Raw genomic sequence first — 57,101 nt, forward strand, 5'->3', positions numbered from 1 at the left:
GACGACTTCTTCCGGGACCGGACCGACGACCCCGAGTCCGCGCTCCATCTCGTCGTGCTGAACGAGGGAGGGCGCGTCGCGGTGGCGGACGCGGCCCGCGCCCGGGGGATCCCGGTCACGGAGATCACCGCCGAAGGCGCGCACTCGTTGGAGCGCGCCGCCTCGCTGATCGGCTTGTGCGACTATGTGTCCGTTTACCTGGCCTTGGCGCTGGGAGTGGACCCGAGCCCCGTCCCCGCGCGCACCGAAATCGAAGCGAGGATCTACTAGATGTCAGCAGAAGGCGGAACCAAGGCGATCGTCGCGGCACTCGTGGCGAACCTGGGGATCGCGGCGGCCAAGTTCGTGGCCTACGTCTTCACGAGTTCCTCGTCGATGCTCGCCGAGTCCATCCACTCCGTCGCGGACTCCGGCAACCAGGCGCTGCTGCTGGTGGGCAAGAAGCGGGCGACCCGTGCCAGCACGCCCGACCACCCGTTCGGCTACGGCCGCGAGCGGTACTTCTACGCCTTCATCGTCGCGCTCGTCCTGTTCACCGTAGGCGCGGTGTTCTCCATCTACGAGGGCGTGCACAAGCTCCAGGATCCGCATCCGGTCCAGTCGCCGCAGTGGGCGTTCGGCGTGCTCATCGCGGCGATCGTCATGGAGACGTTCTCGTTCCGGACGGCGATCGTCGAGTCCAACGCGGTGCGCGGCGACCGGTCGTGGTGGGAGTTCATCCGCCGCTCCAAGGCGCCCGAGCTGCCCGTGGTGCTCCTGGAGGACCTGGGTGCTCTCGTCGGCCTGGTCCTGGCGCTGCTGGGCGTCGGCCTGGCCGTCATCACCGGCGACGGGATCTGGGACGCGTTCGGCACCATCGCGATCGGCGTGCTGCTCGCGGTCATCGCGGTGATCCTCGCGTTCGAGACCAAGAGCCTCCTGCTCGGCGAGGGCGCGGGCGAGGCCGCCGACAAGGAGATCATCGCGGCGCTGGAGTCGGTGCCCGAGGTCGACCGGGTGATCCACCTGCGCACCCAGTACCTGGGGCCCGAGGAGCTGCTGGTCGCGGCGAAGATCGCGGTCGGCGACGACGACACCGCGGTCGAGATCGCCAAGGCCATCGACGCGGCCGAGAGCAAGGTCAGGGAGCTGATGCCGGTCGCGCGGCTCATCTACCTGGAGCCCGACCTGGACAAGCACAGGCCGGAGAAGTCCGCGCAGAACGGCGCGGCGCCGGTCGCCTAGGCGAACCGGACGAGAAAGACAAAGGCGTCGGCGGCCTGAGCCGTCCGACGCCCTGATGAGCGGAGCCCCCGCCCGCCGGTTCCCCCGAATCCGGCGCGCGGGGGCTTCCTCTGGAGACCCCCATCTCCTGCTCTCTGGCTTCAACCGTAGAAGGCGCGGAATCATTCCGCCTCCCCCGTCGGGTGCGTCACAGGGTCATCCTTCAGACGGAGCGGGCCACCGGGTATCGCACCCTAAGGTGAGGCGATCCGACGTAAACCCGGCGAGGATGAATCCGTGAGCAGCGAGAAGACACTCGGGACCGGCGCGGCCGAACACCTGTGGCGGCTGTCCGGCCGGGGCGTGGCCGCGGTCGGCCAGCTCCTGCTGTGGGCGCTGGAGGGGCTCGGCAGGCTGTTGCGGCCCCTCCGGGACAGGATCATGGCCCGCCTCTACGGACAGCAGCAGGGTGCGCCCCAGGGCCCGGTCTACGGGCCGTACGGGACCGTACTGGTGCCCCAGGCGGTGGTCCCGCAGGGGGCCCCAGAGGCGCCCGCGCCGCGTTGGATCGCCGCCTGGCAGCGGTTCTCCTCCTCGTGGGTGTACGCGCCCGTCACGGGCCTCCTGCTGACGCTGGCGGCCATCTACGAGGTCGGCACCAACACGTCCGACCTCTTCAGCGTCCAGGGCGGGTTCGCCGTCGCCGCGACGCTGCCGCTGGTGTGGCGGCGCGAGGTGCTGCGGCCCGCCGCCGCGATCACGCTGGGCGCCACCGCCGCCTCGCTGCTGTCGGGCCAGGAGTTCCTCGTCACCACCATGGCGGCGGCCCTGTGCATGCTGTATCTGCTCGCGCAGGCGCTGCCCCGGGCTTCGACGGGGGTGCTCGCCGTGACGTCGCTCATGGCCGTCGGCGTCGTCTACGTCGCCGGCACGGGGCTCGACTCGATCCCGTGGCCCGCCGCCGTCGCCGCGGTGATCGGCGCGATCGGGCTCGGCGACGCGCGGCGCACCGTCGAGGCGACCGCCGCCGAGGCGCGCGAGCAGCGGACCGAGACGCTCCAGGCGCTCGGCGACGCCCAGCGCGACCAGGCGGTGATGCGGGAGCGCGCGCGGATCGCCAGGGAGCTGCACGACGTCGTCGCGCACTCGGTCTCGATGATCGCGGTGCAGGCCGAGACGGCGCCCTACACGATGCCGTCGCTCTCGGAGGAGGCCAGGCAGGGGTACGCGGAGATCGCCCACACCGCGCGCGAGGCGCTGGTGGAGATGCGCCGTCTCCTGGGCGTCCTGCGGTCGGACGCGCCCGCCGCGGACGGCGAGGTCACCCCGCAGCCACGGCTGGACAGGCTTGGCGATCTCCTGGAACAGCACAGGGGCGCGGGCGGATCGGCCTCCCTCGCGGTGCGCGGGGCGGAGCAGCCCTTGTCGGCGACCCTTGAGCTGTCGGCCTACCGGATCGTCCAGGAGGCCCTGACGAACGTGCGCAGGCACGCGCCGGGAGCACCCGTCCAGATCGACCTCACCTACCACCCGGACAGGCTGGCGGTGCGCGTCCACAACGCGTCGGCCGGGCCCGCGCAGACCAGGGTGGACGGCTTCCCGCTGCCGACCAGCGGCGGGCACGGCCTCATCGGCATGCGCGAGCGCGCGACGATGCTGGGCGGCGACTTCCACGCGGGCCCGAGCCCCGACGGCGGCTTCGACGTCGCCGCCGACCTGCCCCTGCGCCCCTGAGGCCGGGCGGCCGCCCGGTTGAGACTGGCGCAACGCGCGGGGACTGGGACAATCGGGGGAACGGCGAGGGGAAGACGCATGATCCGGGTGGTCATCGCGGACGATCAGACGATCGTCCGGGCTGGGTTCGCCGCGCTGCTCGGCGCGCAGGAGGACATCACCGTCGTCGGCGAGGCGGGCGACGGCGCGGAGGCGGTCGAGCTGGCCCGGCGGCACCGGCCGGACGTGATGGTCATGGACGTGCGGATGCCGCGCATGGACGGCATCGAGGCGACCCGGCGGGTGCTCGCCGATCCGGCGGCGGAGGGCCTGCGCGTCCTCATCCTCACCACCTTCGACATCGACGAGCACGTGTACGACGCGCTCGCCGCGGGCGCCTCGGGGTTCCTGCTGAAGGACGCGACGGCCGCCGACCTCGTCTCGGCGGTGCGGATCGTGGCGCGGGGGGACGCGCTGCTCGCCCCTCAGGTGACCGGACGGCTCGTGCGGGAGTTCGCCCGGCAGCGGAGGTCCCGGATCACCCCTCCGGCCGCGCTGGCCACGCTGACGGCCCGGGAGAACGAGGTGCTCGTGCTCATGGCGGGCGGCCTGTCGAACGCGGAGATCGCGCGGCGGCTCGTGGTGAGCGAGCACACGGTGAAGACCCACGTGGCGCGGGTGTTCACGAAGCTGGGCCTGCGGGACCGCGCCCAGGCGGTGATGCTGGCCTACGAAAGCGGGCTTGTGGTGCCCGGTTCGTCGGGCTGAGCAGGCGTTGCGCCTTGGCCTGGTCGAAGTCCAGGGCGCGGACGGGCTGCGGCGTCAGGCGGCCGAGGCGTTCGCCCAGCTCCTGGACGCGGGCGCGCGCCTCGGGGTCGGCCAGGACGCGCAGCGCGAAGGCGAGTTCGGAGGGGCCGACGTCGTAGCGCTGCTCGACGGCGAGGCCGAGGCCGACGGCGCGGAGGTCGAGTTCGGTGTACTGCCGGTGCACCCTGCCCGCACGCGGCGGAAGAAGTCCTAGTTTCTCCCGGTATCGCAGCATTCTCGGGGAGGTGCCGAGCCGCTGCGCCGCCTCCGTGATCCTCATTCTGACAATCTTATGTCAGATTCAGCCCCTCAGGCGTGCCCTCAGGGCGGAAGCGGGCCTAGACTTCCCGGCGGAGCCAACCAGAGGAGTCGTAGAAGATGGACTACAAGGTCGCCGACCTTTCGCTCGCGGCGTTCGGCCGCAAGGAGATCCAGCTCGCCGAGCACGAGATGCCGGGACTCATGGCGATCCGCGCGGAGTACGCCGCGGCCCAGCCGCTGCGCGGCGCCAAGGTCATGGGCTCGCTGCACATGACCATCCAGACCGCCGTGCTCATCGAGACCCTCGTCGCGCTCGGCGCCGACGTCCGCTGGGTGAGCTGCAACATCTTCTCCACCCAGGACCACGCCGCCGCTGCCGTCGTCGTCGGCCGCGACGGCACCGTCGAGGAGCCCAGGGGCGTCCCCGTCTTCGCCTGGAAGGGCGAGACCCTGGAGGAGTACTGGTGGTGCACCGACCAGGCCCTGCGCTGGCCCGACGGCTCCGCCCCCAACATGATCCTCGACGACGGCGGTGACGCGACCCTCCTCGTCCACAAGGGCGCCGAGTACGAGAAGGCCGGGGCCGTCCCCGCCGCCTCCGAGGACGACCCGGAGGAGTGGCACGTCATCGTCGACACCCTCAAGAGGACGATCGCCGAGACCCCCGGCCGGTGGACGACCACCGCCGAGACGATCAAGGGCGTCACCGAGGAGACCACCACCGGCGTCCACCGCCTCTACGAGATGGCCAAGAACGGCACCCTCGCGTTCCCGGCGATCAACGTCAACGACTCTGTCACCAAGTCGAAGTTCGACAACAAGTACGGCTGCCGCCACTCCGTCATCGACGGCCTCAACCGCGCCACCGACGTCCTCATCGGCGGCAAGGTCGCCGTCGTCGCGGGCTACGGCGACGTCGGCAAGGGCTGCGCCGACGCGCTGCGCGGCCAGGGCGCCCGCGTCATCGTCACCGAGATCGACCCCATCTGCGCGCTCCAGGCCGCGATGGACGGCTTCCAGGTGACCACCCTGGACGACGTCGTCGAGATCGCCGACATCTTCGTCACCACCACCGGCAACTTCGACATCATCACCGCCGACGACATGGCGCGGATGAAGCACCAGGCGATCGTGTCCAACATCGGGCACTTCGACAACGAGATCGACATGGCCGGACTCGCCCGGATCCCCGGCGTCGTCAAGGAGGAAGTGAAGCCCCAGGTGCACACCTGGACCTTCCCCGACGGCCACACCATCATCGTGCTCGCCGAGGGCCGCCTCATGAACCTGGGCTGCGCCACCGGCCACCCCTCGTTCGTCATGTCCAACTCGTTCACCAACCAGGTGATCGCGCAGATCGAGCTGTTCAGCAAGACCGAGAACTACCCGATCGGCGTGTACACGCTGCCCAAGCACCTCGACGAGAAGGTCGCCCGCCTCCACCTGGACGCGCTCGGCGTCAAGCTGACCACGCTCACCAAGGCGCAGGCCGAGTACATCGGCGTGGACGTCGAGGGCCCCTACAAGCCGGACCACTACCGGTACTGAGCGGCCTTGACCTACCCCGACCCCACGGGCTCTGACATCGCGGACCCCGGCCTCGCGCAGGCCGGGGTCCGGCGCATCGACTGGGCGGACCGCGCCATGCCCGTCCTCGCCGCGATCCGCGCCCGCTTCGCGGAGGAACGGCCCCTGGAGGGGCTGCGCGTGGCTGCCTGCATGCACGTCACCACTGAGACGGCCAACCTGCTGCGCACGCTGCAAGCGGGCGGCGCGACAGTCGCCGTCGCGGCCTCCAACCCGCTGTCAACGCAGGACGACACGGCGGCGGCCCTCGCCGTCTCCTACGGGGTGTCCGTCCACGCGCGCGCGGGTGTGGACATGGACACGTACTACAGGCACATCCACGCGGCGCTCGACATAGCCCCGCACCTCGTCATCGACGACGGATGCGACCTGGTGAACATCCTGCACACCGAACGCCTCGACCTCCTCGACGGCGTCCTGGCGGGCTGCGAGGAGACCACGACGGGCGTGCTCCGCCTGCACCAGATGGCACGCGAGGACGCCCTGCGCTTCCCCGTCGTGGCCGTCAACGACACCGCCACCAAACGGCTCTTCGACAACCGGTACGGGACGGGACAGTCCACCCTCGACGGCATCGTCAGGGCCACCAACACGCTGCTCGCGGGCAAGACCATCGTGGTCGCCGGATTCGGGTACTGCGGAAGGGGCCTCGCCGAGCGCGCGCGCGGACTGGGCGCACGGGTCGTCGTCACCGAGATCGACCCGGTGAAGGCGCTGGACGCGCTCCTCCAGGGCTTCCTGGTCGAGCCGATGGAACGCGCCGCCAGGCACGGCGACGTGTTCATCACCGCGACGGGCAGCCGCGACGTCGTCGGGGCCGAGCACTTCGCCGTGATGAAGGACGGGGCGATCCTCGCCAACTCCGGACACTTCGACGTCGAGGTGGACGTGCGGGCGCTGGCCGCGCTCGCCGTGGACGTCCAGCGGGTGCGGCCCCAGGCGGACGAGTACCTGCTGGCGGACGGGCGGCGGCTCGTCCTGCTCTGCGAGGGCCGCCTGGTCAACCTGGCCGCCGCCGAGGGGCACCCCGCCGCCGTCATGGACATGTCGTTCGCCGACCAGGCGCTCACCTGCGGGTGGCTCGCCGGCGCGCACCCCGGCCTCGCGCCCGGCGTGCACCAGGTGCCCGAACACATCGACGCCGAGGTCGCCATGCTGAAACTCGCCTCGATGGCCGTGGACATCGACGCCCTCACCGCCGACCAGGAGGACTACCTGTCGTCCTGGCGATCGGGGTCCTGATGCCGCGCGGCGCCTACCTGCGCACCGCCACGGGCGCGCGCGAGGAGTTCCAGTGCGCGCCCGGGCCCGCGGGCTGGCGGTACGTCGCGCCCGGCGTCGACCTCACCGTGGACTCGCGGTGGCGGCCCGTCCGGCTCGAACTGCGCACGCCGGACTGGACGCTGCGCGGCGGCTGCGCCGGACGCGAGGTGCTGTGGGTGCGCGGCGACCGCGAGCACACCGCGGAGGCGCACGGGTTCCTTGGCGAGTCGCCCGGGTTCCTCGTCGCTGTGGCGCGCTCACTGCGGCTGGAGGCAGGCGGATCGGCTGACGTGCCGCTGGTCGTCATCGAAGGCGCAGCGCTCGCCACACGGCTCGTGGCGCAGCGCTGGAGCCTCCTGTCGGTGGACACGCACGAGACCGACCTGGGGCCGCTGCCCGTCGAGCACTGGAGGGCGGCCGACCTGCAGACGGCCGAGGCCCGCGACTTCCACCTCGCGGGCGACGTCGTGCTCGCCGCCGACGGCCTCGAACTCGAATCCCTGGAATCCCCGCCCAATCTCTGACCCGCGTTCCGGTGATCTCGCGGCGTGTCGCGGAGACGGAACGTTTGCCCCCGGGAGCGCGGGAGCATGCCCACCTGCGCCGATACTTGAAGTCGGAGAAGAAAACCACACTTTACGGGGGAGACTTCTCATGTTGCGCATGACCCACCTCGCGCTCGCCGTCGCCTTCGGCGCGGGCACCACCGCCGCGGCGGGGGCCGCGGCCGCCGTCGGCGACGACGTGGCGCAGGATCCGCAGGCCAGCGCGGTGATCAAGAACGCGGAAGGGCAGCACGTCGGCACTCTGACGATCGCGGACGCCGACGGCGGCATGGCCGAGATCACCGTCAAGGGCGAAGGGCTGCCCGCCGGCTACCACGGCCTCCACCTGCACGAGAAGGGCGTCTGCGACCCGGCGGCCACGGACCCCGCCACAGGCAGCCCGTTCGCCAGCGCCGGAAGCCACTTCGACCTGAACGGCCACGACCACGGCGAGCACTCCGGCGACCTGCCCGACCTCCTCGTCAACGCCGACGGGACGGGCTCGGCCACCGCCGTCACCGACCGCTTCGAGATCGGCCAGCTCTTCGACTCCGACGGCACCGCCGTGATCATCCACGTCCTCGCCGACAACCAGTCCAACATCCCCGACCGCTACACCGACCCCACCGGCGAGAAGGGCCCCGACGCCGACACCCTCAAGACCGGCGACTCCGGCGGCCGCCTGGCCTGCGGCGTCCTCACCCAACCCGAACCCTGACCCGGCCCCAGCCCCAGCCCCCGCGCGCGGGTGTTCCCGCTCAGCGCTGGGGCGGGGGCCCGTAGGGGGAGGGGCCCAGCGGGAGGAACTGGGGGAGGAAGGCGGTGGGGGAGTGCGGAAAGTAGACGGGCTGCGGCGGCGGTGGCTGCGGGATGTGCTGGCCGAGCTTCTGCAGGTGCGCGACCCGGCGGGCGGTGCGGGCGGCGAGGCGGCGCTCCTCGCGGGTGCGGCGTTCGGTGACCACGGCGCTCAGCAGCAGTTCCGGCGGGTTGCCGGGCGGCGGCGGAGGGCTGAGCAGCGGCGCGACCTCGGCGAGGAGGGAGGCGCCCATGGAGGCGCGCACCTCGGGGAGCAGTTCCCAGTAACGCTGGAGGTACTGGCGGACGCTCAGCGCGAGGTCGTCGGAGACCTGCGAGAGTTCGAGCGCGGCCGCCCAGGGCGCCAGGTGCGGGGGCATCAGCGCCGGCGGCGGCACCGCGGCGGCCGACGCGGCGGTGCGGTCCTGGATGACGAGCGTGCCGGCGAAGATGTCGCCGAGCCTGCGGCCCCTGCGGTCGAACAGCGAGCAGATGAGCGCGGGCGCGCCGAGGAACAGGAAGAACTCGACGAACCCGGTGAGCGCCCGCATCAGCGACTGCCGGAACCTGACGACACCGCCGTCCTCCGCGACGACGCGCAGGCCGAGCGCCATCTTGCCGACGGTCTTGCCGCGCGTCAGCGTCTCGGAGACCGACGGGTAGCCCACCACCGACCCGACGACCACCACGATGCCGAGCCCGATCGCCACCGCCTCGTCCGCGAACAGCACGACGAACTGGACGGCCTGCGCCAGCGTCGACATCACCGAGAGCATGATCGCGAGATCCAGCAGCAGCGCGGCGGCCCGGCTGGCCAGGCGGGCCGGCCGGATGTCAAGGGCCACCGCCTCACCCGTGACCAACTCCTCCGAGGCGACCGTCATGCCGCCCAGTATGCCGGATTGAGTTCACGGTCCGGGGGCTCAGGACCGGTAGGTTCGGGGTGTGGATGTCGACGCCTATGCTGCCGCGCACAACGCCGAATGGCTTCGGTTGGAGTATCTGATCAACCGGGCCGGCAAGCTGAGGGGCGCGGAGATCGACGAGCTGGTCGAGCTGTACCAGCGGGCCGCGACCCACCTGTCGGTGGTGCGGTCCGCGACGCCTGACCCCGTCCTCATCGGGCGGCTCAGTTCGCTCGTCGCGCGGGGCAGGGCGGCGGTGTCCGGGGCGCAGGCGCCGCTGTGGCGGGACGCGGCACGCCTGGTCACCGTCTCGTTCCCGGCCACGGTCTACCGGCAGCGCTGGTGGTGGATCGGCTGCGCCGTGCTCGGCAACGCGCTCGCGCTGGCCGTCGCGATCTGGGTGGTGAACGACCCGCGCGTCCAGTCGACACTCGGCACGCCCTACGACATCCAGCAGCTCGTCGAGCACGACTTCGCCAACTACTACACCGAGCACCAGGCGAGCGCGTTCGCGTTCCAGGTGTGGGTGAACAACGCGTGGGTGTCCGCGCAGGCCATCGCGTTCGGCATCCTGCTGGGCATCCCCACGCTGTACGTGCTGGTGCTCAACCAGCTCAACCTGGGCGTCGTCGGCGGGCTGATGGCCGCGCACGGCAAGACCGACATCTTCTTCGGGCTGATCCTCCCGCACGGCCTGCTGGAGCTCACCGCCGTCTACGTGGCGTGCGGGGTCGGCCTGCGACTCGGCTGGACCATCATCGACCCGGGGCGGCGGCCGCGCGGCAGGGCACTGGCCGAGGAGGGCAGGGCGGCGATGAGCGTCGTGCTCGGGCTCGTCGCGGTGCTGCTCGTCTCCGGCCTGATCGAGGGCTTTGTGACGGGCTGGGTGCACACCACGTGGCTGCGCATCGGCATCGGCGTCGTCGCCGAGATCGCCTTCCTGTCCTACATCTGGTACTTCGGCCGCAAGGCCGTCGCCGCGGGCGACACCGGCGACGCCCCGGACACCCCCGACCTCGCCCCCGTCTCGGCCTGACGTCGCGGCGCGGACGGGCCACCGGGCGCCGTGCCCGGCCGGTGGCCCGACGCGCCGCGACCCGTCAGGTGATCTCCAGCAGCTTCTCGCGGACCGCGTAGACCACGGCCTCCATGCGCGAGTGCAGCTGGAGCTTCTCCAGGATGTTGCGGATGTGGTTCTTCACCGTGTTCTCGGAGATGAACAGCTCCTTGGCGATCTCCCGGTTGCCGAGGCCACGGGCGACGAGGCGCAGGACCTCCATCTCGCGGTCGGTCAACCGGGGGGCCGGGACCTGCTGCTGTCTCTCCGCCGACCGGCGGGCCAGCGCGGTGAACTCGCTGATCAGCTTGGACGCCATGGACGGGCTGATCAGGGACTGTCCACCGTGCACGGCCCGGACGGCCTGCGGCACCTCGTCGATGGCTATCTCCTTCAGCAGATAGCCGGTGGCGCCCGCCTTGAGCGCCTCGAAGAGATCCTCCTCCTCGTCGCTGATCGTCAGCATGACGATCTTCGCGCTGGGGACCGCCTCCTTGATGGCGGCGCACGCCTCGATGCCGCCGCGCCGCGGCATCCTGATGTCCATCAGGATCACGTCGGGCAGCAGGTCACGCGCCCTGTCGACGGCCTCCAGGCCGTCACCGCCCTCGCCGACCACGTCGATCCCGGCCTCACCGGACAGGACCATCTCCAGGCCCCTGCGGAACAGGGCGTGGTCGTCCACGATCAGGACACGGATCGGATCGGTGCGAGGTTCGGGGATCTCGCTCACTCTTCCTCCCCCATATGGGATCCCTAGATCATGGCACGCGAGGGCGGGTGACGGGTTGTTTACGCCGCATCACTCGTCAATGAGACGGATGACGCCGTAGTCCCAGCCACGCCTGCGGTACACGACGCTGGGAAGACCGCTCTCCTTGTCAGAGAACAGGAAGAAGTCGTGGCCGACAAGTTCCATTTCGTACAGGGCTTGGTCGATGTCCATCGGTCCGGCCTTGTGCGCCTTCTCGCGGACGACGACGGGGCAGTTCCCGTCCTTGGCGATGGGCAGCAGTTCCTCGTCGAGGTCGGGCCGCTCGTATCCGTCGGGCTGGCGCTCGGTGACCGCGACGCCGGTGGCGGCGCGGGCGGGTTCGGGCGCGCGGGCGGGCCTGGGCGTGGGCGTCGGCGGCAGCGTCGAGGGCATCTCGATGCCGCTCGCCTTGATGGCCTCCCCCTCCCGCATGTGGTGGCCCTTGCGGCGGTCGGCCATCCGGCGCAGCCGGGAGTCCAGCTTGTCCAGGGCCATGTCGAGGGCGCCGTAGCGGTCGTCGGCGGCGGCCTCGGCCCGGATCACCGGGCCCTTGGAGTGGAGGGTGAGCTCGACCCGCTCGCGCTGGTCGGCCATCCGCGGGTTGCGCTCCGAGCTGACCTCGACGTCGACCCTGATGATCTTGGAATCGAGCCGTTCGAGCTTGGCGAGCTTGGTGTCGATGTGCCGCTTGAAGCGGTCGTTCACGTCGGTCCTGCGGCCCTTAACGATGATGTCCACGTAGGGACCCCCCTTCTCATTCGAGATAACGGACAGCCGGGAATTCGAAGTTCCCGGTGTTTCCGTAGGTGGAGGAGCACCCGCCCGGCCGACCTGGTCTTCGACCCCACAATCGCCTGCTGAGAGGTTCGCGGCCCATGCCACTACTGCTCTTCTCCCGTGACGGCGGATATCTGATCCGCCGGCGGGGCAGGACTTACTTCTAAGCCGCACCGTGATCACTCGACAAAAAGTCGGCTTACGTGGACCGTTTCGCCTGCGACTGGCATCGGCTAGCTCGGTACGCCGCCCCCCTGCGGGGGCGAGCCCACCGGCGCAACCACGGACCCGGGCGGGTGCCATGTCAGCACGCTAGCCCTTCCCGGCCCGAATGTCATCGGGGAGGAAGGCGGCAAATCTCACGCACAGTGATCAAAGCGACGGCCAAAGGCCCCTGGTCCAGGGAGGCGGCTCGCGGTAACCCCCTTGTCACCTCCAGGTGAGTTTCCTGGATTCTTGGCCACCCCATAAACCCCCCTTACCTTTTGTCCGGATTTCCGCCCGCCCGCCACGCGTCGTGCCGGGGGCCGTGGGGAGGGTGGGGTCGTGGGCTGTGGTGAGGACGAGGAGGGCCTCGACGCGGGTGCCGGTGGTGGTGAGGGCGCGGACGGACTCGCGGAGGGTGGCGCCGGTCGTGGTGACGTCGTCCAGGACGAGAACGCGGGCGTCCGGCGGGGTCGGGGACGCGCGCAGCGCGTGGTGGAGGTTGCGCCGCCGGGCGGCGCGACCCAGACCGCCCTGATCGGCGGTGCCTCGGCGGCGGCTCAGCGCCGGGGCGGCACGGGCCGGAACGCCCCGCGCCCGCAACTCGGCGGCGGTGGCGCGGGCCAGCGCCAGCATCGCGTCCCGGCCCCGCCGCCGCACGGCCGCCCTGGTGGACGGCACCGGCACAAGACACACCTCGCCGGGAGGCCGAGATGGCTCGCCGGGACTCCGGGACGGCTCCGCGACGCCCTGCCAGGGCTCGCCGGGAGGGCGGTGGAAGAGGGCGGTGGTGGCCAGGTGGGCGTAGGCGGCGGCGAGGGGGCGGGTGAGGGTGGTTCTGCCGCGTTCCTTGTGCGCGATGAGGAGGCGGCGGAGCGGGCCCTCGTGCGGGCCCAGGCACCAGAGGGGAGGGGAGCCCGGCGGGGCCGGGAGGCGCGTGGGAGGGGCGGCGAGGGGGCGGGCGCAGCGCGCGCAGAGCGGGGCGCCGGGGGCGCGGCAGGACGCGCAGCGCTGCGGCAGCACAAGATCGGTGAGGGCGGCGAAGAGGCGCTTCAGGCGCTTGATCAGCGAGTTCATGCCGACATCATGCGCCGCCGCGACCCCCCGGAACCGGCCGCCGGAAAATCTGTGGATAACTCAGCTCGGCGGCCGACCTGACGCCGTGGCCTGTGGATAACGGCCGTGCGGCGGCCGGAAGGAGCGCCGGGGGGTCAGCCGGGGTAGGCGGGGGAGGAGCCGGGGGTGCCGCAGTCCCAGGTGCTGAAGCGGGGGTCCTCGTTGAGGGTCTGGAGGCAGATGGTGGGTTCCGGGCGTTCCTTGGACTCGACGCCCAGCATGATGTCCTGGCCGGGGGCGGCGGTGATGGTGACGGGGGCGCCCTCGAAGCTGCCGCCGATGGGATGGATGGCGCCGCCGCTGATCGGCACCTCGTAGGGCAGGACGCTGGTGGACGTGCCCGACGTGCCCAGGACGGCCAGCGTGTCGGCGTCGCGCCAGGCCAGGTCCACGAGGCCGGACAGTTCGGCGTTGATCGGGTGGAACGGCCCCATGGCGTAGCCCGTCGCGGTGGGCGCGATGCGCGAGATCTGGATCTCCGTCGTCAGCCCGTTGGAGACCAGCGCGGCCACCCGGACGCCGTCACGCGCGATCCGCAGCGCCTTGAACTGCCCGCCGAGCTCCTTGGGCAGCGCCACCTGGACGGCTTTCACCGCGCCCGGAGCGCGCAGCCACAGGGTCGAGGTGCTGCCGGTGTTCTGCACGATCCACAGGTATCCGTGCCTGTCCCACGACGGCCGCAGCAGCGTCGCGCCCTTCTCGGCCTTGAGCACCTCGCTGACGTCGCCCGTGGACAGGTCGCCGACCTGGAGGGAGCGTCCGGAGATGCCCGCGAACTCCCGCCCGTCGAGGGAGACGGCGGGCGCCCGCATGGACCGCTGCCGCAGCGCCGGGAACGCCGAACTCTGCTTGCCCTGCAACAGCGAGAGCCGCCCTTCGCCGTCGAGGAGGTAGCGGGTCTTGGCGATGGCGGCATAGGCGGCGTCGGGGCCGAGCGGCTCCCAGCGTTTCAGGGTCTGCACCTCAAGGCCGTCGCTCGTCCTGCGGGTGCGGCCGTCGATCTGGACGCGCAGCGTCTGCACCTCGCTGAGCTGGCCGAGCGTCCACATGAGCTGCGCCGACATCTCGTCGATGTTGCCGGTGGCCGCCTCCTCGCTCAGGTTGACGGTGACGATGTCGTCGTCCTCCAGGCGCACCTTGCCGCCGAGCAGCCGGGTGCCGGGCGGGAACGCGGACACGACGGCGCCGCTGAGCCACGGCGTCGTCTTGCTGAGCAGCGACTTGACGAGCTGGGACGGCAGGTCGGAGCGGTTGAGCTGCGGCAGGAACACGGCGTCGGGGACGAGGCTCTGCCGGTCGGGAGCGAAGTAGTACAGGTTGGTGGTGCGGAAGGCGCGGTCCACGTCGCTGCGGCGCAGCACGAGGTCACGCGGCGCGTAGGCGATGCGCCATTCGCCCGCCTTGTTCTGGGTGAGGGTGAACGTCACCTCGTGCGCCTGCTGGCCCGCCGCGACGTACTGGCCGGAGGAGGTGATGCGGCCGAGCCGGTTCCCGACGAGCTGGACCTGGCTGACCTTGTCGTTCTGGCCGGGCAGCAGGAGCGGCCCCTGGAAGCCGTCGTCGTCCAGGACGGTGATGGGCGGCCGGAGGGACGCGTCGAACTTGACGTCGTCGGCGAGGTAGGAGCGGAACGTCGTCCTGTCGTTGTCGAAGTTGGCCATCGCGACGAGGTAGCCCCGCACGACGTCCTCCGGCGCCCACCCGGCCTTCGGACGGGTCGGGACGATCCGGACGTAAGGCTCGTCGAACGGTTCGGTGCGCGCGTCATACGTCTCGGTGGCGACCCGCCCGCCCGTGGGCAGCGACGCGCAGCCCGACGCCAGCACCAGGCCCGCGAGCCCGGCGCAGACGGGGTGCAGGAGGCGTCTCATTCGGCGACCTCCAGATCGGCGATGATCGTGCGGTTCAGCTCGACCTCGGCGGGCACCAGCGGCAGCGGCGAGCCGCGCAGCTCGGCGCCGGCGGCGCGCGGCAGCGACAGCCGGAACTGGGAGCCGACGCCGGGCTCGCCCCACGCCTGGAGCCAGCCGCCGTGCAGCTGGGCGTCCTCGCGCGAGATCGACAGGCCGAGGCCCGTCCCGCCGATCGTGCGGGCCCGCGACGGGTCGGCCCGCCAGAACCGCTCGAAGACGTGCTGGGCGTCGCCGGGCCGCAGGCCCGTGCCGTGGTCCCGGACGGCGAGCGCGACGGCGTCCCGGTCGGCCGCGACGGTGACGACGATGTCGCGCCCCTCGCCGTGCTCGACCGCGTTGAACAGCAGGTTCCGCAGGATCCGGGCGACCCGGCGGCGGTCCACGTCGGCCATGCACGCCTCGCCGGGCAGCTTCAGCACGATCTTGCCGCCGCGCCGTTCGGCGACGTCCTGGACGTCGTCGACCGCGCCGAGCACGAGTTCCCTGATGTCGAGGGACTCCACGTCGAGGGTGGCCGCGCCCGCGTCGTGCCGGGAGATCTCCAGCAGGTCGGCGAGCAGCGACTCGAAGCGCTCCATCTGGCTCTGCAGGAGTTCGGTGGAGCGGCTGACGCCCGCCTGGAAGTCCTCGCGGTGCTCGTACAGCATGTCCGCGGCGATCTTCATGGTGGTGAGCGGGGTGCGCAGCTCGTGCGAGACGTCCGAGACGAACTGGCGCTGCACCTGCGAGAGGTTCTCCAGTTCGCGGATCTTCTCCTGGAGCGTCTCGGCCATGTCGTTGAAGGAGCGGCCCAGCTTGGCGAGGTCGTCCTCACCGCGCACCTTCATCCGCTCCTCAAGGCGGCCCTTGGCGAGCCGTTCGGCGGACTGGGCGGCGAGCCGGACGGGCACGACGATCTGCCGCGTCACCACCGAGGCGATCGCGGCGAGCAGCAGGGCGAGCGCGATCCCCACGCCGACGAGGGTGCGTTGCACGATCGAGATCGTGCGCTGCTCCTGGTCGAGCGGGAACAGGTAGTACAGCTCGTACGGCCCGTCCCGGCCGCCCATGATGAGCGCGGGTTCGGGCTCGTCGTACTGGCGGGTCAGCTCGCCGATCGTCCAGACCTTCTGCCCGGACGGCGCCTCCGACAGCGCCTTGGTCAGCCGTGGCGGGACGCTGCGGGGGTCGAGGTCGTTGGTGGGGACGCCGCCGTTCGTCGTCTCGTTGACCTTGCGGAGGTACACCTCGTACAGGCCGGACGGCCCGCCGCGCGCGGCGAGCTCCTTGGCGACCTTCTCCGCGACGTTCACACCGAGGTTCTCGCCCGTGGTGCGGCGCAGGATGCCCAGGCCCTCGTTGACCTGCTGGGACGCGGCCTCCGCCTTGCCGTCCAGCAGCGCCGTGGTGATCTGCTGCATGAGGAACACGCCGAGGACCACCGCGACGATCGTCGAGATGAGCAGCGTGGAGGTGACCACCCGGACCTGGATGGACCGCCGCCAACGCACATAGGAGCGGCGCCACAGGCCGCGGACGACACGCCGCACGGTGGTCTTCATGGGGGGCTACCTCGCTGTGCGGGACGGGCTAGGCGGGCCCGGCCTTGTAACCCACGCCTCGTACGGTGACGACGATCTCGGGCCGCTCCGGGTCCTTCTCGATCTTGGCGCGGAGCCGCTGCACGTGCACGTTGACCAGGCGCGTGTCGGCGGCGTGCCGGTAGCCCCAGACCTGTTCCAGCAGCACCTCGCGGGTGAAGACCTGGCGCGGCTTGCGGGCGAGCGCGACGAGCAGGTCGAACTCCAGCGGGGTCAGCGGGATGTGCTTGTCGCCGCGTTTGACCGAGTGCCCGGCGACGTCGATGGAGATGTCGCCGATCTGCAGGGTCTCGGGGGCGGGCTCGTCGGTGCGGCGCAGCCGGGCGCGGACCCGGGCGACCAGCTCCTTGGGCTTGAACGGCTTCACCACGTAGTCGTCGGCGCCGGACTCCAGCCCGAGCACGACGTCCACGGTGTCGCTCTTGGCGGTGAGCATGACGATCGGCACGCCGGACTCGGCGCGGATCTGCCTGCACACGTCGATGCCGTCGGCGCCCGGCAGCATCAGGTCGAGCAGCACCAGGTCGGGACGGGTCTCCCGGAACGCCTCGAGCGCCTTGTCCCCGTCATGGACGAAGGCCGGTTCGAAGCCTTCGCCGCGCAGGACGATGCCGAGCATCTCCGCGAGCGCCAGGTCGTCGTCGACGACCAGTACACGTCCCCTCATGCGCCCTCTCAAGCCGTTCCGTAGGGAGGCGGGGCTGCCCACGTGCCGCCACCGGATGCCAGGTGAGCCACAGGTTACCCGCGTTTTACCGGTCGCAGTGCCGCTAATCACCGAAAGCCCGGTGATCTAGGGGGTACGGCCGGTACGCTGCGTTCCGATTCGCCTACAACAAGCGAGATTTGCACCACCTGGGGAGGGGCAGGAGTTGGGGATCTCCTGGATATAGGGACACATGGCAGGATGGCTCCGTGCGATTCGACCGGGCCGACCTGCTCGGCGGGGACATCCCGCTGCGGCCGCTGAGCGCGGCCGAGATGCTGGACGCGGCCCTCGCTCTGCTGCGCCGGTCGCCGCGCGCGGTGCTCGGTCCGGCGTTCGCCGTGGTGGGGGCCGTCCAGTTGCTGGTGACGCTCGCCGCGTACTTCCTGGTCGGAGGTCAGGCCACCGGCGAGGTCACCCCCCATGTGCTGCTGCGCTCGTTCGGATCACAGGCGATGCTCACGCTGGCGGGTTCCGTCATCGGGTCGGTGGCGGTCCTGCTGCTGGCGGGCGCCTACGCGCCGGTCATCGCGCGCGGTTACTTCGGGCTCGGCGCCACCCCGCGCGGGGTGTGGCGGGACGTGCGGCCCCGGCTCGGTCGGCTGCTGGTGCTGGCCCTGGGCGTCCCGGCGGGCGTGCTCGCGGTGGCGGTGCTGCCGCTGCTGCCGTTCATCGCCGTCGTGGGGACGGACGGGTCGGCGGCGCTCGGCATCCTGCTCGCCGTGGTGGGCTTTCCCGCCGGTTTTTTCCTGGTCGTGTGGCTCGGTGTGGCGACGGTGCTCGCCGCGCCCGCGCTCGTGCTGGAGCGGCTCGGCCCGCGCGCGGCGCTGGCCAGGTCGTGGCGGCTGGTCGGCGGCCAGTGGTGGCGGACGTTCATGGTCCTGGCGCTGACGCTGCTCATCGCGTTCCTCATGGGCGGCGCGCTGCGGCTGCCCTTCGTGGTGGTGGAGATGCTGTTCTTCGGCGGTGAGACGGGCGGTCAGGCCGTCGCCGCGATCTCGGTGGACACGCTCGGCCGGATCGTCTCCACGGCCATCACCACACCCTTCCAGGCGGGCGTCATCGCGCTGATGTACCTGGACCGGAGGCACCGCAGGGAGGGGCTCGACCTGGAGATCCAGCGGCGCGACACCGTCCCCGACGACGACCTCCTGACGCTGTGGGCGGGAAGCCGATGAGCGCCCCGGACCCGCTGACCAGGGAGCAGGCGCGCGACCTCGCCGAACGGGAGCTGAGCAAGCCCGTCTACCAGCGCGACCAGCCGTCGTTCCTGGAGAAGATGATCGACCAGCTCAGGGAGTGGCTCGACAACCTGATGCCGGACCCGCCGAGGCCGACCCCGCAGGGGTCGGGCGCGGGGAGCAGCATCACCACCGTCCTTCTGCTCGTGCTGCTGGCGGCGCTGGTCCTGGTGATCGGCTACCTGTGGATGCGTAACCGGCGCAACCCGAGCGGGCGCAAGGCGGTCCTCGATGACGTGCCCAGCCGCTCCGTCGACCACAGGGCAGCCGCCGAGAAGGCGGCAGCCGCAGGCGGGTACGCCGAGGCGATCCGGGAAAGGCTGCGCGCGATAGCCCGCGACCTGGAGGAACGCGCGATCCTGGAACCGAGGCCAGGCCGTACCGCGTTCGAGCTCGCGTTGGAGGCGTCGGCGGCGCTGCCCGTCGACCTGCTGCCGGGCGCCCGGATCTTCGACGACGTCTGGTACGGCGACCGGCCCGGCACCGCCGAGTCCTACGCCGTCCTCGTCGCGCTCGACGACGCCGTGCGCGCCGCGCGGCCCCGCCCCCTGGAGACCGTGTGACGGCCACCGCCACCGACGCGCCCGCCCCGGAGAGCGCCGGCCAGGTCGCCGGACGCCGGTTCCGGCGCTGGCGCGGCATCGTGGCCGCGCTGTTCGCCGTGGTCCTGCTGGCGGTCGTGCTGGCAGCGCTGCGGCCTCCGGTGACGAGCGGCTACCTCGACCCCGAGGACGCGGGCCGTGACGGCTCCCGCGCGCTCGCCGAGATCGTCAGGCAGCAGGGCACCCCGGTGGAGGTCGTGCGGTCGGCCAACGCCGCCGCCTCCGCCGCGCGCTCCACCAAGCTCGTGGTCGTGGTCCGCTCCGAGCGGCTCACCGAGGCGGACCTCACCGTGCTCGCGAACGCCACGGGGTCGGTGCTGCTCATCGCGCCGACGGACGCCGCGCTGGCCCGGCTCGCGCCCGGCGTCGAGCGCACCGGCACCGCGCCCGACACCGGCCCGGCCGAGGACGGCTGCGCGCTGGGTGCGGCGGCGGGCGCGGTGGACTTCGGCGAGTCCCACGTCTACCGGGCCGCCGAGACGGGCACCGCCTGCTACCTGTACGAGGATTACGACCCCGCGTCGAGCTTCTTCCGGCTCGTCAGGTCCGAGGGCGCCAAGACGGTGACGGTGGCCGGATCCGGCCGTCCCTTCACCAACCGGCACCTCACGGAGGAGGGCGCCGCCGCTCTCGGGCTGACGCTTCTGAGCGCGCAAGGCGGCGTCGTCTGGCTGATCCCCGACCTGCCGAGCGAGGACGAGATCACGGGCGACCAGTCCTTCATGGACCTCGTCCCGACCTCGGTGTGGCTCTTCTTCCTGCAGGGGCTTGTCGCCGTCGCCCTCGCGGCCCTGTGGCGGGCCCGGAGGCTCGGGCCGGTGGTGGTCGAACGGCTTCCGGTGGCCGTCCGGTCCGCGGAGGCCGTCGAGGGCAGGGCCCGGCTGTACCGGGCCGCCCACGCCAGGGACAGGGCGGCGCTCGCCCTACGCGAGGCGGCGCGGGAACGGCTGGTGCCGCTGCTCGGCCTGCCGCGCAGCGCCGCCGCCGATCCGGCCCGCGCCGCCGAGGTGGTGCCGCTGGCCGCGGCCAGGAGCGGGCTCGACGCACCGACCGCCTACTGGGCGCTGTACGGTCCTGAACCTGGCGACGACGGTGAGCTGTTGCGGCTGACCGACCTCCTTGACGAACTGGAAAGACGGGTGCGATGAGCGACGAGACGGTGCTGGACAAGCGGGTCCAGGGCGCGGACGGGGCGCGGCGCGCGCTCGCCGCGCTGCGCGGCGAGGTCGCCAAGGCCGTCGTGGGGCAGGACGCCGTGGTCACCGGCATGGTGATCGCCCTGCTGTGCCGTGGGCACGTGCTGCTCGAAGGCGTGCCCGGCGTTGCCAAGACGCTGCTGGTGCGCACCCTCGCCAGGGCCCTCGACCTGGAGTTCAAGCGGGTCCAGTTCACCCCCGACCTCATGCCCGGCGACGTCACCGGCTCGCTGATCTACGACGCGCGCACCGCCGAGTTCGAGTTCCGGCGGGGCCCGGTGTTCACCCACCTGCTGCTCGCCGACGAGATCAACCGGACGCCCCCCAAGACGCAGGCTTCGCTTCTGGAGGCGATGGAGGAGCGGCAGGTCTCGGTGGACGGCAAGCCGTTCAAGCTGCCCGACCCGTTCGTCGTGTGCGCCACCCAGAACCCCATCGAGTACGAGGGCACCTATCCGCTGCCGGAGGCCCAGCTCGACAGGTTCCTGTTGAAGCTGACCGTGCCGCTGCCGACCCGCGACGAGGAGATCGGCGTCGTCCAGCGGCACGCCCTCGGGTTCGACCCGCGCGACCTCGCCGAGATCAACCCCGTCGCGGGCATCGCGGAGCTGGACGCGGGCCGCGAGGCGGTGCGCACCCTGCACATCGATCCGAAGATCATCGCCTACGTGGTGGACCTGTGCCGGGCCACCCGGCAGTCGCCGTCGCTCCAGCTCGGCGCCTCCCCGCGCGGCGCGACCGCGCTGCTCAACACGGCGCGGGCCTGGGCGTGGCTGTCCGGCCGCGACTACGTGACGCCCGACGACGTCAAGGCGCTGGCCCGGCCGACGCTCAGGCACCGGGTGCAGCTCCGCCCGGAGGCCGAGCTCGAAGGCGCGACCGCCGACGGCGTCCTCGACGGCGTCCTGGCGACCGTCCCCACGCCGCGCTGATGGCGCTCACCGGACGGGTGGCGCTGCTCGCCCTGCTGGCCTGCGCGATCCCCCTGTTCGTGCCGCACGGCTGGGTGATCGCCGCGATCGCGGGGGCGCTGGTGGCGCTCGGCGCGCTGGACTTCGCGCTGGCCGGGAACGTCAGGCGGCTCGTCCTGCACCGGACGGGCGACACGACCATCCGGCTCGGCGAGAGCGGCACGGTCGGGCTGATCGTGGAGAACCCGGGCAGGCGCCGGGTCAGGGCGCTCGTCCGGGACGCGTGGCCGCCCAGCGCGGGCGTGACGCCCCGGACGTTCGAGATCGACGTCCCGGCCGGGGAGCGCCGCCGCGCCGAGCTGCGGCTGGCGCCGACGCGGCGCGGCGACCGCTCGTCGGTGTCGGTGACGATCCGCTCGACCGGGCCGCTGGGCCTGGTCGCGCGGCAGCTCACCCGGCAGGCGCCCTGGACGGTCAGGGTCCTGCCCGGCTTCCCGTCGCGCAGGCACCTGCCCGCGAAGCTGCGCAGGCTGCGCGAGCTGACCGGCCAGCAGGTCGCGCTGATCCGGGGCCAGGGCACCGAGTTCGACTCGCTGCGCGAGTACGTCGCGGGCGACGACGTCAGGTCGATCGACTGGCGTGCCACGGCGCGGCGCGGCGAGGTCGTGGTGCGGACGTGGCGTCCCGAGCGGGACAGGCGGATCTTCCTGATCCTGGACACCGGGCGCACCTCGGCGGGCCGGGTGGGCGACATCCCGCGCCTTGACTGCTCGATGGACGCCGCCCTGCTCCTGGGCGCGCTGGCCTCCCGCGCGGGCGACCGGGTGGACCTCCTGGCCTACGACCGGCGCGTCAGGGCCCGCGTCGAGGGCGTCTCCCGGACGGACCTCCTGCCGTCGATGGTGCGGGCGATGGCGCCGCTGGAGCCCGAGCTGATCGAGTCGGACGCCGCGGGCATGGTCGCGACGCTCCTGGCCCGATCCCGACAGCGGTCCCTGGTGGTGCTGCTGACCGAGCTGAACACCGCCGCGATGGAGGAGGGCCTGATCCCGCTGCTGCCCCGGCTCACCTCACGCCACCTCGTTATGGTCGCCGCCGTCGCCGACCCCCGCGTCGGCGAGATGGCGGGCGCGCGCGGTGATCTCGCCGCCGTCTACGACGCCGCCTCCGCCGAACGCGCGCGGGGCGAACGCCGCAGGCTCAAGGCCGAACTGCGCGAGTACGGCGTCGAGGTCGTCGACGCCCCGCCGGACGAGATCGCGCCCGCCCTCGCCGACGCCTATCTGGCGCTCAAGGCACAGGGTCGGCTGTGACCTGTTTGATGGGCCCGGAGGGCGGCCGCTTCGCGGCCCCGACTTCGTCGGGAGCGGCCGCCCCCGGGCCGGTCCTGTGGCCGTTAACGGACGGGGGCGGGGAACCGGACAGGCGCCTTCGGCGTTAGGAATTGCGCGTGAGGGTGACCTGCTCCATCCTTGACCTCGCCTAGGATGGACAGGCTACGAGTGGTATGCGCGACAAGTGGTGTGCGCGGACAAGGCCCTGACCCGAGGGGCGACCCGTCAGGACAGGCTGCGGACGCGCGGCTATCCGATCTGCAAGGAGCTTCCGAGAGTGCCAGCTATCGTCGACAAGATTCTTCGCGCAGGCGAAGGCAAGGTCCTGCGCAAGCTCAAGCGGATCGCCAACCAGGTGAACTCCATCGAGGACGAGTTCACCGAGAAGACCGACGCGGAGCTGCGCGCGCTCACCGACACCTACCGGGAGCGCCTGGCCGAGGGCGAGACCCTCGACGACCTGCTCCCCGAGGCGTTCGCGACCGCCCGTGAGGCGGCCCGCCGGGTGCTGGGCCAGCGGCACTTCGACGTCCAGGTGATGGGCGGCGCCGCGCTGCACCTGGGCAACATCGCCGAGATGCGCACCGGTGAGGGCAAGACCCTGACCTGTGTGCTGCCCGCGTATCTGAACGCGCTGGCCGGCAAGGGCGTGCACGTGGTCACGGTCAACGACTACCTGGCCAAGCGCGACGCCGAGTGGATGGGCCGGGTACACCAGTTCCTCGGTCTTGAGGTCGGCGTGATCCTCGCGAACATGACGCCGGAGGAGCGCCGCAAGGCGTACAACACCGACATCACGTACGGCACGAACAACGAGTTCGGCTTCGACTACCTGCGCGACAACATGGCCTGGACGCTGGAGGACTGCGTCCAGCGCGGCCACTTCTTCGCGATCGTCGACGAGGTGGACTCGATCCTCATCGACGAGGCCCGCACCCCGCTGATCATCTCCGGCCCCGGCGACCAGAACTCCAAGTGGTTCGCCGAGTTCGCCAAGATCGCGCCCCGGCTGCGCCGCGCCTCGGCCGCCGACGCCGACGACGGCGACTACCAGGTCGACGAGAAGAAGCGCACCGTCGGCATCCTGGAGACCGGTGTCGAGAAGGTCGAGGACTGGCTCGGCATCGACAACCTGTACGACGCCACGAACACCCCGCTTGTCGGCTTCCTGAACAACGCCCTGAAGGCCAAGGAGCTGTACAAGAAGGACAAGGACTACCTCGTCGTCAACGGCGAGGTGCTGATCGTCGACGAGTTCACCGGCCGTGTCCTGCAGGGCCGCCGGTACAACGAGGGCATGCACCAGGCCATCGAGGCCAAGGAGGGTGTGGCGATCAAGGACGAGAACCAGACGCTCGCCACGATCACCCTCCAGAACTACTTCCGGCTCTACGGCAAGCTCGGCGGCATGACCGGCACCGCGCAGACCGAGGCGTCGGAGTTCAACAAGATCTACAAGCTCGGCGTCATCCCGATCCCGACGAACCGGCCGATGCAGCGCGTGGACGTCGCCGACGTCGTCTACAAGACGCAGCTCGCCAAGTTCGAGGCGGTCGTCAAGGACATCGCCGAGCGGCACGAGAAGGGCCAGCCGGTCCTGGTCGGCACCACCTCGGTCGCCAAGTCCGAGACGCTGTCGAAGATGCTGAAGTCCGAGGGCATCCCGCACCAGGTGCTGAACGCCAAGCACCACGAGAAGGAGTCCACGATCATCGCCGAGGCGGGCCGTAAGGGCGCCGTCACGGTGGCCACCAACATGGCCGGTCGAGGCACCGACATCATGCTGGGCGGGAACCCCGAGTTCCGGGCCAACCTGGAGCTGCTGAACCGGGGCCTGTCGCCGCTGGAGACGCCCGAGGAGTACGAGGCGGCCTGGCCGGAGGCGCTGGAGAAGGCCAAGGAGGCCGTCAAGGGCGAGCACGAGGTCGTGTCCGAGGCGGGCGGCCTGTACGTGCTGGGCACCGAGCGGCACGAGTCCCGCCGGATCGACAACCAGCTCCGCGGCCGCTCCGGCCGTCAGGGCGACCCGGGCGAGTCCCGGTTCTACCTGTCACTGGAGGACGACCTGATGCGGCTGTTCAACTCGGCGCGGGTCGAGGCGATCATGACGCGGCTGAACATCCCGGACGACGTGCCGATCGAGGCCAAGATCGTCTCGTCCGCGATCAAGTCGGCCCAGCACCAGGTCGAGCAGCAGAACTTCGAGATCCGCAAGAACGTCCTCAAGTACGACGAGGTGCTGAACCGCCAGCGCCAGGTCATCTACGCCGAGCGCCGCCGGGTGCTGGAGGGCGCCGACCTGCACGAGCAGGTCCGCCGGATGATCGACGAGGTCGTCGACGGGTACGTCGCGGGCGCCACCGCCGAGGGTTTCGCCGAGGAGTGGAACCTGGACATGCTGTGGAAGGCGTTCAAGCAGCTGTACCCGATCAGCGTCACCGCCGACGAGCTGGTCGAGGAGGCGGGCGGCGAGGTGCAGAACCTGAGCGCCGAGTTCATCGCCGACAAGGTCCGCGAGGACGCGCAGGCCGCCTACGACAAGCGTGAGGCGGAGCTGGGCGCGGAGGTCATGCGGGAGCTGGAGCGCCGTGTTGTGCTGACGGTCCTGGACCGCAAGTGGCGCGAGCACCTCTACGAGATGGACTACCTGCAGGAGGGCATCGGCCTGCGCGCGATGGCGCAGCGCGACCCCCTGGTGGAGTACCAGCGCGAGGGCTACGACATGTTCGCCGCCATGATGGAGGCGATCAAGGAGGAGTCGGTCGGCTACCTCTACCACCTGGAGGTCGAGGTGGAGGAGCAGCCCGCGGCCAAGGTCGGGGTCATGCCGGTGGCCGTCGCGGCGAGCGCGCTGGGCCAGCCCGAGGCCAAGAAGCTCGACTTCTCCGGGCCGGACGAGCAGGGCGGGGTGGAGCACCACGTCGAGGACTCCGTGCCGTCGTACGAGGGTGTGTCCCGCAACGACCCGTGCCCGTGCGGCAGCGGCAAGAAGTTCAAGCGCTGCCACGGCGGCGCCCGCTAGCACACGGATCTCACGCGGATCATCGGACGCCGCCCGTTCCCCTCGCCGGGAGCGGGCGGCGTTCGCCGTCCCTACCAGTGCACGGCCGTCTCGACGGCGGCGCAGCGCCAGGCCCCGCGCCTGCGGACCATCCGGACGGCGACGGGCTGGATCCGCCCGCCGATGACGACGGTCGCGGTGACCTCGCCGACGCCGGGTCCCGGCCGTTGGACGCGCCGGTTCCGGATGCGGGGCGCGCCCGCGCCGCCGCGTCCGGCGGGGTGCCGCTGGCGGGCGAGCACCTCGGCGAGTTCGACGGTGGCGAGCCTGGCGAGCTGCGGGAACGGGCGGAGCCCGGCGAACACCTCGGCGGCCACCCAGATCACCCGTTCGGCGGCCGCTTCCAGGCCGTCGCCGCCGGAGCCGTCGGCGAGCGCGAGGCTCCCGTCGGTGGCGGGGTCGTCGGGGGGCCGTCCCTCGTCGCCCGAGCCTGCCGAAACCAGCCGCAGCACCCGCACCCGTCCCATTCCGTGGCCTCCTCTCGCCGGGCGCCGCCGGTCGCGGCGCGCGTGCCTGGGAAGAGGCGGGACGGTGTCAGGGAATGCCCAGCCGGAGCAAGATCATCCGTGGGTCAGGGCTGGCGGGGCAGGTCGAGCGTGGTGTGCAGCTGGTAGCGGTCGGCCCGGTAGGTGGACTCGGTCAGCTCGGCGCAGGTGGACTTCAGGTAGGAGCGGCGGCGCAGCAGCAGGACGGGGCTGGGCTGGGGGAGCTGGAGCAGTTCGGCGTCCAGGGGTGTGGCGATGGCGGCTTCGACGGTCTGGTCACCGGAGTCGAAGGTGATGCCGTAGCGGCGCTCCAGAAGGTCGTAGAGGGACTGTCCGGCGAGCCTGAAGGTCAGGAGGTCGGGGGCGAGCGAGGCGGGGATGTGGCAGCGCTCCACGGCCATGGGGGTGCCGTCGGCGGTGCGCAGCCGCTCCAACACGTGCACGTAGGCCCCGGCGCCCAGGCCGAGCGCGCGGGCGACGTGGCCCGAGGCCGGAACGGTCCGGTGGTCGATGTCGACGGCGCCGGGCGTCAGGCCGCGCGCCTTCATCTCGGCGGTGAAGGACGAGCTGAGCCGGAGCGGCATGTCGATCTTGGGTCGGGCGACGAACGTGCCCTTGCCCGGCACGCGGTACAGCCGTCCTTCGGAGACCAACTGGTCGACGGCCTGACGTACGGTCATGCGGGACAGGCCGTAGCGCTGGCACAGTTCCCGTTCCGACGGCATGGGCGCGTCGGGCTCGGCGCCCGCCTCGTCGATCAGGTCGACGAGCAGGGCGCGGAGCTGAACGTACTTCGGGACCGGGCTTGACGCGTCGATCAATGCGTTGACACCGCCTCGCTGGGAAGGGCTGCGTGAGGAAGAACCCGCGCACGGGGGCTGTCCGCTCATGCTTTCACAAGGGTATGGTTCGTACTGGTCTAGTCCGGACTGGTCCAGACCGTCTTCAAGGTAGCTCTCCTTGGTGAGTGCCTTGCCCATGAGCACACCCCCAGCCCGTCCAGGAGGACGCATGACCAGCCGCATGCGGCACGAGATCGGCGAGCAGCCCGACGCGCTGCGCACCACCGTCACCAGCCTGCTGCCCCAGCTCGACGCGGTCCGGGCCGTCGCGGGACGGACCCGCCAGGTCCTGTTCATCGCGCGCGGCTCGTCCGACAACGCCGCCGTCTACGGCCGCTACCTGGTGGAGACGCACGCGGGACGCCTGGCGACGCTCGCCGCGCCGTCGGTCGCCACCACCTACCGGCGCAGGCTCGACCTGGACGGGGTGCTGGCCGTCGCGATCAGCCAGTCGGGCCGCACCGAGGAGATCGTCGAGACGATGGAGTGGGCGCGCTCCTGCGGCGCGGTCACCGTCGGCGTCACCAACGGGGAGGGCTCGCCGCTCGCCGAGTCCGCCGATGTGGCGTTGCTCACCAGGGCCGGGGACGAGCTCGCCGTCCCGGCCACCAAGACCTACACGACCCAGCTCGCGGCCCTCGCGGTGCTCGCCGTCGGGCTCGGCGCCCAGGTGGACCCGGACGACCTGCTCCAGGTGCCCGCCGAGATCGAGCGCCTCATCGCCGCGACCGAGGCGAGCGACGCGCTCGACGCCGCGGTCGCGGAGCTGGCCAAGGTGCCGGGGACCGTGGTGTCGGCCCGTGGCATCGCCTTCGGCACCGCCCTGGAGCTGGCGCTGAAGCTCAAGGAGGCGTGCTACCTCCACGCGATGGGCCTGTCCTACGCCGATCTCCTGCACGGCCCGATCGCCGTGGTGGACGCCGAGACCCCGGCGATCGTCCTGGGCGCGGAGGAGAGCCCCACCCTTCAGGGGACGGTGGCGCTCGCCCGGCGCGTCACGGAGGCGGGGGCGCGGGTCTACGGGATCGGCGGCGGGGAGGCGCTCGCGGAGGCGTCCTCGCTGGCGCTGCCGGGGCCGCGACTGCCCGAGTGGGTGGCGCCGCTGGGCCTCATCGTGCCTGGTCAGCTGCTGGTTGAGCGGCTGGCCCGGACACTCGGCATTGATCCGGACAACCCGCGCGGATTGCGTAAAGTAACGCAGACTGGAGCATAAGCTGGGAATGCCCCAGGCAAAGGGAGCCGTTGGAAGTAGTGTGCCCTTCACCAGGGTCAACTCCAGAATGAACCACCGATCATCCCGCCGTTCACCACACTCGGCCAAAATCCGAAACGGCGGCGCATCGAACCGAAGCGGGTGAGCGATCAGCCGATCGTCTGGAACAATTCACCCCTGAAGGAGGATCATGGCTGAGCGACACGTGCGGGTCGAGTCCCTGGTCGGGCTGCACTCCAGGCCCGCCGCCGAGTTCGTCAAGGCGGCTGCCCTCGCACCGATGGACGTCACCATCGGCCGCTTCGCCGACACGCCCGTCAACGCCAAGAGCATCCTCGGGGTGCTGGCGCTGGACGCGCGGACGGGCGAGCAGCTGAAGCTGTGTGCCGAGGGGGACGGCGCCGAAGAGGTGCTCGACTCCCTCGTCACCCTGTTCACGGAGCCGAATGCGTGAGTTCCTGGGCACCGGCGTCAGTCCGGGCGTGGGGGTCGGCCCCGTCAGGGTGATGACGGGGTCCGTGCCCGTGCCGCCCGTGGAGCCGTTCACCGGCGACCGCGTCGCCGAGACCGCCCGCGCGCTGGCCGCCCTGGAGGAGGTCGCGCAGGAGCTGGAGTCCCGGGCCACGGCGGCTGGAGGCGAGACGCACGACGTCCTCGCCGCCCAGGCGCTCATGGCGCGCGACCCCGACCTCGCGGGCGAGGTCACCGTCGGCGTCTCGGCGGGGCTGAGCGCGGCCCGCGCCGTCTACGAGTCGTTCGGGTTCTACCGCGAGCTGCTCGGCGGCGCGGGCGCCTACATCTCCGCGCGCGTCGCCGACCTCGACGACGTCCGCGACCGGACCGTCGCCCGGCTGATGGCGCACGAGGAACGGGGCCTGCCCGAGTCGGGCGAGCCCTACGTGCTCATCACCCAGGACCTCGCGCCCGCCGACCTCGCGCTGCTCGACCCCGCCCACTGCGTCGCGTTCGTCACCGAGGAGGGCGGGCCGATCGGCCACACCGCCATCCTCGCCCGCGCCATGGGCATCCCCGCGATCGTCGCCTGCCCCGGCGCCCTCGAAGTGCCCGTGGGCGCCCGGGTGCTCGCCGACGGCGCCTCCGGACGGCTGATCGTGGACCCCGAGCCCGCCCAGATCGACAAGGCCCGCGCCGCCGAGAAGGCGCGCGCGGAGGCCGTCGGGAGCGCGACGGGGCCGGGCGGCACCAAGGACGGCCACGCCGTGCCGCTGCTGGCCAACGTCGGCGGGCCCAAGGACATCGCCTCCGCCCTGGAGCACGGGGCCGAGGGCGTCGGGCTGTTCCGGTCCGAGTACCTCTTCCTGGACGAGGCGGTGCCGCCCGGCGAGGCCGAGCAGATCGCCGCGTACCGTGCCGTCCTCGAAGCCTTCCCACGGGTCGTCGTCCGGGTGCTGGACGCGGGCGCGGACAAGCCGCTGTCGTTCCTGCCGCCCGCCGGCGTCGAGCCGAACCCGGCGCTGGGCGAGCGCGGGCTCCGGCTGCTGCGCCGCCACCCCGACGTGCTCGAAGGGCAGTTGCGCGCCCTCGCCAAGGCGGCGGAGGGGTTCCCACCCGACAGGCTGCGGGTGATGGCGCCGATGGTGACGGACGCCGAAGAGGCCAAGATGTTCACCGACAAGTGCCGTGAGGCGGGCATCCAGCAGGCCGGGATCATGATCGAGGTCCCGGCCGCCGCCGTGCGCGCGCACGACATCGCCGAAGAGGTCGACTTCTTCAGCCTCGGCACCAACGACCTCGCCCAGTACGTCTTCGCCGTGGACCGCCAGGTCTCCAGCCTCACCCGGCTCCAGGACCCGTGGCGGCCCGCGCTGCTCGACCTCATGGCGCACGCGGCCCGCGCCGCCACCGACGCGGGCAAGGGCTGCGGCGTCTGCGGCGAGGCCGCCGCCGACCCCGTCATGGCCTGCGTGCTCGCCGGCCTGGGCGTCACCAGCCTTTCGATGAGCTCACCCTCGCTGCCGCTGGTACGCGCCGCCCTCGCCGCGCACACCCTCGCCGAGTGCCAGGAGGCGGCCCGCGCCGCCCGCGCCGCCCGCACCGCCCGCGACGCCCGCGCCGCCGCCCGTGCCGCCCTCCCCGCCCTGGAGACCCTCGGCCTCTGACCCCGCCCGGTCTTGTGGTGGACCAGCCGCTCGGCTGACGCCGGGAGGGGTCAGGGGAGGTCGGAGAGTTCCTGGGTGGCGTACCACATGAGTTCGTGGCCCTCGGCGCCGTCCACGGTGAACTGGGCGTCCAGGTCGCCCTGGTCGGCGGCGCCCAGGGCGCGGGCGGCGGCCTGGACGTCGGGGGCGGCGGCCGGGTCGTCGACGTGGGCGGAGACGACCTTCTTCAGCGGGACGACGTCGCGCAGCCGTACTTCGGCGCGGTCGCTCTCGCCCAGGTTCTCGTAGCCGCCCTCGTAGGCGACAGCGCCGTCCGGGACCTCGGCGGCGAGCACGACACGGCGGCACGGCGCGTCGAGGTCGCCCGCGAGCATCCGCAGGCTCGCGCGGGCGGCGGCCAGCATCGCGGCGTACTCCAGCTCCTCGGTGTCGCCGTCGGCGTACCACTCGCGCAGGGCGGGGGTCACCGCGTAGGCGCGGTGCACGGTGATCTCCCCGTCCGCCAGGGCGCGGGCGAGTTCCGGCAACGTGGAGGGAAGGTAGACGCGCATCCCCCCAGTGTGGCACCCCGGCGGCCCGGCCACGTCCGCTCCGGCGCGCGTCGTGGCGGGCGGGTCAGCGCGTGGGGGTGCGGGTGAGCGCCAGCAGGTCGCGGGCGGGCCCGGCCGGGTGGGGTCCGGGTCGCCAGACGGCGCGGAGCCGCCGGGTCAGGGTGACGTCGGCGAGGGGCACCTCGACAAGGCGACGGGTCGAGAGCTCCTCGGTGAGGGCGAGCTCGCTCAGGACGCACGGGCCCATGCCGCCGACGGCGGCCGCCTTCACCGCTGTCGTGGAGGCGAGTTCCAGCAGCGGGGCCGCGTGCCTGCCCAGCGCGTCGTCGAGGACCTGCCGGGTTCCCGAGCCCTCCTCGCGCAGGATGAGCGGGGTCGCGGCCAGCTCCTCGGCGCGGACCGGGGCGCTCCGCCGGGCCCACGGGTGGGCGGGCGCGACGGCGACGACGAGCCTGTCCCGCGCGATGACGGCGCCGTCCAGGCCGGGAGGGAGCGCGGGCCCCTCCACGAACCCGACGTCGGCGTCGCCCGCGAGCAGCCGTTCGGCGACGAACTGGGAGTTCCCGGCCAGCAGCGACACGGCGGTGTCCGGCCGGGCGGCGCGCAGCGCGATGAGCCAGCCGGGCATGAGGTACTCGGCGATCGTCATGCTGGCGGCGACCCGGAGGCGGGAGTCGCGGTCCGCGCGGAGTGCCTGCGCGCCCGCGTCGAACGCCTCGGCGGCCTCGACGACGCGGCGCGCCCAGTCCGTCACGAGGGCGCCCGCGCGGGTGAGCCGGGAGCCGCGCGGTGAGCGCTCCACGAGCGGCACGCCGAGCAGCTTCTCCATGGTGCGGATGCGGCCGCTGGCGGCGGGCTGGGAGATGCCGAGCTCGGCGGCGGCCCGCCCGAGGCTGCCCAGCCGCGCGACGGCCAGCAGCAGTTCCAGCGCGGCGAGGTCGGGCACCCGGTGCCACAGCGGCGCGCGCTCCCCCATAAGCCCAGCCTATGGCTTACGCCGTCCACTCATAACCGCGCCTTATGAGCTCATAGGGGCAAGGCGGCTGGCGGAGCGGCCGGACGGACGTCAGGGTGGTGGTAGGCAGCGCGCCGGCTGCGTATCGCGACCGCGTCGATGTGAGGGATCGACCCGGCCCCGCCCCATCGGGGCGTTCGCGACGGCGCCGTCCGCGGCCGGGTACGCCGCCCGGCCGCGGGCGCGCCAGGGCGCGTCCGTTCACACGCGTTGATGTTGGGGAACAGACGTTCACGCGACGGCAAGCCGCCGTTCGCCGTCCCGACCCCCGGCCGCCCTAGCTTCCCCGGGATGAGGTGGCGCAGGAGAGTACGGAGCGAGCTGGAGAAGCGGACCGGCTGGGAGGTGCGGCGCAGGATCGAGGAGATCCCGCTGCCATTGGAGAAGGCCCGCCCCCCGGTGGACCCGGAGCACGACAGGCTGGTGCGCGCCCCGGTGTTCCTGATGTCGTCGGTCAGGTCGGGGTCGACGCTGCTGCGGCTGATCCTCAACAGCCACCCGCGCGTCCTCGCGCCGCACGAACTGCACCTGCGGCGGATCGGCGTCGAGCTGAAGTCGCCGCCCGCGCGGCAGGCCATCGAGGCGTTCGGCCACCGGCGCACGGACGTCGAGCACCTGCTGTGGGACCGGCTGCTGCACCGCGAGCTGACGCGCAGCGGCAAGGACGTGCTCGTGGAGAAGACGCCGAGCAACGTGTTCGCCTGGTGGCGGCTGCGCCAGTGCTGGCCGGACGCGCGGTTCTTCTTCCTCATCCGGCATCCGCTGTCGATCGCGCTGTCGTGGCACGAGGCCGATCCGGAGCGGCGGCCGATGGACGAGGCCGTGCCGCACACGCTGCGGTTCATGGAGGCGGTCGAGCACTGCCGGACGAAGCTGCCGGGCCCGACGTACCGGTACGAGGACCTCGTGGCCGAGCCGGAGGCCGTCACCCGCGACCTGTGCGCCTACCTCGGGGTCGAATGGTCGCCGCTGATGCTGGAGTACGGGGCGCGCGACCACGGCCCGATCGAGAAGGGCATCGGGGACTGGCGCGCGAAGGTCGCGACGGGCCGGGTCCAGCCGGGACGGCCGCTGCCCGACGTTGAGGACGTCCCGGAGCCCCTCCAGCCCATCGCGGAGTCCTGGGGCTACCTGTGACGTCCCGGGCCCGCTGCGGCGCTCACAGGGGCAGCCGCAGCAGGTCCGAGAGTTGCGCCCTGGTGTCCTCGGGGGTGGTGTGCAGCACGCCGGTCATGCCGAGGTCGGTCGCGGTCCTGATGTTCTCGGCGATGTCGTCGATGAAGACGCAGTCCTCGGGCCGCAGGTCGAGCACCTCGACGGTGTGCCGGAAGATCTCCCGCCCCGGCTTGCGCATGCCGACCTCGCCGGAGATGACGACGGTGTCGAACAGCCCGGACCACAGCTCGCGCGGGTAGGCGTTGCCCCAGGAGTTGGACAGCAGCGCCGTCGCCAGACCGCCCGCCTTGGCCGCGTGCAGCGCCTCGTACATGGTCTCGATCGGGTGGAACGCGGCGAACATGCGGGACAGCAGGCCGTCGGGGGAGACGGGCCCGCCGTCCACGGTCCGGAGTTCGGCGGCCAGGAGGCGTTCGAACTCCTCGGCCGGGAGGGTGCCGTCCTCCAGCGCGTGGATGAGGTTGCCACCGGAGAAGGCCGACATGGCGTGCGTCCCGGCGTAGGCGCCGCCGAACCAGGCGCGCATCGTCTCCCGGTAGCTCGCGACGTCGATCTCGTCGGCGGTGAGCCACACACTGATGGCGTCCTGCAGCGGAGCGGTGAGTACCCCGCCCCAGTCGGTGATCACGGCGCGGAGGGTCATACCGGACATGTTACGAGCTGACTCGTGAGTCAGTTAGTGCCACCCCGGTAAGTGACCTCTGTCCCCGGTTTGCCAGACTGCCCGACATGGACTTCGAACTGAGCCCGAAGGCTGCCGAGTACCAGGCCAAGCTGCTGGAGTTCATGGACTCCCACGTCTACCCGGCCGAGAAGGTCTACGCCGAGTGGCGCGCGGTGAACGACCCGCACGCGCTCCCGCCCGTCGTCGAGGAGCTCAAGGCGGAGGCGCGCGGGCGCGGGTTGTGGAACCTGTTCCTGCCCGACCTCGGCGGCCTGACGAACCTGGAGTACGCGACGCTGGCCGAGATCACCGGGCGCAGCCCCGACCTCGCGCCCGAGGCGCTCAACTGCCAGGCGCCGGACACGGGCAACATGGAAGTCCTCCACATGTTCGGCTCCGAGGAACAGCGCAAGACCTGGCTTGAGCCGCTGCTGGACGGCGAGATCCGCTCGGCGTTCGCGATGACCGAGCCCGACGTCGCCAGCTCCGACGCCACCAACATCACCCTGAGCATCGTGCGGGACGGCGACGAGTACGTCGTCAACGGCCGCAAGTGGTGGATCACCGGCGCCGCCGACGAACGCTGCAAGATCTTCATCGTGATGGGCAAGACCGACCCCGACGCGCCCGTCCACCGGCAGCAGTCGATGGTGCTCGTGCCGCGCGACACCCCCGGCTTCACCGTCGTGCGCGACCTCCCGGTGTTCGGCAGGCACGACCAGCACGGGCACTGCGAACTGCGCTTCGAGGACGTGCGGGTGCCCGTCGCCAACCTCATCGGCGACGAGGGCGACGGCTTCCTCATCTCCCAGGCACGGCTCGGCCCCGGCCGCATCCACCACTGCATGCGCGCCCTCGGCATGGCCGAACGGGCGCTGGAGCTGATGTGCCGCCGGGCCGCCGACCGTGTCGCGTTCGGCCGGCCGCTGGCCGCCCAGGGCGTGGTCCAGCAGCAGATCGCCGAGTCGCGGATCGCGATCGAGCAGGCCCGGCTGCTCACGTTGAAGACCGCGTGGCTGATCGACAGGCACGGCGCCAAGGGCGCCCGCACCGAGATCGCGGCCATCAAGGTCGTGGTGCCGCGGATCGCGCACGAGGTCATCGACCGGGCGATCCAGGTGCACGGAGGGGCGGGGGTCAGCGACGACACGCCGCTCGCCGCCATGTACACGTGGGTGCGCGCGATGCGGCTGTTCGACGGCCCGGACGAGGTGCATGTCCGGACGGTGGCCCGGCAGGAGCTCAGGCCGTATCTCTCCTGACGTCGCCCAGGAGCAGCAGGGCTTCGCGGACGGCGCCGCCCGCGTCTTCGAGGGCACGGGAGGCGCGGGAGGGGGTGACGTCGGCCAGGAGGGTGATGAGGGCGACCCGGGTGTCGCCGCCCGCTTCGGCGAGGGCGTGCTCACACGTCCGCGCGTCCAGGCCGGTCGCCTCGACGAGGATGCGGATGAGCCGTCTGCGGAGCTTGGAGTTGAGGGCGTTCACGCTGACCATCAGGTTGGAGTAGGTGCGGCCCAGCCTGATCATCACCGTCGTGGAGAAGGCGTTCAGCACCATCTTGGTGGCCGTGCCCGCCTTCATCCTGGTCGAGCCGCTGATCACCTCGGGGCCGGTGTCCAGACCTATGTGCACGTCCACCTCGCGGCCGAACCACGACGACGGGTTCGCCGAGATCAGCCCGGTGGACGCGCCTATCTCCGTCGCGTAGCGCAGCGCCCCCACCACGTAGGGTGTGGTGCCGCTCGCCGCGATGCCGACCGCGACGTCCCCCGGGTTCAGCGCCTCGGCGTCGGACGCGCCGAGCGCGATGTCGTCCTCGACGCCCTCCACCGCGCGGGACAGCGCGTGCGCGCCCCCGGCGTGGTGCGCGACGACCCACTCGGGCGGCGTGCCGTACGTCGGGGGGAGTTCGGCGGCGTCGATGAAGCCGAGCCGGCCCGAGGTGCCCGCGCCGAAGTAGTGCACCCGGTCGCCCCGGCGCAGCGCCGCGACGGCGAGGTCGACGAGGTCGGCGATCTGGGGGAGCACCTCGGCGACGGCCTGGTGCACCCGCTCGTCCTCGGTGTTGATCCGGCGCAGCACCTCCAGCGTGGGCAGGGTGTCGATCTCGGCGGTGCGAGGGTTGCGCCGCTCGGTCGGCAGGTCGATGGGGAGTTCGTTCATCGCCTCTTCCTCTCCGGCCGGACACTGCGTCCGTGCACTGCGGTGTAGGTGGCTTCCAGTGCCTCCCGCGTCGGCTCGTAAGTCTGCCGCGCGACTCCGACAAAAACGCAGTCGATGACGGTGAGCTGGGCCAACCTGCTCGCCGTCGCGCCGGACCGGAACGTCGTCTCGCGCGCCGCGGTGGTGAGGACGAGGTCGGCCTGCTCGGCTATGGGGCTCTTGGGGAAGTTGGTGAGCGCGATCGTGGTGGCGCCGCGCCCGGCCGCGACGGCGAGCGCGTCCAACGTTTCGACGGTGGTGCCGCTGTGTGAGATACCGACTGCAACGTCCCCGGGCTGGAGAACTGCCGCACTCGTCAGCATGATGTGTGCGTCGGACCACGCATAGGAGGTGTGGCCGATGCGGTGCAGCTTCTGCTGGAAGTCGAGGGCGACGAAGGCGCTGGCGCCTACGCCGTAGACGTCGACGCGCCGGGCCGCGACGACCGTGTCGATGACCCTGGCCAGGACCTTGAGGTCGAGTTGCGCCGCGGTCTCCTCCACCGCGCGGGCGTCGGCGAAGGTGACCTTCTCCACCACATCTTCGAGAGAGTCATCCGGTCCGATGTCACTGCCGACAACCCTCCCGCCGGACGCGGACTGGGCGCGGCCGGCCTCGGTCGCGAGCGTGAGCCGCAACTCGGGATATCCGTTGAAGCCGATCGCCCGGCAGAACCGGATGACCGTGGTTTCCGAGGTCCCGCACGCCTGGGCCAGCTCCGTGATGGTCGATCCCGCCACTCCCTCGGGGTCGTCGACCACCCGCTGGGCCACCCGTCGTTCGGCCGGCGGTAGGGACGGCAGCAGTGAGCGAACTCTGACCACCGTGCTGAGTGGAGGTGCTGCGTGTCCCGCTTCTTGGTGTCCCGTGTCTTGACCTTCGGGTTTCCTCATGGAAGAAAGTTTCTTACAAGGGGTTTGTCGCGTCAACGCCAAAGTCTTTACGGACGTGATGTGATGACTGATTTCGTCAGCCCGAACGACGTGCCGCGCCACACCGCGCCGGAGAGCACCGAGCCGTACGTCGTCGGGATCGACGCCGGGGGCACGCACACACGCTGTGCGCTGGCCACCCTCGACGGCACCGTCGTCGGGGTCGGCAGCGGACCGGGCGCCAACCCGAACTCGGGGGGCGACCCGGAATCCGCCCTGCTCACCGCCCTCGCGCAGGCGACGGCCGGGATCGACCCGGCGGCCGTCCGCGGCGGGGTCTTCGGCATCGCGGGGGCGGGGGCCGCGGGCCGTCCCGTCCTCGTCTCGGCCTCCCAGCGGGCCTGGCAGACCCTCGGGATGGCCGGGGAGCCCGAGGTCTTCACCGACATCGCCATCAACTTCGCGTCCGGCACCGCCGCCCCCAGCGGGATCGTCGTGTTCGCCGGGACGGGCGCGGGCGCCGCCGTCATCCGGGACGGCGAGATCGTGGCCCGCGCCGACGCCTACGGGTACCTCCTCGGCGACGAGGGCTCCGCCGTCTGGATCGGCCGCCAGGGCGTCAAGGCGGCGCTCGCCGCGATGGACGGCAGGGGCCCGGAAACCCTCCTGTCGGCGCTGGTGCCCGCGGCGCTGCTCGGGTCGGAGGCCACGGCCGGGCTACGCCCCCGCCCGCTCGTGTTGGCCGGAATCGGCCACACGATCTCCGCGCCCCCACGGACCGCCCCGACCAGCTCCCTGCCGCAGGCGATCATCAAGGAGGTCTACGGCAGGCCCCCGGCGGCGCTCGGCGCCATCGGCCCCGTGGTGAACGAGGCGGCCGAGCACGGAGACGAGGTGGCCCTCAAGATCGTCGAGGAGGCCGCCTCGTCCCTTCTCCTGGACGTGGACGCCATCATCCCCGCGCTCGGCGATCCGTCCGCGCCCGTCGTCATGGCCGGGTCCGTGCTCGGTGAGGGCATGGTCGCCGATCTCGTCCGGGCGGGGCTGCGCGCCCGCTTCGAGAGCGAGCCCTGCCGGGCCGGTGACGGCGCGGCGGGGGCGGCGCGGATGGCGATCCGTCGTCTGGCGGCCGCCTAGCGCGCGCGGGAGACGGCCGGGCAGGTTCGGGCAAAGGCGGAACCCGCCCGGCGTGTGAGGCGGCGCGGCCCGGTGCGCGTGGGTACTACCCTCCCCTGGACATGGGGGGAGTCGTCATGAGGACACGCACGGTCGCGCTGGCCATGGCCTGGTGCGCGGCACTGGCCGGGTGTTCGGCGGGCGGAGGCGGCGGTGGCGCGAGCACACCGCCCACCACGACGCCGACCCCCGAGCCGGTGCCGCTCGCCGCCACGCTCGTGCAGGAGATGAGCGTCGCGGAGAAGGTGGGGCAGTTGCTCCTGCCGACCGTGAAGAACGCCGCCGACGGCAAGAAGCTGGTGGCCGACCACGGCGTCGGCGGCTTCATCTACTTCCCCGGCAACCTCAAGAGCCCGCGCAAGGCGGCCGAGCTGTCGGAGGCCCTCCAGGGCGCGTCCAAGATCCCGCTGCTGCTCGGTGTGGACGAGGAGACGGGCATCGTCTCCCGGGCCGACTTCACCACGACGTTCCCGGGCGCGATGGCCCTGGGCGCGGTCGGCGACGCCGAACTGGCCCGGCACGCCGCCGTGGTGACGGGCACCGAACTCAACGCAGTGGGCGTGAACCTGAACTTCGCGCCGGACGCCGACGTGAACGTCAACCCGCGCAACCCGGTGATCGGGGTGCGCTCCTTCGGGTCCGACCCGGCCGCCGTCGGCAGGCTCGTGGCGGCCCAGGTGGACGGGTACCGGACGGCGGGCGTCGCCGCGGTGGCCAAGCACTTCCCCGGCCACGGCGACACCGCCGTGGACAGCCACACCGGGCTCCCCGAGATCGACCATTCGGTAGCGAGGTGGGAGGAGCTGGACGCGCCGCCGTTCCGGTCGGCGATCGAGGCGGGCGTGGACGCGATCATGACGGGCCACCTCGTCGTGCCGTCCCTGGACAAGTCCAAGACCCCCGCGACGATGTCCAGAAAGATCCTCACCGGGGTGCTCAGGCAGAAGCTCGGCTTCCGTGGCGTCATCATCACCGACTCCCTCCTGATGGCCGGAGCGCAGGTCGAGGGCGGGGCGCCCGAGGCGGCCGTCAGGGCGGTGCTCGCGGGGGCCGACATGATGCTCATGCCGCCGGACGTCGGCCAGGCGCACGCCGCCCTCGTCAAGGCCGTGAAGAAGGGCAGGATCTCCCAGAACACGCTGGACGCGGCCGTCATCAGGATCCTCACGCTGAAGGAGGCGCGCGGCCTGTTCGGCGGGGCCACCGTGGACCCGGCCGCAGCCGTCACCGCCCAGCGCACCCCCGAGCACCGCGCGACCGCGCTGGACGTCGCGACGCGCGCGGTGACGGTCGTCCGCAACAAGGAGGCGCTGCCGCTGAAGGGCGGCGTGTACGTCGCCGGGAGCGACGCGCAGGCCGTCACCGCCGCGCTGCGTGCCGAGGGGGTCAAGATCGCGGGCCCTGAGGCCGCCACCCACGTCGTCACCTCGCGCACCGGCTCCGACGTCGCGGGGACGGTCGCCGCGCTCTCGGGCCGCAAGAAGGTGGTGCTGGCCCTTCTCGGCAGCCCCTACGGGCTGCGTCACGCCGGGTCGGCGCAGGCCGCCGCCGTCACCTACTCCACCAGCGCCGTCTCGGTGAAGGGGCTCGCCAAGATCCTCGCGGGGAAGGCGGTTCCGCAGGGCCGCCTGCCCGTCGCGGTGCCGGGCGCGTTCAAGCTCGGCGCGGGCATCACCAGCGCCCTGTAGCCCTCGGGGGGTTGGACGTTTCCGCGTCGCGGGGAGTAGGTTGCGGCGCGGAAAGGGGTCGGTGTGCTGGTGCGCGCGGTGGCTGCGGGATGCGCCTTCGTGCTGCTCACCGGGTGCGCCGCCGAGGCGGAGCCGGTGCCGATGCCGCCGCTCACCGCCGAACCGGACTTCCCGCTGTTCGCGAGCCAGACGCCGGACGGCGCGGCCGCCCCGCAGTCGCTGGACGGGCGGGAGGCCCGCGCGGCGCTCCAGAAGATCCTCAGGGGCGCGGGGGCGGGCCGGACGGCGGTCTGCGCGAACGTCGGGCCCGGCTACGCGCGCAAGCGGCTCGGCGGGACGTGCGCCGACTGGATCGCCGCGCTGAGCCCCGAGGACCGGGCGAAGCTCAGCGCCGTCCGGGTGCGGAAGGCGGTCGCCGGGAGCGCGGCGAACGTCTGGGTCGTCAGGGCGCGCGACCTGGTGTGGCCGCGGGGCGCCCCCACGTCGCCCGACCGGCCCCGGTACGTCCTGCGGCACCGGGAGGGCCGCTGGGTCCTCTCCGGCTGATCTGGGCCCGCTCCGCGCCGTCTGGACGGTTCCGTGCCGCCGCCCCGGACGCCGTCGCGCTCGTGCGGCCGCCGTCCGCGCCGGGGAATCGGGCGCTTCATCGGAAGGTGTCCGGTTGATGACACTGGGTAGTAGCCCGGCATGGACGCCGTCACCCACGTTCCGGTTCCGCACAACGAGCCGGTGAAGTCGTACGCCCCGGGCAGCCCTGAGCGGTCGGCCCTGGAGGCCGAGATCAAGGAGCTCGGCTCGGCGAGCCTGGAGCTCACCATGACGATCGGGGGCCGCCGCCGCCCCGGCGCGGGCCGCGACATCGACGTGGTCGAGCCGCACAACCACGGGCACGTGCTCGGCCGGATGCGCAACGCGACGCCGTCCGACGCGGCGGCCGCCATCGAGGCCGCCAAGCACGCGGCGCCGGGCTGGCGCGCGCTCGGCTTCGAGGACAGGGCGGCGATCTTCCTGCGCGCCGCCGACCTGCTCGCGGGCCCGTGGCGCCAGGTCCTCAACGCCGCGACGGTGCTGGGCCAGTCCAAGAGCCCGATCCAGGCCGAGATCGACTCCGCGTGCGAGCTGATCGACTTCTGGCGGTTCAACGTCGCCTACGCCCGGCAGTTGCTGTCGGAGCAGCCCGCCAGCTCGCCCGGCATCTGGGACCGGATGGAGTACCGGCCGCTCGAAGGCTTCGTCCTGGCCATCACGCCGTTCAACTTCACCTCCATCGCGGGCAACCTCCCGACCGCGCCCGCGCTGCTCGGCAACGTCGTCGTCTGGAAGCCGTCGCCCACACAGGCGTTCTCCGCGTACTTCATCATGCGGCTCCTTGAGGAGGCGGGCCTCCCGCCCGGCGTCATCAACCTGCTGACGGGCGACCACGAGGCGATCTCCGAGGTCGCCGTCCGGCACCCGGACCTCGCGGGCATCCACTTCACCGGCTCCACCGGCACCTTCCAGCGGCTCTGGACGGACGTCGGCCAGAACATCGCCCGGTACCGGGGCTATCCGCGCCTGGTCGGCGAGACCGGAGGCAAGGACTTCGTCGTCGCCCACCCCAGCGCGGACCCGGCCGCGCTCGTCACGGCGCTCGTGCGCGGCGCGTTCGAGTACCAGGGCCAGAAGTGCTCGGCCGCCTCCCGCGCCTACATCCCGCGCCCGCTGTGGGGGCGGATCAAGGACGACCTCGTCGCCACGACCGAGGCGCTCACCATGGGCAACGTCGCGGAGGACCTGTCGCTGTTCTGCGGCGCCGTCATCGACAAGAACGCCTTCACCAAGCACAAGGCGGCCATCGACAGGGCGGGCCGCGACGGCGTCGAGCTGGTCGCGGGCGGCAACTGCGACGACCGGCGCGGCTACTTCGTCCGGCCGACGATCCTCGGCTCCGCCGACCCCGCCGACGAGATCTTCACCAAGGAGTACTTCGGGCCCATCCTCGGCGTCCACGTCTACGACGAGGGCCGCTACGACGACATGCTGGACCAGATGGAGTCGGTCAGCCAGTACGCGCTCACCGGCTCGATCATGGCGAGGGACAGGGCGGCCATCGCGCACGCCACCGAGCGGCTGCGCTTCGCGGCGGGCAACTTCTACGTCAACGACAAGCCGACCGGGGCGGTCGTCGGGCAGCAGCCGTTCGGCGGGGCGCGCGCCAGCGGCACCAACGACAAGGCGGGGTCGATCTTCAACCTGGTCCGCTGGGTCAACCCGAGGGTCGTCAAGGAGACGTTCGTGCCTCCGACCGACTACCGCTACCCGCACATGCGCTGACCGTTCGGGCCGAAGAGACGACCTGTCATCATGAGCGGGTGCCGCACCCTGAACGCCCAGCCTCGCGCCTCGTCCTGTGGAACGTCGACCACACACTGCTCGACGCGGGGAGGGTCACCCGCGAGGCGTACGCGGAGGCGTTCACCGAGGTCACCGGCAAGCCGATGGTGCGGCTGGCGCCGACGGCGGGCCGCACCGAGTCGGAGATCATCTTCGAGACCCTCGCGTTCAACGGGATCGTCACCGACGACGACCACCTGGACGCGTTCACCGCCGCGCTGGAGCGCGCCTTCGCCGTCCGGCGGGACAAGGTGCGGGCGCACGCCAGGGTGCTGCCGGGCGCGGTCGAGGCGCTGGCCGCCGCCGCCCGGCTGCCCGGCGCCGTCCAGTCGGTGCTGACGGGCTCGCTGGAGGGCACCGCGCGGATCAAGCTCGCCGAACTCGGCCTGGACCGGCACCTGGACCTGTCCGTCGGCGGCTACTTCTCGCCCGTCTACCCCAAGGGCGCGACCATCGAGACGTCGCGGATCAAGGCGGCCGCCGCCTACCAGACGACGATCGCGGAGGCCGCGACCGTCCTGGTCGCCGACCACCCCCTGGACGTCCGCGCCGCGCAGATCGCCCGCGCCCGCAGCGTCGGCGTCGCCACCGGCACCGCCACCGAGACCGAACTCCGCGCCGCGGGCGCCGACGCCGTCCTCCCCACCCTCGCCGACACCCGCGCCATCCTCGAAACGATCGACCGCCTAACCCGCTAGGCACACCCCCGGAGACCGGCCCAATAAATCCGTCAGGGTTCTGGGGCCGGGGCCTTCGGCGGCGAGGTGGTCGTTGGGGTTGACGATGGGGCAGAGGTCGAGGGAGAGGCAGCCGCAGCCGATGCAGCCGGTGAGGCGGTCGCGCAGTTCGGTGAGCAGGGTGATGCGGTGGGTGAGGTCCTCCTCCCAGGACGCCGACAGGGCCGCCCAGTCGGCGCGGGTGGGGGTCCGCCCCTCCGGGAGCAGGCACAGCGCCTCGCGGATCGCGGCGAGCGACACACCGACGCGCTGGGCCAGCCGGACGAACGCGACACGGCGCAGCGTCTCGCGGGTGTACCTGCGCTGGTTGCCCGTCGTGCGGCGGCTGTGGATCAGTCCCTCGCGCTCGTAGAAGCGCAGTGTCGAGGCGGCGACGCCGCTGCGCTCGGCGAGCTCCCCGATCGTCAGTTCCTTACGGACGGCCTCCGTCATGCGCAAGACCCTAACGGGAAGTTCCCGGCATGGCAGAATGTGAGGTAAGTCACGCGGGCTCGAGGTGTGATCCAGAAAAACACTGGTCAGGGAACGCGCGGGAAAGGAATTCTCGGGTCCGGGCAACGCCGTCGGGGTGTTTGGGCGTCCTCTTCCACAAAGGTGCTCTACTGCGCCCCCCGCCTTCACGGCTGTACAGTCCATCCGAAACGCGGGTGAACGCGGTGCGGACGAAAGGGACGGCCGGGGCGCCGGACGACGAAACCGAAGCCGCGAGGCGACGACGGGGGAAGACCAACGATGGTGGCGGAGCTACGGTCCAATGATCCGCTGCGCCTCGGCCAGTACCGGATCGAGGGCCGGCTCGGCGAGGGCGGCCAGGGGGTCGTGTACCTCGGCAGGCACGCGGACGGCGGGGAGCCGCGTGCCATCAAGCTGCTGCACCTGGAGGCCGACGACAAGGCGCGCCAGCGGTTCCTGCGCGAGGTGGAGGTGGCCAAGAAGGTCGCCCCCTTCTGCACCGCCCGACTGTACGACGTCGGCGCGGACGGCGACCAGTTCTACACGGTCAGCGAGTACGTGCCGGGGCCCAGCCTCCAGATCCGGGTCCAGCAGGACGGCCCGCTGAGCGAGGCCGAGCTGGAGCGCCTGGCCGTGGGCACCGCGACGGCCCTGGTGTCGATCCACCAGGCCGGGATCATCCACCGCGACTTCAAGCCGCACAACGTGCTCCTCGGCCCGGACGGCCCCCGCGTGATCGACTTCGGTGTCGCCAAGGCGCTGAGCGCGTCCACGACGCTCACCAGCCGGGTCATCGGCACCCCGTCCTACATGTCGCCCGAGCAGGTCGAGGGCGAGGAGGTCAGCACCGCGGCGGACGTGTTCTGCTGGGCGTCCACGATGGTCTACGCCGCCACCGGCGAGCCGCCGTTCGGCCAGGACACGATCATGGCGGTGATCAACCGGATCGCCAACCACGAGCCGGAACTGGGAGCGCTCCAGGGTTCGATGCGGGCCCTGATCCTCGACTGCCTCGCCAAGGACGCCGAGGACCGCCCGTCCACCCGCGACGTGCTGATGCGGCTGCTCGGCCACGCCGACGCGCCCGCCCCGATCGCCGCCGCGGGCGACGAGCCCACCGCGATGCTCAACGTGGGCGCGGCCCTGGCCGTGGACGCGGGCGACCCCAACGTCACCTCGCTCGACCCGTCGCGCACCACGGTGCAGGGCCTCAGCCCCGGCGAGTGGGCGGCGCGCGGCGGCGAGCTGGCGCCCGCGCCGGGCGTCTACCCGCGCCGGGAGGCCCGCAGGGCGCGCCGGGCCGCGAAGGTCCCCTGGTTCATCACGGCGGCCGCCGTCTCGTTCGCCGTGTTCACCGCGGGCGGGGCGGGCTTTGTCGTCTACAAGATCTCCTCGGCCGACGCCGGCGCCAAGGAGGCGCCGACCACGGTCGAGCCGGGCCCGCCCTCGCAGGGCAACGACCCGACCCGCAGGCCGGGTTCGACGGCGACCGCCACCGACCCGGGACAGGGCCCGCCGATCTACACCACGACGACCCCGACAAAGCCGTCCGAGACCCCGACCGGCACGCCGTCGACGACGCCGAAGCCGAGCCAGACCACCAAGGACCCGAAGCCGACGTCCACCCCGACGGTCACCCAGCCGCCGGTGGACCCGCCCGACGACCCGGATCCGACGACGCCGCCCCCGGTGGACCCGACCACCGACCCGACCGGCGGCGCGGGTGGCGCGGGCGGCGGAGGCGGTGCGGGCGGCGCGGGCGGCGTCCTGCCGCCGCTCGGCGGCAACTGATCCCCCGGCTGGGAACCGGGCGTCCGGCGCCGGACGTGCGGCTTCCGGGCGGATACCGGCGGCGCACTCGCTAGGGTGGGCGTGGTACGGATGCGGCATCACAACGGAGTGATGAAGGGATCGCTGCCGACCATGGGCACACTCGACGAAGCCAAGGACGACCTGCTGGTGCGGGCCGCGCGGACCTGCGCGAAACCCCACGAACAAGAACAGGTGCTCGATTTCCTTAGGCTGTACTACCGGCAGGTCTCCCCCGAGGACCTGTTGACCCGCGACCCCGCCGACGTGTGCGGGCCCGCCCTCGGGCACCGCCACTTCGGCGAGCGGCGCAAACCGGGACAGACGCTCCTGCGCGTGTTCACCCCCGGCCTGGAGGAGTACGGCTGGGATCCGGGGCACAGCGTGGTGCAGGCGGTCACCGACGACATGCCCTACCTGATCGACTCGCTCACCATGGAGCTGAGCCGGCACGGGCTGGCCGTCCACCTGATCGTGCACCCGCTGATGGGCGTGGACCGGGACGCCGACGGCCGCCTGGTGAACTTCCGGCACAGCCGCGACATCCTGGACGACGTCGACGAGTCGTGGCTGCACATCGAGATCGACCGGACCACCGACCCGGAGGCCCTGGCCGAGCTGCGCGCCGACCTGGAGCGCGTCCTCAAGGACGTGTACATGGCCGACGAGGACGAGCCGATGATGCAGTCGTTCGCCGGGCAGATCGCGCTGGAGGTCAGGGAGAACCCGCCGCCGCTGCCGGAGAAGGAGATCGCGGAGGGCGTCGAGCTGCTCGACTGGCTCGCTGACGGCCACTTCACGTTCCTCGGCTACCGCGACTACTCCCTGTCGGAGGACGGATCGACGCTGATCCCGGTCTCCGGCACGGGCCTGGGCATCCTGCGCGAGGAGAAGAAGGAGTCGCGCAGCTTCGCGGCGATGCCGCCGGAGGTCAGGGCCAGGGCCCGTGAGCCGAAGATGCTCATCCTCACCAAGGCCAACAGCCGCGCTACGGTGCACCGCCCCCACTACCTGGACTACATCGGCGTCAAGCGGTTCGAGGGCGGCGAGGTCGTCGGTGAGAGCCGTTTCCTCGGGCTGTTCACGCACGTCGCCTACTCGGAGTCGATCTCGCACATCCCCGTCCTGAAGCGGAAGCTGGACGAGGTGCTCCAGCGGGCGGAGGTCACCCCGGAGTCCTATGACGGGCAGGATCTCATCGAGATCCTTGAGGACTACCCGCGCGACGAGCTCTTCCAGACGTCGGTGGACGACCTCGTCAGGATCTCCACCGGCGTCCTGCGGCTGCGTGACAGGCGCCGTCTCAAGCTGTTCCTGCGCAAGGACGACTACGGCCGCTACATGTCGTGCATGGTGTACCTGCCGCGCGACAAGTACACGACGCAGATCCGGCTGCGCCTCCAGGAGATCCTGCGCCGCGCGTTCAACGGCGTCGCGGTGGACTACAGCGCCCAGGTCACCGAGGGGCAGCTCGCCCGCCTGCACATCGTGGTGCGCGGCGAGCGGGGCAAGCCGCTGCCCGACGTCGACCCGGACGAGCTGGAGACGCGGCTCGCCGCCGCGACCCGCTCCTGGTCGGACGACCTGGCCGAGGCGATCGTCAGCCAGGTCGGCGAGGAGCCCGCGCGCGCGCTTTCCGCCGCCTATGGCGACGCCTTCCCCGAGGCGTACAAGGCGGACTTCCCGGCCCGCACCGCGGTAGCCGACCTGCGCAGGCTGGACGCCCTGGACGACGACGTCGCGACGACCATGAGCCTGTACGAGCCCTACGAGGCGGCCCCCGGCGAGGTCCGCCTGAAGATCTACCACCGGGGCGAGCCGATCTCCCTGTCCCGGATGCTGCCGATGCTGCAGCACATGGGCGTCGAGGTGGTGGACGAGCGCCCCTACGAGATCAACACGGGCGACCGCCGCCGCTTCCACATCTACGACCTGGGCCTTCGCCACTCCGTCACGGACGTGGAGGAGAGCCGCCTCAAGGGCCTGTTCCAGGACGCGCTGATGGCGGCGTGGCGGGGCGAGGTCGAGAACGACGGGTTCAACGCGCTCGTCCTGCACGCCGGGCTCACCTGGCAGCAGGCGATGATCATCCGCGCCTACGCCAAGTACCTGCGCCAGATCGGCACCGCCTTCACCCAGCACTTCATCGAGGACGTGCTGCGCGCCAACGCGCCGATCACCCGGCTGCTGGTCCGGCTGTGGGAGTCGCGGCTCAGCCCGGCGCTCACCGAGGGCGAGCCGGAACGCACCGCCGCCATCAGCGAGGAGCTGTCCGGCATGCTCGACGAGGTCGCCAGCCTCGACGAGGACCGCATCCTGCGCACGTTCTTCGACATGATCCGCGGCACCCTGCGCACCAACTTCTGGCAGCACCGGCGGTACCTGTCGCTGAAGTTCGACCCGGCGCGCATCCCCGAGCTGCCCGCGCCCCGGCCCAAGTTCGAGATCTTCGTCTACTCGCCCCGGGTCGAGGGCGTCCACCTGCGGTTCGGCACGGTCGCGCGCGGCGGCCTGCGCTGGTCGGACCGGCGCGAGGACTTCCGCACCGAGATCCTCGGCCTGGTCAAGGCGCAGGCGGTGAAGAACACGGTGATCGTCCCGGCCGGGGCCAAGGGCGGGTTCGTCGGCAAGCGGCTGCCCGACCCGGTGATCGACCGCGACCAGTGGCTGGCCGACGGGATCGCCTGCTACAAGGAGTTCATCTCCGGCCTGCTCGACCTCACCGACAACCTCGTGGACGGCAAGGTCGTGCCCGCCCCGGACGTGGTCAGGCACGACGGCGACGACACCTACCTCGTCGTCGCCGCCGACAAGGGCACCGCCGCGTTCTCCGACATCGCCAACGGCGTCGCCGCCGACTACGGCTTCTGGCTGGGCGACGCGTTCGCCTCCGGCGGCTCGGTCGGCTACGACCACAAGGCGATGGGCATCACCGCGCGCGGCGCCTGGGAGTCGGTCAGGTACCACTTCCAGTCGCTCGGCCGCGACGTGCAGACCGAGGACTTCACCGTGGTCGGCGTCGGCGACATGTCCGGCGACGTGTTCGGCAACGGGATGCTCCTGTCGGAGCACACCAAGCTGGTGTGCGCGTTCGACCACCGGCACGTGTTCGTCGACCCGGACCCGGACCCGGCCGTCTCGTTCGCGGAGCGGCGGCGGCTGTTCGAGCTGCCGCGCAGCTCGTGGGCCGACTACAACACGACGCTCATCTCCGAGGGCGGCGGCGTGTTCCCGCGCTCGGCCAAGTCGATCCGGCTGACCCCGCAGATCCGGGCGGCGCTCGGCATCCACGAGGACGTCGCCGCGCTCACCCCGTTCGAGCTGATCAAGGCGGCGCTGCTCGCCCCGGTGGACCTGCTGTGGAACGGCGGCATCGGCACCTACGTCAAGGCGTCCACCGAGAGCAACGCCGACGTCGGGGACAAGGCCAACGACCCGGTCCGGGTGGACGGCGGCGAGCTGCGCTGCAAGGTGATCGGCGAGGGCGGCAACCTCGGCCTCACCCAGCTCGGCCGGATCGAGTTCGCCAAACAGGGCGGCCTGGTCAACACCGACTTCATCGACAACTCCGCCGGGGTGGACACCTCCGACCACGAGGTGAACATCAAGATCCTCCTGGACGAGGTGGTGCGGGACGGCGAGCTGACCACCCGCCAGCGCGACGCCCTCCTGGACGAGATGACCGACGAGGTCGGCGAGATGGTCCTGCGGGACAACTACCGGCAGAACGTCGTGCTCGGCACCACCCGCGCCCAGGCGTCCAGCATGATGCACGTCCACGCCCGCTACCTGCGCAAGCTGGAGCGCGACGGCCGCCTCAACCGCAAGCTGGAGGCGCTGCCGGACGACAAGACCATCGCCGAGCGCCGCCAGGCCGGGCAGGGCCTGTTCTCCCCGGAGATCGCCGTCCTGCTCGCCTACACCAAGCTCACGCTGGACGCGGAGATCACCGCCTCCGCGCTGCCGGACGACCCGTACCTGGCGGACTGGCTCGTCGAGTACTTCCCGACCCCGCTGCGCGAGCGGTTCCGCCGCTACATGGACGCGCACCCGCTGCGCCGCGAGATCATCACGACCCAGGTCGTGAACGACGTGGTGAACAACTCGGGCACCACGTTCATCTTCCGGCTGGGCGAGGAGACCGGCGCGTCCCCGGCCGACCTGGCCCGCGCCTACCTCGTCGTCCGCGAGGTCTTCGACCTGCAGAGCTACTGGGCCGACGTGGACGCGTTGGGCGGCAGCGTCGACCAGGCGGCGCAGATCAAGCTGCTGCTGGAGGCGCGCAAGCTGACCGAGCGCGGCGCCCGCTGGCTGGTCGCCAACCGGCGGCCGCCGTTCGACGTCCGCGAGACCATCGCCCGGTTCCGGGACGGCGCGGCCAAGCTCGCCGCGACCCTGCCCGACCAGCTGTCCGGCCGCGACCTCGAGGCGTTCCAGGAGCGGCGCGACATGTACGTCGCGCGGGGCGTCCCGGTGGAGCTGGCCGAGCGGTCGGCGATCATGGTCGCCGCGTACTCGACGCTCGACCTGGTCGAGGTGGCGCACGAGACGGGACGGCCGGTCGAGGAGGTCGCCGAGGTCTACTTCGACCTGGGCGACCGGCTCCAGCTCGCCCGGCTCCGGGAGCGGATCTTCGCGCTGCCGCGCGACGACCGCTGGCGGTCGATGGCCCGGGGCGCGCTGCGCGACGACCTGTACGCCGCGCACGCCGAGCTGGCCCGGGACGTCGTGGTGAACACCGCGTCCGGCGACCCGGAGGCGCGGGTGGCGGCCTGGAACCTCCGCAACGAGGCGGCGGTGCGCAGGGCGGCGCAGACCCTCACCGAGATCTGGGAGAGCGACAGCTACGACCTGGCGACCCTGTCGGTCGCGCTGCGCGCCATCCGCACCCTGGTGCGGGCGAGCACACTGCCCGACTGACCCGCGCACACACCACACACGTAGGGCGCCCCTTGTGCCGTCACCGGGGGCGCCCTACGCGCTTTCATCGGCGCGGGACGGGGCAGCGGTCATATGCCGTCCCGCGCCGACGTCTCGGGGGCGTCAGGACGCCTGGGCCTCGACCGCCTTGCGGCTGACCGCCTTGACCGTCGCGTCGCCCGTGGTGGGCACGTCGGCCAGGTACTGGATCAGCGTGGTGGCGGTGAGGTTCTTGACCTTGCCCTTGGGGGCGAGGCCGAGCAGGTCGCCCGCGACCGGCACCTTGTCGCCCGCGTACGCCTCCTGCTGGCGCAGCACGTACCAGACGAACGCGCCGCCGTTGTCGGTGCGCAGCGCGTAGCTTCCGGTGCCCGCTGGGGCGAAGCTCGTCGAGAACGTGACGCCCGCCTGGCCAAGACCGGTGTTGATCTTCTGGATCATGGCGTGCGTGTCGGTGGTCTGCGGCCCGGCCGCCAGGCCCTTGGCGCCCGCCGCCTCGGGGCCGTCGGTGAGCAGTGTGGCGTGCGCGCCCGCGAGCTGGTCCGGCTTGAGCGCGAGGCCGTCCGTCGCGGACTCGGCGTAGCCCTCGGCGTCCAGGGTGACGCCCTTCAGCGGGGTGGTCTCCTTACGTCGCGGATCGGCGGCGAGCTTCCAGGTGCCGCCCTCGCCCCCGTCCTGGACGAACAGGAGCGCGTGCCGGGTGTCGCCGCCGGACTGGGCGTCCACCGCGAACCAGCGCTGCCGCCCCTCGGCGATCCGTGGGACGTAGAAGACGGGGTCGGTGAAGGTGACCGCCTCGCGCTTCTTCTTCGTCGCCTTGTGCAGCTTGAAGGCCGCGGTGTCCATCTGGAGCTGCGGGCCCGTCTCCACCGGCGTCAGCAGCGCCGGGTCCAGGGCCGCGGCGGCCTTGGCGGCCGCCGTCTGGTACTCGGTCAGGACGCCCTTCGCCTGGTCCAGGGTCAGGGCGGGCGGCGCCGCGGCGTCGGCGGCCTTGTCCGCGCCGCCGCAGGCGGAGCTGAGGACGATCGGGAGAACGGCCAGGGCCGTGTACGCAGTGCGCATGGATTGCCTCATCGGGTAATGGACTGTGCTCGCCCGGAAGCATCGCACAGTGCGGGACCGATCACACTGCGTTCAAGCCGATTTGATCCGGGTCACCCCGCCGCCGGAGGCGATCACGACGGCCTTGGGCCGCTCCTTGCCCTGCGCGTGCGCGGGCACCACGGCGGCGAACTGGAGGCTGCTGAACACGTGCAGGCGGGACGCCTCAAGCCCGTGCGGGACGAGGTGCGCGTACGCCTCGGGCACCGGGACGGGCTCGGGGTCGGCCGCGTCCGTGTGCACCGTCGCGGTGTCCCGGGTCAGCGGGTACAGCACCAGCGCCGAGCCGTCCGAGGTGCGCAGCGCGAACAGCGGCTGCACCGGCACGGTGAACGTGCTGGTGACCGTCAGGCCGTGCTTGGCGGCCGCCTTCGCCGCCTTCTGGTGCGCGGTGAACAGGCCCGTCGTGTACGGGCCCTCCTTCACGACCCGCGCCGAGAAGCTGCGCGGCCCCTCGTCGGCCACCGCCGCCTGCAGCGAGGCGACCGTGCCGGGGCTGGTGAGCAGGCCCGTCTCGGCGTCCGGCGCGACGGCCTGGGCGTACCCGTCCTTGTCCACGGGCACCTTGGGCACCTTCATCCCCTTGCCGGGCGTCACGACGACGCTCAGCCGGAACCGCTCCTTCGGGTTCTTCCGGATGAACGCCATCAGCACCGGCTTGTCCTGGCGCTTCACCGACGCGACGAACCACTGCGGGTACCCGGCCAGCCGGGGCACCCAGAGCACGGGCTCGCCGTAGACGTGGCGCGGCACCGGCCGTCCGTCCGCCTTGCGCTCCCGGAACTCGGCCACCGCGACCGCCTGCTGGGAGTCGTCGGCCCAGGACTGCGCGAGCAGCGTGTCGCCCGAGGCCCGCGCCAGGTCGTCGTTCAACGCCCACGTGCGGAAGCCCACCGCTGCGCTCCGCGGCGTCAGCGGGGTGTCGGCCGCGCTCGGCGCGACGGCCACGGGCACCCGCCGGGGCGGCGCGGGGTCACCGCTGCACCCGGCGGCCAGCAGCAAAGCGGCCGCCGCGATCACGGTGGCTCGCAACGGCGCCCCCCGGGTCTCACGGTCGTCGTCCGACGGTCCTTGACGGGTACTGGCGTCAGATTGTGCCATCACCATGCGCTGCCCGGCGCGGCGCGGCCAGCGGATAAGCTTGACGGGTGGCTGCCATCGACCCCATGGATCACCTCAAGGAGCTCGGCGCGACCCTCACCGGCATCGAGGCGGTGATGGACCTCGACGTCATGCGCCGCGACATCGCCGAACTGCGGGACCAGGCCGCCGACCCGGACCTGTGGAGCGACCAGGAGCACGCGCAGACCGTCACCAGGCGGCTGTCGAGCCTGGAGAGCGAGCTGGGCAAGGTGGAGGCGCTGCGCGGCCGCCTGGAGGACCTCGAGGTCCTCTACGAGATGGCCGCCGAGGAGGACGACGCCGACACCAGGGCCGAGGCCGACACCGAGCGCGAGGCGCTGGCGGGCGAGATGCGCTCCCTTGAGGTGCGCACCCTCATGTCCGGCGAGTACGACGCGCGCGAGGCGCTCGTCTCCATCAACGCCCAGGCGGGCGGCGTCGACGCCGCCGCGTTCAGCCAGCAGCTCCAGCGCATGTACCTGCGCTGGGCCGAACGGCACGGCTACTCGACGGAGATCTACGAGACGTCCTTCGCCGAGGAGGCCGGGATCAAGTCCACGACCTTCGCGGTCAAGGCCCCCTACGCCTACGGCACGCTGCGCGGCGAGCACGGCACCCACCGGATGGTCCGGATCTCCGCCTACGACAACCAGGGCCGCCGCCAGACGTCCTTCGCGGGCGTCGACATCGTGCCCGTCGTCGAGCAGAGCGACCACGTCGACATCAACGAGGACGACCTGCGCATCGACGTCTACCGGTCCTCGGGCCCCGGCGGGCAGGGCGTCAACACCACGGACTCCGCCGTCCGGATCACCCACCTGCCCACCGGCATCGTCGTCTCCTGCCAGAACGAGCGCTCCCAGCTGCAGAACCGCGCGTCCGCGATGAACGTGCTGCAGGCCAAGCTGCTGGAGCGCAAGCGCCAGGAGGAGGCCGACGAGCTCAACAAGCTGCGCGGCGAGGGCACCAGCTCGTGGGGCACCCAGATCCGCTCCTACGTGGTGCACCCGTACCAGATGGTCAAGGACCTGCGCACCCTCCACGAGGAGGGCAACCCCGAGCGCGTCCTGGACGGCTGGATCGACGACTTCCTGGAGGCCGAGATCCGCTGGCTCCGCAAGGCCGAGGCGGGCGAGCCCGGCGGCCTCTGACGCCCGGCGGGGGGGCCCGCGCCCGACCCCCATCAGATGTCCGGAAGAAGGACTATCCATGCCGGTGTCACCCCTAGACTGCTCCAGAGCCAACTCCGAGGGGGACACCGTGGCCCATCAGCCCCTAGACTGGCGCACCGTGATGCAGCCGTGATCAATTTCGACAACGTCACCAAGGTCTACCCGAACCAGAACCGGCCGGCCCTCCAGCACTGCAACGTCGCCGTCGAAAAGGGCGAGTTCGTCTTCCTGGTGGGTCCGTCGGGGTCGGGCAAATCCACGTTCCTGCGGATGGTGCTGAAGGAAGAGCGCCCCTCCCAGGGACGCGTCTACGTCGCGGGCAAGGACCTGGGCAAACTCACGAACTGGAAGGTGCCGCACCTGCGCCGCCGCATCGGCTGCGTCTTCCAGGACTTCCGGCTCCTGCCCAACAAGAGCGTCTTCGAGAACGTCGCGTTCGCCCTCGAGGTCATCGGCAAGCCCCGCCGGTTCATCACCAAGGTGGTGCCCGAGGTCATCGACCTCGTCGGCCTCGACGGCAAGTCCCACCGGATGCCCGACGAGCTGTCCGGCGGCGAGCAGCAGCGCGTGGCCATCGCGCGCGCGTTCGTCAACCGGCCGATGATCCTGCTGGCGGACGAGCCCACCGGGAACATCGACCCCGCCACCTCCATCGGCATCATGAAGGTGCTGGACCGCATCAACCGGACGGGCACCACCGTGGTCATGGCCACGCACGACGCGGCGATCGTCGACGCCTTCCGCAAGCGCGTCGTGGAGCTGGAGGACGGCAGGGTCGTCCGGGACCAGTCGCGCGGCGTCTACGGCCAGGCATACTGAGGAAACATAGGCCCCGATGAGACTCTACTTCGTGTTCCAGGAGATCTGGATCGGCCTGCGCCGCAACCTGACGATGACGATCTCCCTCGTCATCACGGTCGCGATCGCCATGGCGCTGTTCGGCACCGGCATGCTCATCAAGAAGCAGGTCGACTCGTCCAAGACCTACTGGTACGACAAGGTCAACGTCTCGATCTACCTGTGCGCGAAGTCCAGCTCCAACCCGGACTGCGCGAAGAAGGACGCCACCAAGGAGCAGCGCGAGACCCTCGTGGCGACGCTGGACGAGCTCCCGCAGGTCGCCGAGGTCCAGTACGAGGACAAGGCGACGGCGTTCAAGCGCTTCCAGGACCTGTTCGCCAAGACGCCCGGCATGCTCGCCGCCACCAAGGAAGGCGACATCCCGGACTCGCTGCGGGTGAGGCTGACCGACCCGTCGGACTACGACGCGGTGATCAGCGCCGCCGACAACGCGCCGGGCGTCGACCAGATCGTCAACGAGCGCGAACTGTTGGAGAAGCTGTTCCGGATCCTGGGCGGCCTGCAGTGGGCGGCGCTGTTCGTCGCGCTCATCCAGGTGTTCGCGGCGGTGCTGCTGGTCGGCAACACGGTACGGCTGTCGGCGTTCAGCCGCCGCCGGGAGACCAACATCATGCGGCTCGTCGGCGCGTCCAACATGTACATCCAGCTCCCGTTCATCCTTGAGGGCGCGATCGCCGGCCTCGTCGGCGGCTGTATCGCGGCGATCATGCTGGTGGGCAGCAAGGTACTGCTCATCGACAGGCTCCAGGAGTCGCTGCAGTTCGCCACCCAGCTGACCTGGACCCAGGTCGCGGGCGTCATCATCTTCTCGATGGCGGTGGGCGTCCTGCTCTGCGCGGGCGCCTCGTTCCTCACCCTGCGGCGCTACCTGAAGATTTAAGCTGCCGGGGTGGTGTCCAGACCTCGGCGGACGGTGCGCGGGGCGGCCCTGGTGGCCGCCCTGCTGGGCGGCTACACCCTCGGTGCGATGTCGGGCTCGGCGGCGCCCGCCCCGATCCAGCCCGCCGCGTCCGACGGCCGGGTCCTGGACGACGCGGTCGAGGCGATCGCGGCGGCCGCCGACGGCCCGGTCAGCCGCACCCGGCTGCGCGAGGTGGCGCTCACCGCGATGGTCAGGGAACTGGGCGACCCCTGGGCGCGTTACTACCCTCCGCAGGAGTTCGCCGACTTCACCGCCTGGCTCGACGGCGAGGGCAAGACCGTCCGTCCCGACCCGGAGAGCGGCGACGTCAGCGTGCGGCGCGAGGACGGCCTCACCGTCATCAGGGTCGCCGTCTTCACCCACGGGGTGGGCGCCCGGGTCCGGGAGGGCGTCGCGGGCAGCACGGCGGTCATGCTGGACCTGCGCGGCAACCCGGGCGGGCTGCTGGCCGAGGCGGTCGAGACGGCGTCGGCGTTCCTCGCGGACGGCCCCGTCGTCACCTACGACGGGAACTCCTCGCCGCCGGAGGTGATCAACGTCACCCGTCCCGGCGATTCCCGGATCCCCGTCGTCGTACTGGTGGACCAGGGGACGGCCAGCGCCGCCGAGGTCGTCGCGGGCTCGCTCCGCGACCGGGACAGGGCGATCCTCGTAGGATCACCCACGTTCGGGAAGGGAACGGTGCAGGAGCCGGTGCGACTGCCTGACGGGTCGGCGGTGGAGCTGACCGTGGGTCGCTACGAGACCCCCGACGGCCATAACCTCGAGGGGGCCGGCATCGAACCGGACGTGGCGGCCGGGGAGTCGGACGCGGAAGAACGCGCACGGGTGGTCCTCGCGGGACTGACCGGAGCCTAGGACAGGAGCAGAGAGTGCCTCGCGAGCAGGGCCAGAAGTACATCGCCCAGAACAAGAAGGCGCGGTTCGACTACCAGATCGTCGACACCTGGGAGGCCGGCATGGTCCTCACCGGGACGGAGGTCAAGTCGCTGCGCCAGGGCCGCGCGTCCCTCGTCGACGGGTACGCGGCCGTCGACGGCCACGGCGAGGTCTACCTGTACAACATCCACATCCCCGAGTACTCGCAGGGCACCTGGACCAACCACACCGCGCGGCGCACCCGGAAGCTGCTGCTGAACCGGCGCGAGATCAGCAAGATCATCAAAGAGACGAACGAACCGGGATTGACGCTCGTCCCGCTCGCCCTGTATTTCAAGGACGGCAAGGCCAAGGTCGAGATCGGACTCGCCCGGGGCAAGAAGGCGCACGACAAGCGGCAGACCATCGCCCAGCGGGACGCCGACCGGGAGATGGCCCGGGCGCTGCGGGCACGGAACCGGGGTCGGTGAAGTGAGCAGGACACGCAGGATCGTCGGGGCGGCGACGGGCGGGGTGATGCTCGCCGGGCTGCTTTCGGCGTGCGCGCAGGCGAGCCCGTTCCTCACCGTCAAGGACTTCCTCATCGCATGGCAGGTGCAGAACTACGAGGCCGCCGCCTCGCACACCGTCGGCGCGCCGCCCGGCGACGTCGTCCAGGCGCTCAAGGACGTGCGGACCCAGCTCGACGCCGCGTCGCTGCGGCTGCGGCTGCGGGCCGGCGGCACCGGGGGCGCCCCCGACGAGAAGGGCCGCATCGACAAGACCGGCGCCGAGACCGCGGCCGCCCGCTTCCAGGTGCGGATCGACCTCGGCGAGAACGGCCGCCCCCTGGAGTACCAGGGCCACCTCACGCTGCGGCGGTTGGACGGGATCTGGAAGGTCGTGTGGAGCCCGTCCGTCATCCACCCGCAGTTGAAGGAGGGGGAGCGGCTCGCCGTCGTCAGCGAGGTCCCGCAGCGCCAGGTCATCCAGGACAACAAGGGACGCTCCCTGCTGCGCGCCGTCAAGACCGACATCTTCGGCGTGATCCCCAGCCGCCTCACCGACCTCAACGGCACCGTCGACGGCATCGGCGAGATCACCAAGCAGGACAAGGACCGGCTCAAGGGCCGGATCTCCTCCGCGCCGCCCCGCTCGTTCCTCCAGCTCGCCGAGTTCCCCAACGGCAGCCCGCAGGCGCTCAAACTGCGCCAGGTGCCCGGCGTGGAACTGCGCAG

The 57,101-nt window shown here is 71.8% G+C and carries 51 protein-coding genes (2 of these 51 cut by a window edge); 33 read left to right on the forward strand and 18 right to left on the reverse strand.

Features of this window, described 5'->3' with window-relative positions; genetic code table 11:
• The 4 genes from LO762_RS18635 to LO762_RS18650 form a co-directional block, all read left to right on the forward strand.
• Nucleotides 1-270 carry the 3' end of an SIS domain-containing protein gene (locus LO762_RS18635; RefSeq protein ID WP_230616764.1) on the forward strand. It extends 780 nt beyond the left edge of the window, so only the last 270 of its 1,050 coding nucleotides appear in the window; its start codon lies beyond the left edge, outside the window; its stop codon occupies nucleotides 268-270.
• Complete coding sequence (locus LO762_RS18640; protein WP_230616765.1) at nucleotides 271-1,224, forward strand: cation diffusion facilitator family transporter; 954 nt, start codon at nucleotides 271-273, stop codon at nucleotides 1,222-1,224. It abuts the gene before it with no gap.
• Between the two features lie 276 nt (nucleotides 1,225-1,500).
• A complete protein-coding gene (locus LO762_RS18645; RefSeq protein ID WP_230616766.1) occupies nucleotides 1,501-2,937 on the forward strand; it encodes a sensor histidine kinase in 1,437 nt (478 codons plus the stop codon).
• A 78-nt stretch (nucleotides 2,938-3,015) separates the two neighbouring features.
• Entirely contained in the window at nucleotides 3,016-3,684 is a 669-nt protein-coding gene (locus LO762_RS18650; RefSeq protein WP_230616767.1) for a response regulator transcription factor, read from the forward strand.
• On the opposite strand, the gene LO762_RS18655 is transcribed toward LO762_RS18650, so the two are convergent.
• Nucleotides 3,599-4,003 (reverse strand): MerR family transcriptional regulator, encoded by a 405-nt coding sequence (locus tag LO762_RS18655; RefSeq protein ID WP_230616768.1) that lies wholly within the window; start codon nucleotides 4,001-4,003, stop codon nucleotides 3,599-3,601. The genes LO762_RS18650 and LO762_RS18655 overlap by 86 nt on opposite strands.
• A gap of 98 nt (nucleotides 4,004-4,101) precedes the next feature.
• Between LO762_RS18655 and ahcY the strand changes: the two genes are divergently transcribed.
• The 4 genes from ahcY to LO762_RS18675 all read left to right on the forward strand — a co-directional run bounded on the left by ahcY (nucleotide 4,102) and on the right by LO762_RS18675 (nucleotide 8,097).
• Nucleotides 4,102-5,532, forward strand: a complete 1,431-nt coding sequence (ahcY, locus tag LO762_RS18660) for an adenosylhomocysteinase (protein WP_230616769.1) — start codon at nucleotides 4,102-4,104, stop codon at nucleotides 5,530-5,532.
• Between the two features lie 6 nt (nucleotides 5,533-5,538).
• A complete protein-coding gene (locus LO762_RS18665) occupies nucleotides 5,539-6,813 on the forward strand; it encodes an adenosylhomocysteinase (protein ID WP_230616770.1) in 1,275 nt (424 codons plus the stop codon).
• Nucleotides 6,813-7,358 carry a hypothetical protein gene (locus LO762_RS18670; RefSeq protein WP_230616771.1) on the forward strand — a complete coding sequence of 182 codons (546 nt, stop codon included), beginning with the start codon at nucleotides 6,813-6,815 and terminating at the stop codon, nucleotides 7,356-7,358. Before LO762_RS18665 ends, LO762_RS18670 begins: the two co-directional genes overlap by 1 nt.
• Nucleotides 7,359-7,488: 130 nt before the next feature.
• On the forward strand, nucleotides 7,489-8,097 hold the full coding sequence (locus tag LO762_RS18675; RefSeq protein ID WP_230616772.1) for a superoxide dismutase family protein: 609 nt from the start codon (nucleotides 7,489-7,491) through the stop codon (nucleotides 8,095-8,097).
• Nucleotides 8,098-8,137: 40 nt separating this feature from the next.
• On the opposite strand, the gene LO762_RS18680 is transcribed toward LO762_RS18675, so the two are convergent.
• Entirely contained in the window at nucleotides 8,138-9,058 is a 921-nt protein-coding gene (locus tag LO762_RS18680) for an RDD family protein (RefSeq protein WP_230616773.1), read from the reverse strand.
• Between the two features lie 61 nt (nucleotides 9,059-9,119).
• Here LO762_RS18680 and LO762_RS18685 point away from each other — a divergent pair, with 61 nt between their 5' ends.
• A complete protein-coding gene (locus LO762_RS18685) occupies nucleotides 9,120-10,115 on the forward strand; it encodes a stage II sporulation protein M (protein WP_230616774.1) in 996 nt (331 codons plus the stop codon).
• Nucleotides 10,116-10,179: 64 nt separating this feature from the next.
• Here the strand turns inward: LO762_RS18685 and LO762_RS18690 are convergent, their stop codons facing one another.
• The 6 genes from LO762_RS18690 to mtrA form a co-directional block, all read right to left on the reverse strand.
• Nucleotides 10,180-10,869, reverse strand: a complete 690-nt coding sequence (locus tag LO762_RS18690) for a response regulator transcription factor (RefSeq protein ID WP_230616775.1) — start codon at nucleotides 10,867-10,869, stop codon at nucleotides 10,180-10,182.
• Nucleotides 10,870-10,938: 69 nt separating this feature from the next.
• Nucleotides 10,939-11,628 (reverse strand): ribosome hibernation-promoting factor, HPF/YfiA family, encoded by a 690-nt coding sequence (gene hpf, locus LO762_RS18695; RefSeq protein WP_230616776.1) that lies wholly within the window; start codon nucleotides 11,626-11,628, stop codon nucleotides 10,939-10,941.
• 468 nt (nucleotides 11,629-12,096) lie between these two features.
• Nucleotides 12,097-12,948 carry a ComF family protein gene (locus LO762_RS18700; RefSeq protein ID WP_230616778.1) on the reverse strand — a complete coding sequence of 284 codons (852 nt, stop codon included), beginning with the start codon at nucleotides 12,946-12,948 and terminating at the stop codon, nucleotides 12,097-12,099.
• Between the two features lie 134 nt (nucleotides 12,949-13,082).
• Complete coding sequence (locus LO762_RS18705; protein WP_230616780.1) at nucleotides 13,083-14,858, reverse strand: LpqB family beta-propeller domain-containing protein; 1,776 nt, start codon at nucleotides 14,856-14,858, stop codon at nucleotides 13,083-13,085.
• Complete coding sequence (gene mtrB / locus LO762_RS18710) at nucleotides 14,855-16,441, reverse strand: MtrAB system histidine kinase MtrB (protein ID WP_230616782.1); 1,587 nt, start codon at nucleotides 16,439-16,441, stop codon at nucleotides 14,855-14,857. The genes LO762_RS18705 and mtrB overlap by 4 nt, the downstream gene beginning before the upstream one ends.
• A gap of 28 nt (nucleotides 16,442-16,469) precedes the next feature.
• Nucleotides 16,470-17,147, reverse strand: coding sequence for an MtrAB system response regulator MtrA (mtrA, locus tag LO762_RS18715; RefSeq protein ID WP_230616784.1), 678 nt, complete (start codon nucleotides 17,145-17,147; stop codon nucleotides 16,470-16,472).
• A 248-nt stretch (nucleotides 17,148-17,395) separates the two neighbouring features.
• On the opposite strand from mtrA, the gene LO762_RS18720 reads away from it, so the two are divergent.
• The 6 genes from LO762_RS18720 (at nucleotide 17,396) to secA (ending at nucleotide 25,492) form a co-directional block, all read left to right on the forward strand.
• Nucleotides 17,396-18,364 carry a hypothetical protein gene (locus LO762_RS18720; protein WP_230616786.1) on the forward strand — a complete coding sequence of 323 codons (969 nt, stop codon included), beginning with the start codon at nucleotides 17,396-17,398 and terminating at the stop codon, nucleotides 18,362-18,364.
• On the forward strand, nucleotides 18,361-18,990 hold the full coding sequence (locus tag LO762_RS18725) for a DUF4129 domain-containing protein (RefSeq protein ID WP_230616788.1): 630 nt from the start codon (nucleotides 18,361-18,363) through the stop codon (nucleotides 18,988-18,990). The genes LO762_RS18720 and LO762_RS18725 overlap by 4 nt, the downstream gene beginning before the upstream one ends.
• A complete protein-coding gene (locus LO762_RS18730) occupies nucleotides 18,987-20,177 on the forward strand; it encodes a DUF4350 domain-containing protein (RefSeq protein WP_230616790.1) in 1,191 nt (396 codons plus the stop codon). The genes LO762_RS18725 and LO762_RS18730 overlap by 4 nt, the downstream gene beginning before the upstream one ends.
• Nucleotides 20,174-21,157 (forward strand): MoxR family ATPase, encoded by a 984-nt coding sequence (locus tag LO762_RS18735; protein WP_230616792.1) that lies wholly within the window; start codon nucleotides 20,174-20,176, stop codon nucleotides 21,155-21,157. The genes LO762_RS18730 and LO762_RS18735 overlap by 4 nt, the downstream gene beginning before the upstream one ends.
• Complete coding sequence (locus tag LO762_RS18740; protein ID WP_230616794.1) at nucleotides 21,157-22,449, forward strand: DUF58 domain-containing protein; 1,293 nt, start codon at nucleotides 21,157-21,159, stop codon at nucleotides 22,447-22,449. Before LO762_RS18735 ends, LO762_RS18740 begins: the two co-directional genes overlap by 1 nt.
• Nucleotides 22,450-22,747: 298 nt before the next feature.
• The gene (gene secA / locus LO762_RS18745; RefSeq protein ID WP_230616796.1) at nucleotides 22,748-25,492 is read left to right on the forward strand and encodes a preprotein translocase subunit SecA; all 2,745 of its coding nucleotides are present in this window, start codon (nucleotides 22,748-22,750) and stop codon (nucleotides 25,490-25,492) included.
• Nucleotides 25,493-25,563: 71 nt separating this feature from the next.
• On the opposite strand, the gene LO762_RS18750 is transcribed toward secA, so the two are convergent.
• Together LO762_RS18750 and LO762_RS18755 are read right to left on the reverse strand one after the other, a co-directional pair.
• Complete coding sequence (locus tag LO762_RS18750; protein ID WP_230616798.1) at nucleotides 25,564-25,998, reverse strand: Rv3235 family protein; 435 nt, start codon at nucleotides 25,996-25,998, stop codon at nucleotides 25,564-25,566.
• Nucleotides 25,999-26,102: 104 nt separating this feature from the next.
• Nucleotides 26,103-26,837, reverse strand: coding sequence for a GntR family transcriptional regulator (locus LO762_RS18755; protein ID WP_230616800.1), 735 nt, complete (start codon nucleotides 26,835-26,837; stop codon nucleotides 26,103-26,105).
• 190 nt (nucleotides 26,838-27,027) lie between these two features.
• Between LO762_RS18755 and LO762_RS18760 the strand changes: the two genes are divergently transcribed.
• The 3 genes from LO762_RS18760 (at nucleotide 27,028) to ptsP (ending at nucleotide 30,191) form a co-directional block, all read left to right on the forward strand.
• On the forward strand, nucleotides 27,028-28,071 hold the full coding sequence (locus LO762_RS18760) for an SIS domain-containing protein (protein ID WP_230616802.1): 1,044 nt from the start codon (nucleotides 27,028-27,030) through the stop codon (nucleotides 28,069-28,071).
• A gap of 190 nt (nucleotides 28,072-28,261) precedes the next feature.
• Nucleotides 28,262-28,525 (forward strand): HPr family phosphocarrier protein, encoded by a 264-nt coding sequence (locus LO762_RS18765; protein ID WP_230616804.1) that lies wholly within the window; start codon nucleotides 28,262-28,264, stop codon nucleotides 28,523-28,525.
• A complete protein-coding gene (gene ptsP / locus LO762_RS18770; protein ID WP_230616805.1) occupies nucleotides 28,518-30,191 on the forward strand; it encodes a phosphoenolpyruvate--protein phosphotransferase in 1,674 nt (557 codons plus the stop codon). Before LO762_RS18765 ends, ptsP begins: the two co-directional genes overlap by 8 nt.
• Nucleotides 30,192-30,241: 50 nt before the next feature.
• On the opposite strand, the gene LO762_RS18775 is transcribed toward ptsP, so the two are convergent.
• Entirely contained in the window at nucleotides 30,242-30,742 is a 501-nt protein-coding gene (locus LO762_RS18775) for a hypothetical protein (protein ID WP_230616808.1), read from the reverse strand.
• A 64-nt stretch (nucleotides 30,743-30,806) separates the two neighbouring features.
• On the reverse strand, nucleotides 30,807-31,718 hold the full coding sequence (locus LO762_RS18780; protein WP_230616810.1) for a LysR family transcriptional regulator: 912 nt from the start codon (nucleotides 31,716-31,718) through the stop codon (nucleotides 30,807-30,809).
• 330 nt (nucleotides 31,719-32,048) lie between these two features.
• Between LO762_RS18780 and LO762_RS18785 the strand changes: the two genes are divergently transcribed.
• The gene (locus tag LO762_RS18785; RefSeq protein WP_230616812.1) at nucleotides 32,049-32,894 is read left to right on the forward strand and encodes a sulfotransferase; all 846 of its coding nucleotides are present in this window, start codon (nucleotides 32,049-32,051) and stop codon (nucleotides 32,892-32,894) included.
• Nucleotides 32,895-32,916: 22 nt separating this feature from the next.
• Here the strand turns inward: LO762_RS18785 and LO762_RS18790 are convergent, their stop codons facing one another.
• Entirely contained in the window at nucleotides 32,917-33,576 is a 660-nt protein-coding gene (locus LO762_RS18790; protein ID WP_374201578.1) for an HAD family hydrolase, read from the reverse strand.
• Nucleotides 33,577-33,662: 86 nt separating this feature from the next.
• Here LO762_RS18790 and LO762_RS18795 point away from each other — a divergent pair, with 86 nt between their 5' ends.
• A complete protein-coding gene (locus LO762_RS18795) occupies nucleotides 33,663-34,859 on the forward strand; it encodes an acyl-CoA dehydrogenase family protein (protein ID WP_230616816.1) in 1,197 nt (398 codons plus the stop codon).
• On the opposite strand, the gene murQ is transcribed toward LO762_RS18795, so the two are convergent.
• Together murQ and LO762_RS18805 are read right to left on the reverse strand one after the other, a co-directional pair.
• Complete coding sequence (murQ, locus tag LO762_RS18800; RefSeq protein WP_230616818.1) at nucleotides 34,840-35,760, reverse strand: N-acetylmuramic acid 6-phosphate etherase; 921 nt, start codon at nucleotides 35,758-35,760, stop codon at nucleotides 34,840-34,842. The genes LO762_RS18795 and murQ overlap by 20 nt on opposite strands.
• Nucleotides 35,757-36,692 carry a MurR/RpiR family transcriptional regulator gene (locus tag LO762_RS18805; protein WP_230616820.1) on the reverse strand — a complete coding sequence of 312 codons (936 nt, stop codon included), beginning with the start codon at nucleotides 36,690-36,692 and terminating at the stop codon, nucleotides 35,757-35,759. Before LO762_RS18805 ends, murQ begins: the two co-directional genes overlap by 4 nt.
• A 63-nt stretch (nucleotides 36,693-36,755) precedes the next feature.
• On the opposite strand from LO762_RS18805, the gene LO762_RS18810 reads away from it, so the two are divergent.
• From LO762_RS18810 to LO762_RS18830, 5 genes are all read left to right on the forward strand, one after another.
• Nucleotides 36,756-37,808 (forward strand): N-acetylglucosamine kinase, encoded by a 1,053-nt coding sequence (locus LO762_RS18810; protein ID WP_230616822.1) that lies wholly within the window; start codon nucleotides 36,756-36,758, stop codon nucleotides 37,806-37,808.
• A gap of 116 nt (nucleotides 37,809-37,924) precedes the next feature.
• Nucleotides 37,925-39,535 carry a glycoside hydrolase family 3 protein gene (locus LO762_RS18815; RefSeq protein WP_230616824.1) on the forward strand — a complete coding sequence of 537 codons (1,611 nt, stop codon included), beginning with the start codon at nucleotides 37,925-37,927 and terminating at the stop codon, nucleotides 39,533-39,535.
• Nucleotides 39,536-39,598: 63 nt separating this feature from the next.
• On the forward strand, nucleotides 39,599-40,081 hold the full coding sequence (locus LO762_RS18820; protein WP_230616826.1) for a hypothetical protein: 483 nt from the start codon (nucleotides 39,599-39,601) through the stop codon (nucleotides 40,079-40,081).
• A 141-nt stretch (nucleotides 40,082-40,222) separates the two neighbouring features.
• Nucleotides 40,223-41,848, forward strand: coding sequence for an L-glutamate gamma-semialdehyde dehydrogenase (pruA, locus tag LO762_RS18825; RefSeq protein WP_230616828.1), 1,626 nt, complete (start codon nucleotides 40,223-40,225; stop codon nucleotides 41,846-41,848).
• Between the two features lie 38 nt (nucleotides 41,849-41,886).
• Entirely contained in the window at nucleotides 41,887-42,606 is a 720-nt protein-coding gene (locus LO762_RS18830; protein WP_230616830.1) for an HAD family hydrolase, read from the forward strand.
• Here LO762_RS18830 and soxR read toward each other — a convergent pair.
• Complete coding sequence (gene soxR, locus LO762_RS18835) at nucleotides 42,595-43,077, reverse strand: redox-sensitive transcriptional activator SoxR (RefSeq protein ID WP_230616832.1); 483 nt, start codon at nucleotides 43,075-43,077, stop codon at nucleotides 42,595-42,597. The genes LO762_RS18830 and soxR overlap by 12 nt on opposite strands.
• Before the next feature lie 300 nt (nucleotides 43,078-43,377).
• On the opposite strand from soxR, the gene LO762_RS18840 reads away from it, so the two are divergent.
• Entirely contained in the window at nucleotides 43,378-44,889 is a 1,512-nt protein-coding gene (locus tag LO762_RS18840; RefSeq protein WP_230616834.1) for a serine/threonine-protein kinase, read from the forward strand.
• A gap of 111 nt (nucleotides 44,890-45,000) precedes the next feature.
• On the forward strand, nucleotides 45,001-49,827 hold the full coding sequence (locus LO762_RS18845) for an NAD-glutamate dehydrogenase (protein WP_230616836.1): 4,827 nt from the start codon (nucleotides 45,001-45,003) through the stop codon (nucleotides 49,825-49,827).
• A 123-nt stretch (nucleotides 49,828-49,950) separates the two neighbouring features.
• Here the strand turns inward: LO762_RS18845 and LO762_RS18850 are convergent, their stop codons facing one another.
• Together LO762_RS18850 and LO762_RS18855 are read right to left on the reverse strand one after the other, a co-directional pair.
• Nucleotides 49,951-50,889, reverse strand: a complete 939-nt coding sequence (locus tag LO762_RS18850) for a hypothetical protein (protein ID WP_230616838.1) — start codon at nucleotides 50,887-50,889, stop codon at nucleotides 49,951-49,953.
• Between the two features lie 72 nt (nucleotides 50,890-50,961).
• Nucleotides 50,962-51,960, reverse strand: coding sequence for a hypothetical protein (locus LO762_RS18855; RefSeq protein ID WP_230616841.1), 999 nt, complete (start codon nucleotides 51,958-51,960; stop codon nucleotides 50,962-50,964).
• Nucleotides 51,961-52,076: 116 nt separating this feature from the next.
• Here LO762_RS18855 and prfB point away from each other — a divergent pair, with 116 nt between their 5' ends.
• The 6 genes from prfB to LO762_RS18885 all read left to right on the forward strand — a co-directional run.
• Nucleotides 52,077-53,201, forward strand: coding sequence for a peptide chain release factor 2 (prfB, locus tag LO762_RS18860; RefSeq protein ID WP_230616843.1), 1,125 nt, complete (start codon nucleotides 52,077-52,079; stop codon nucleotides 53,199-53,201).
• Nucleotides 53,202-53,351: 150 nt separating this feature from the next.
• Nucleotides 53,352-54,041: a cell division ATP-binding protein FtsE gene (gene ftsE / locus LO762_RS18865; protein WP_230616845.1), complete on the forward strand. Its 690-nt coding sequence runs from the start codon at nucleotides 53,352-53,354 to the stop codon at nucleotides 54,039-54,041.
• A gap of 16 nt (nucleotides 54,042-54,057) precedes the next feature.
• Complete coding sequence (ftsX, locus tag LO762_RS18870) at nucleotides 54,058-54,963, forward strand: permease-like cell division protein FtsX (protein WP_230616847.1); 906 nt, start codon at nucleotides 54,058-54,060, stop codon at nucleotides 54,961-54,963.
• A 9-nt stretch (nucleotides 54,964-54,972) separates the two neighbouring features.
• A complete protein-coding gene (locus LO762_RS18875; protein WP_230616849.1) occupies nucleotides 54,973-55,863 on the forward strand; it encodes a S41 family peptidase in 891 nt (296 codons plus the stop codon).
• 14 nt (nucleotides 55,864-55,877) lie between these two features.
• The gene (smpB, locus tag LO762_RS18880) at nucleotides 55,878-56,354 is read left to right on the forward strand and encodes an SsrA-binding protein SmpB (protein WP_230616851.1); all 477 of its coding nucleotides are present in this window, start codon (nucleotides 55,878-55,880) and stop codon (nucleotides 56,352-56,354) included.
• A gap of 1 nt (nucleotide 56,355) precedes the next feature.
• Nucleotides 56,356-57,101, forward strand: partial view of a penicillin-binding transpeptidase domain-containing protein gene (locus tag LO762_RS18885; RefSeq protein ID WP_230616853.1) — the 5' end (the start) only. The gene runs 1,216 nt beyond the window's last position; only the first 746 of its 1,962 coding nucleotides appear in the window; the start codon lies at nucleotides 56,356-56,358; its stop codon lies off the right edge, out of view.

This window comes from Actinocorallia sp. API 0066 (assembly GCF_020991275.1).
Taxonomy (GTDB): Bacteria; Actinomycetota; Actinomycetes; order Streptosporangiales; family Streptosporangiaceae; genus Actinocorallia.

Excerpts from the sequence above, each read along its gene's own strand:
- LO762_RS18650 (WP_230616767.1), top strand. The coding sequence starts at position 3,016 with ATGATCCGGGTGGTCATCGCGGACGATCAGACGATCGTCCGGGCTGGG.
- LO762_RS18705 (WP_230616780.1), bottom strand. The coding sequence starts at position 14,858 with ATGAGACGCCTCCTGCACCCCGTCTGCGCCGGGCTCGCGGGCCTGGTG.
- LO762_RS18850 (WP_230616838.1), bottom strand. The coding sequence starts at position 50,889 with ATGCGCACTGCGTACACGGCCCTGGCCGTTCTCCCGATCGTCCTCAGC.
- LO762_RS18795 (WP_230616816.1), top strand. The coding sequence starts at position 33,663 with ATGGACTTCGAACTGAGCCCGAAGGCTGCCGAGTACCAGGCCAAGCTG.
- LO762_RS18840 (WP_230616834.1), top strand. The coding sequence starts at position 43,378 with ATGGTGGCGGAGCTACGGTCCAATGATCCGCTGCGCCTCGGCCAGTAC.
- LO762_RS18760 (WP_230616802.1), top strand. The coding sequence starts at position 27,028 with ATGACCAGCCGCATGCGGCACGAGATCGGCGAGCAGCCCGACGCGCTG.
- LO762_RS18700 (WP_230616778.1), bottom strand. The coding sequence starts at position 12,948 with ATGAACTCGCTGATCAAGCGCCTGAAGCGCCTCTTCGCCGCCCTCACC.
- LO762_RS18735 (WP_230616792.1), top strand. The coding sequence starts at position 20,174 with ATGAGCGACGAGACGGTGCTGGACAAGCGGGTCCAGGGCGCGGACGGG.
- LO762_RS18790 (WP_374201578.1), bottom strand. The coding sequence starts at position 33,576 with ATGACCCTCCGCGCCGTGATCACCGACTGGGGCGGGGTACTCACCGCT.
- LO762_RS18845 (WP_230616836.1), top strand. The coding sequence starts at position 45,001 with ATGAAGGGATCGCTGCCGACCATGGGCACACTCGACGAAGCCAAGGAC.
- LO762_RS18655 (WP_230616768.1), bottom strand. The coding sequence starts at position 4,003 with ATGAGGATCACGGAGGCGGCGCAGCGGCTCGGCACCTCCCCGAGAATG.
- LO762_RS18780 (WP_230616810.1), bottom strand. The coding sequence starts at position 31,718 with ATGGGGGAGCGCGCGCCGCTGTGGCACCGGGTGCCCGACCTCGCCGCG.
- LO762_RS18775 (WP_230616808.1), bottom strand. The coding sequence starts at position 30,742 with ATGCGCGTCTACCTTCCCTCCACGTTGCCGGAACTCGCCCGCGCCCTG.
- LO762_RS18670 (WP_230616771.1), top strand. The coding sequence starts at position 6,813 with ATGCCGCGCGGCGCCTACCTGCGCACCGCCACGGGCGCGCGCGAGGAG.
- LO762_RS18680 (WP_230616773.1), bottom strand. The coding sequence starts at position 9,058 with ATGACGGTCGCCTCGGAGGAGTTGGTCACGGGTGAGGCGGTGGCCCTT.
- LO762_RS18810 (WP_230616822.1), top strand. The coding sequence starts at position 36,756 with ATGACTGATTTCGTCAGCCCGAACGACGTGCCGCGCCACACCGCGCCG.
- mtrA (WP_230616784.1), bottom strand. The coding sequence starts at position 17,147 with ATGAGGGGACGTGTACTGGTCGTCGACGACGACCTGGCGCTCGCGGAG.
- LO762_RS18725 (WP_230616788.1), top strand. The coding sequence starts at position 18,361 with ATGAGCGCCCCGGACCCGCTGACCAGGGAGCAGGCGCGCGACCTCGCC.
- mtrB (WP_230616782.1), bottom strand. The coding sequence starts at position 16,441 with ATGAAGACCACCGTGCGGCGTGTCGTCCGCGGCCTGTGGCGCCGCTCC.
- ahcY (WP_230616769.1), top strand. The coding sequence starts at position 4,102 with ATGGACTACAAGGTCGCCGACCTTTCGCTCGCGGCGTTCGGCCGCAAG.
- soxR (WP_230616832.1), bottom strand. The coding sequence starts at position 43,077 with ATGACGGAGGCCGTCCGTAAGGAACTGACGATCGGGGAGCTCGCCGAG.
- LO762_RS18750 (WP_230616798.1), bottom strand. The coding sequence starts at position 25,998 with ATGGGACGGGTGCGGGTGCTGCGGCTGGTTTCGGCAGGCTCGGGCGAC.
- ftsX (WP_230616847.1), top strand. The coding sequence starts at position 54,058 with ATGAGACTCTACTTCGTGTTCCAGGAGATCTGGATCGGCCTGCGCCGC.
- LO762_RS18640 (WP_230616765.1), top strand. The coding sequence starts at position 271 with ATGTCAGCAGAAGGCGGAACCAAGGCGATCGTCGCGGCACTCGTGGCG.
- LO762_RS18675 (WP_230616772.1), top strand. The coding sequence starts at position 7,489 with ATGTTGCGCATGACCCACCTCGCGCTCGCCGTCGCCTTCGGCGCGGGC.
- LO762_RS18785 (WP_230616812.1), top strand. The coding sequence starts at position 32,049 with ATGAGGTGGCGCAGGAGAGTACGGAGCGAGCTGGAGAAGCGGACCGGC.
- LO762_RS18815 (WP_230616824.1), top strand. The coding sequence starts at position 37,925 with ATGAGGACACGCACGGTCGCGCTGGCCATGGCCTGGTGCGCGGCACTG.
- ptsP (WP_230616805.1), top strand. The coding sequence starts at position 28,518 with ATGCGTGAGTTCCTGGGCACCGGCGTCAGTCCGGGCGTGGGGGTCGGC.
- LO762_RS18765 (WP_230616804.1), top strand. The coding sequence starts at position 28,262 with ATGGCTGAGCGACACGTGCGGGTCGAGTCCCTGGTCGGGCTGCACTCC.
- murQ (WP_230616818.1), bottom strand. The coding sequence starts at position 35,760 with ATGAACGAACTCCCCATCGACCTGCCGACCGAGCGGCGCAACCCTCGC.
- pruA (WP_230616828.1), top strand. The coding sequence starts at position 40,223 with ATGGACGCCGTCACCCACGTTCCGGTTCCGCACAACGAGCCGGTGAAG.
- LO762_RS18740 (WP_230616794.1), top strand. The coding sequence starts at position 21,157 with ATGGCGCTCACCGGACGGGTGGCGCTGCTCGCCCTGCTGGCCTGCGCG.
- LO762_RS18805 (WP_230616820.1), bottom strand. The coding sequence starts at position 36,692 with ATGAGGAAACCCGAAGGTCAAGACACGGGACACCAAGAAGCGGGACAC.